A 57,671-nucleotide genomic window follows, 5' to 3' on the forward strand; every position below is an offset into this window, starting at 1 on the left:
ATTCGCTCAGATCGCCTCGGCTCATGACTGCCTCCAAAAAGCAGTCTTGAATCAAGCTTCGATCAATTCGTCAACCAATTCGTCCACGCCGCCTAATCAGCTCGAGTGTCATGATCAAATAAAATGAACTGTTGAAGCGGACAGATTGTGCTAATGCACCTCACCATCGATAGCAGTATGGAAATATTCAAAAAATGGAATGGATTCCGGTATTCTTGATAGCGTTCAAGGTTCTCGTGTTAGGCGCGGCCATGTTCTTCGCCATCAAGTTCCATTATGATGAAGATAAAAAGAAGAAGAACAGCGAAAAAGGCGGAACGTAAGCGCCCGTTTTAGCGCGCATTTATTACGCTTATAAATATCGCTCCGTCAGACACGGAGCGCGCCTATCCCTTGCCGATGCAATTGTCGCTGGCTAGAAGCGCAATATGATTTCATTTCCTTGGTGGGTTACCATTCTCGTTATCATGTCGATCTATTGGCCGGTTACCGTGATGGTAGCAGCGGCGATCGTCGTGACAGCATTTCTTGGAACAAAGAGCATCGGCTGGCGGCTGGCGTGGATCGCGTTGGCGGCACTGATCGTAGCGCCAGTCATATGGTTTTACACGATACTATAAAGGCAGGGCTCGGCTTACCGCCGTCAGATTGTACATCGCGTGGATTTCGACCCACGCATAGGTCTAGGTAAACCGTCCGCACATGCAGCGCCTCCTCGTTTGCAAAAAAGTAGGGCGCTTACTGTTGGCGTCTAGTTGTGTGGTCGGATTTTGGCTCGAGCATCGATTGGCGTTTGAAGTAGGCGTCGAAGCGGCGTTCGCTGCGGTGATGCTGCCAATAAATCGCAATGGGAAGCATAATGATTCCCGCGCAAGTTATACGAAACATCCAGATTGCTCCGGTCGTGCCAAACAGCTTGAGGACCAAAACACCCAAGGGCGCGTTGCTTTGAGTTGGATCGACGAAGATAATGCCAAGCAAGCCAGCCGGTATAAACCCCGCCGCTAGCAAACGAATTTTCCAAATGTCACTCATGTCGCCCCTCCCAACTGAGGAGGGAACTTATATTTTCGTGTAAAATCAGTCACGGCTTATTTTCTGCGTCCAGCCAAGGCGTCTTCGCCTTCCTGTTTATGATCGCGGCAGAACCAGAGCTGAGCCGTAGCGGTCTTGTAGCCGAACGATCTCCACGCTTTGCAGCCTTCGCATCGCAGTAGTGCTCAAAGAGCTTTCCGCTCGTTGAGGGGGGGATTCTATCGTTTTTGTAATCGCTGATTGAAGTACCAATAGCTATGTTCAAGACAGGTTCAACGAACCTAAAGAGCACTACTTTTGTGTAACGCTTCCGGTCTATAAGCCATTGATTTGTTTGGAGGATCGAATGGTGGGCGTAACAGGGATTGAACCTGTGACCCCTACAATGTCAATGTAGTGCTCTCCCGCTGAGCTATACGCCCATTCGATGTGCCGCATACACCATATCGCGTTGCGCCCGTCAATGGCCTTTTTTGAAGTTTTTTCGTCTTTTTGTTGAAGACTTTTCAAAAGCCCGGAAAACTGCGACTTGGTTGGTGATCGCCTTAGGCGGCGATCAACATTTTTTCGATTTCGTTCACCAGGTCGCGCAGGTGGAATGGCTTGGAAAGCACTTTTGCGTCACGCGGGGCGTCAGAATCAGGGTTCAAAGCAACGGCAGCGAATCCCGTGATGAACATTATTTTCAGGTCGGGATCGATTTCCGTGGCGCGGCGCGCGAGTTCGATGCCGTCCATTTCCGGCATTACGATGTCGGTCAGCAGCAGTGAGAACGGCTCTTCCTGCAGTCGTTCATAGGCGCTGGCGCCATTGTCGAAGTGTGTTACGTGATAGCCCGCCTTTTCCAGTGCCTTCACGAGGAAGCGGCGCATATCGTTGTCGTCTTCAGCAAGAAGAATTCTTTTCATTGGTCCGTCCGAATTTCCCATCGTTCGCTCCAGTGCTCGGGCAGCGTGAACGATTCAATTTTCCACTCTAGAAAACGCTTCTTTGGTAAATATGAAATGAATGCTCGCGCGAATGTTAATTGTTATGGCATGCATTTGGCAACAACCTGTCATTTGTGACGGGATTGCCGCAGTTTTCGGTTCATGATCGAATTCGGCGGCAATTGTTGGTATTTGCACCGGCGCGGCGGTTGACGTAATTTGTCGAGCCCGGCGGTGTGCTGTGTCCAGCCACCGCAAAGATGACATGCATAAACGGATCAAAATATGAGTTTGGAGCGTGATTTCAGCCTGATACCGCCTTTCGAGGTGAATGCTCCGGCAGAGCAGCGAATTCCGTTCGTATTCAACTCGCCGCACAGCGGTCGCTATTATCCGCAATCCTTTCTGGAATTATCCCGTCTCGACAGTCTCAGCATCCGCCATTCGGAAGATTGTTATGTCGACGAGTTGTTCGCTTCCGCCGTCCGACTCGGTGCGCCCTTGCTCAAGGCGCACTTCCCGCGCGCATTTCTCGATGTGAATCGTGAAGCCTATGAACTTGATCCGCGCATGTTCACCGAAACGCTGCCGCCTTTCACCAACAGCCAGTCGGCACGGGTCGCCGGTGGGCTGGGCACGGTGCCGCGTCTGGTGGGCGAAGGGCAGATGATCTATGCGGGGCGAATCCCGCTTGCCGAAGCCTTCTACCGCATTGAAGATCTCTACAAGCCCTATCACCGCACGCTTGAAGGTCTGCTGCAATCGACCCGCCAGCAGTTCGGTTATGCGGTTCTGATTGATTGCCACTCCATGCCGGGCGGCGTGCGTCCGGGAGAAGTCGCTTCGCGCCCTGATTTCATTATCGGCGACCGGTTCGGCCGCTCGTGCAGCGAGCGCCTCACGCAGGCGGCTATCGAGCTGTTGCGGGATCTCGGTTACACGGTTGCGCATAACAAGCCCTATGCTGGCGGTTTTATCACCGAGCATTATGGCCGGCCCGCCGTTGCGTGCCATGCCTTGCAGATCGAGATTAATCGCAGTCTCTATGTAAACGAGCAATCGCTGCACAAGCTTGCGGGCTTCGATACATTATGTGGCGATCTGCATCAGTTCCTGAGCGATCTCACATCCTTGCCGGACGATCTGTTTATCGCACCGCCGCTCGCTGCCGAATGAGATGCGGGCGCGGCGTCGCACAAATGCGACAAGCCTATGGTAAGTCTAGGCAATCCAAGTCGGCATGCAGATAAAAAGAACCGCGCTCGTACGATACGAACGCGGCCAAAGACTAGGGAGGAAATGCCCCGAAAGGCATCGACAGGAAGACCTGTCTAGTCTTTAAGCTACGCGCTAAAGCTGGTTGCGTCAAGAAAATGCGCATCTTTTTTGGGCGAATTTTTTCTTGCTCAATAATTGAGCAAAATTAGCATGGATGCACAAGTTGCAGCCATGTCTTGGAAACAGGAGAATAGGGTTGCTCATCGACAAGGCATTTTTTTCCGAAGTGGCAACGGCAGCAGCGGCTGAAACTTTGCCGCGCTTTCGTCAGTTGAACGAGGTGGACAACAAATACAGTGTCGGATTCGACCCTGTTACCGAAGCGGACCGGGCTGCGGAACGGGCGATTCGTGCCGTTATTGGCCATCGTTATCCGGAACACGGCATTCTGGGCGAAGAATACGGCCCGGAAAATACTGACCGCAGCCATGTCTGGGTTATCGATCCGATAGACGGCACGCGCGCCTTTATATCCGGTCTGCCGGTCTGGGGCACGCTGGTCGGCCTGACGGTCGATGGTGATGCACGCGCCGGGATGATGTCGCAGCCGTTTACAGGAGAGCTGTTCTATAGCGACGGCGAGGGCTCCTATTTGCTGCGCGAAGGCGATGGTGATGAGCCGCGCCGTCTTTCCGTGCGCAAGGGAGCCACCTTGGCGGATGCGACACTGTTTACGACGACGCCAGCGATGTTCAAAGGAGATAACCGCAAAGGGTTTGACCGGCTTGAAAGTGCCGTGCGCCTCTCGCGCTATGGTGTCGATTGCTACGCCTTTGCGATGCTCGCAGGCGGTTATGTCGATATTGTCGTTGAGGCTGGCTTGCAGCCTTACGATATCGTCGCGCTCATCCCGATCATTGAGCAGGCCGGTGGCGTGATCACCCGTCGCGATGGCGGCCCTGCCGAAGAGGCTGGCGATATTGTTGCAGCCGCAACGCCGGAACTGCACAAGGCTGCGCTCGATTTGCTGAACGGCTAAATCTCTACGGGGAATCGGTGTGTTCGGCTGATTCCCCATCGCTGCTTGTCAGACGCCGGAGAACTCCGGCTCGATGGTTTCCGGCATGGTTTCGACATCCGACGATCCGGGAATGAAGGCGTCGAATGCGGCCCAGAGCTGCTCGCGATAAAAATCGGCTTCCTGCAACAATTCGTGGCGTCCGCCGTCAATCGTAATCAGTGAGACATTTCGCGTGCGCGCAGCAAAGCGCTCTAGCACCGGCGTTGAGACAACGCGTTCGTCGCCTGCTGCAATGATCAGCACAGGCACGCTGGGGCTTTCCTCATAAAAGTCTGGCTGATTGATGCGGCGCGCCGTTTCAAGCGCACCCCACACCCAGCGCACTGTCGGTCCGCCTAGTGCCAGATCAGGGAAGAGGCGCGTGATTTCCGTATTGCGCATAAAACGTGCTGGATCGCTGGTCAGCGGGTTTCCGGCAAAGGGGCGTGCGGTCAGCCTTTTTCCGCCGGAAGCATAGAGTGTTCCAAGCCCGACGCGCCGCAGCGTGGCGGCCAAACGGCGCACGACGTCGTCGCTTAGTTTCTGCGTGGCAAGCCCCATGAAGGGCGCACACAGCACCATGCGCGTGATGCGGGACGAGAGACTGCCCATCGAGGCCAATGCCACCATGGCGCCGGAAGAATGGCCGAGAATATAGAAAGGCGGGGGACAGTCGGGCAGAACGATATCGGTTAGAAAATGATCTAGATCTTCCTGATAATCGTCGAAACTGCGGACATAGCCGCGTAACCTGTCACGCAGCAACCGGTGGGAGCCGCCCTGGCCGCGCCAGTCGAAGGTGGCGGCAACAAAGCCGCGTGCCGTCAGCTCGCTCATCGTCTCGAAATATTTTTCGATGAATTCGTTTCGGCCTTGCAGCACAATGACGGTGCCGCGCACCGGGCCTGTTTCGGGCTTCAGGATGCTGTAGCGCAGGGTTCGGTCGGGATGGTCGGAATGGCTTGTGAAAAAGCCCGACTTTATTCCATGCGGAATCGGATTCGCATCGGTTTCGAACAGTAGTTCCGACATCCGTTGCGCAGCCTTTCCCGAATGATAATGCCCTGATCGTCTCGAGTATTATGCGCGAAATGATGACAAAAAGTAACCGGAAGTTCGCTTCCGAACTTCCGGCCAAAGGATCGTCAGGTGCAAGGGACGTTGCGGCCAGACGTTCCGACTTCTCAAACTTTTAGTAACCGCCGGGGCGGCGTTCGCCGACGATACGACCGGAGAAGGCATCGACCATAACGATGACGCGACGACCATTCGGACGTGTGGCGCGGACCATATAGGTGTCGCGATCCCGGCGCATGTCGCCGACTGCATAGCCGCGGCGTTCCAGCATACGGGTGACTTCACGCGGGCGCAGCGTATCGCGATTCCCCCAGTCGGGGCGGCGATCCGGGCGACCATAGCCGGGCGGCGGAGGCGGAGCATCCGGGCGCGGCGGGCGTGGGCGATAACCATCATTGTTGTCGTAATACTGAACCTGGACGCGCAAACCCGAGCTGTCAGCGAGGGAAGGGGTCGCAAAGCCGGTAGCGACAGTGGCAAGTGCGGCAAAAGCGAGAACAGCTTTTTTCATAACCGTGATCCTTAATAAAACCTGTCGAGCGACAGGCATGACGGGACATTTATTAGCCCCAAGCAGATGAACGCTCGCGGAAGATGATGTTCATTTTGGGTTCACTGTGGGTTTGCTCCCAAAAATGTAGGCTCCTATGGATCAGGAGTTGTTACGCGAAGTGACATGCCGTGTAGGCGAAGTCAGAGAGATTGTTGTTTGAAAACGGTCTTGAAAAGCAAAACAGCCATTCCCAAATGAGTTTTGCGGTCGCCAAAAAGGGGCCGCCGGCACCAAGGAATTCGCCATTAAGGGAGTTTCGCCGCCATGCATGATCCTGAAGCCGCAGAGCGGTTTTCGAAAGGGGTTATGCCGAACCATGCATCATGTCGCTCTGAAGGAGGGCTAACACATGCGTCACGTAGATTTTTCCCCGCTTTATCGTTCCACGGTTGGTTTCGACCGGCTTTTCACCATGCTTGATTCGCTCGCTTCGCCGGAGGGCACCCAGTCCTATCCGCCCTATAATATTGAGCGCACGGGTGAGAACACCTATCGCATCACCATGGCCGTTGCGGGCTTTTCCGACAGCGAACTCGAAATCGAAGCCCATCGCAACCAGCTGACCGTGAAGGGTCAGAAGGCTGACGAAAATGCATCCGATATCGGTGAAGTGCTTTATCGCGGTATTGCTTCGCGTGCTTTCGAGCGCCGCTTCCAGCTTGCCGATTTTGTTGAAGTCGCCGGTGCGAGCCTCAAGAATGGCCTCCTGCACATTGACCTCAAGCGCGAGATTCCTGAACAGATGAAACCGCGCAAGATCGAAGTCGCCAAGGCTGGTTCTGATAGCGCTCAGCAGATCGAAGCCAAAACCGCGCACTAAGTGTTTGTTTGCATTATCCTACGCAAAACCGCTTCGCACTTTTGCTGGAAATTCACTAATCACTGATCAGCTTGTAGAAATAAGAAAGGCGGCGCTGCAAAGCGCCGCCTTTTTGTGTTTAAGCGATCATGTCGCCGAACCGGTCCACATCTTCTTCCGTGTTGGCGAAGCTGGTCACGAAGCGGGCGAAAATCTCGCCCTCACCAATGCGGTTTTCTTCCGAATGCGGCGGGTTCCAGTCGTAGAAGATCGCTCCGGCATTGCGCAGGCGGTCATAGACCGACTGTTTCATGATGGCGAAAACTTCATTGGCTTCCGGCTTCCAGGCAAGGCGCATCTGGCTGGACGCGTTGACGTGGCCTGCAAGGCGGGTTGCCAGTGCATTGGAATGACGTGCGAGTTCCAGCCACAGATCGTCTTGCAGATAGGCGTCGAACTGGGCTGCCACAAAGCGGGTCTTGGAAAAAAGCTGCGCTGCGCGCTTGCGAATGAACGGCAGATCCTTTGCGCGCGCCGGGTCCATGAAGACCAGCGCTTCCGCGCACCAGCAGCCATTCTTGGTGCCGCCGAACGAGACGATATCGACGCCTTGCTTCCATGTCATTTCGGCGGGTGTCAGGCCGAGCGTGACCAGAGCATTGGCAAAACGTGCGCCATCCATATGTAACGGCAGAGCGGCATCGCGGCAGATTTTGGAAATGGTGGCGATTTGTTGCGGTTGATAGAGCGTGCCGACTTCCGTAGCCTGCGTGATGCTGACAGCCATTGGCTGTCCGGCATGGACGAAAGCCGGGTTGAAGCGCTTCAATTCCCGCTTGAGCAGTTCAGGGTCGATACGACCGAGCGCGCCATCAATGGGGTGAAGACGTGCGCCGCCGGTGAAATATTCGGGCGCGCCGCATTCATCTTCTATGACATGTGCTTCACGGTGCACCAGCGAAACGCCACCCGGGCGGTTGACGCTGGCCAGCGCCAGCGAGTTGGCAGCCGTTCCTGTGCCGACGAAGAAGACGGCCACTTCACGCTCGAACACTTCGTTGAAACGCTGCTCGACGCGCTTGTCGAGTTCGCTTGCGCCATAGGCGGCGGCAAAACCGGCTGCATGCAGCGAAAGGCTTTCGGCGATTTTCGGATGGGCGCCCGCCCAGTTGTCTGAAGCAAAATGCACGGCTGTCTCCACTCGCAACGATTCCAGTATGTGCAGCGATAGCTGCTGTCGGTTGTCTATAACCGGAGTTGAGAAAGGCGATAATACCGAAAATGGTGAAAAAACCGACGCTGCCTGTCACTTTTCTATGCTTTGTGCGTTGTATTAGAGCCGCGCCAAACTGACGCAATTGGCGCTATACGCAATTAAAAGTCTCAATGGTATGCACATGCGACATTTTATTACGGAAGTGGCTGAGAAAAATTGCGTTTCCATCTTGTGAGGCAATTTGAATTCTGTCATACGTAATTAGGACAGCAATGCTGTCCAATTAAAAGCTGATGCAGGCGGAAAACACGCATAGAACCGTGCCGTCGGTTTCAGAAATAAAAGCGCTGTGCTGGCAGGCCAATGGCTTGACGGTCACTGGCGCTCCGACTGTGACAGGGGAGATTCGAGTGCGCCTTTATCTGGCGGGCTGTGTGTTGTCTGTCCGAGCCTGATGAGAATAAGGCGCTAAACATCGTTCCTCGCACCGGCTTTGCCCGCTTGGCTCTGCCATTTGCCTGGAACCTCGTCCAACGCCTTGTCGATAAGGCTTTCCATAGAATGAATGCACCAGCGAGATGGTTGTCACCATCTCGGTATATACTGATCGCGCGCCTCATGAAGAGGGCCAAACGGAGGGAATGACGATGACGCATTTGACGCCATCTGTATCGAATGTGGTTTCTCACAACGTACAGAACGGAACGGTCAAAGCTGCGACGACCGCTTCCACCCGAACGACGCGAAAAACTAAGGCGGCGGGTGTCCCGCCAGCTCAAGGTCTCTACGATCCGCGCAACGAGCATGATGCGTGCGGCGTTGGCTTCATTGCCCATATGAAGGGGAAGAAGTCGCATGAGGTCGTGGAAAACGGCCTCAAGATGCTGGAAAACCTCACCCATCGCGGCGCCGTTGGCGCTGATCCGCTGATGGGCGACGGCGCAGGCATCCTGGTGCAGATTCCAGATCGCTTTTTCCGTGAGGAAATGGCGCGTCAAGGCATCGACCTGCCGCAGCCGGGCCATTATGGCGTGGGCTATCTGTTCATGCCGCGCGACGCTCAGCTGCGCGCTCATGCCGAAGAAATCGTCAAGGAAGTGATCGCTGCCGAAGGCCAGCAGTTCATCGGCTTCCGTGAGGTGCCGGTCGACAACGCGTCCCTGTCGAAGGCTCCGGATATCGCCGCGACCGAACCTTTCCATGTTCAGGTCTTCATCGGCCGCAACCCGATGCTGGAAACCGACGATGAGTTCGAGCGCCGCCTGTTCGTGCTGCGCAAGGTCATTTCCAACCGCATCTATCAGGAAAACGATGGCGACGATAACGGCTTCTACGTCGTTTCCATGTCGGCGCGCACGGTCGTCTATAAGGGCATGTTCCTGGCTTATCAGGTTGGCGCTTATTATCAGGATCTGCGCGATCCGCGCTTTGAAAGCGCGGTGGCGCTGGTTCACCAGCGTTTTTCGACCAACACCTTCCCGTCCTGGCGTCTGGCTCACCCTTACCGCATGGTCGCGCATAACGGCGAAATCAACACGCTGCGCGGCAATGTGAACTGGATGGCGGCGCGTCAGGCTTCGGTCGACTCAGAACTGTTCGGCAACGACATTTCCAAGCTGTGGCCTATTTCCTACGAAGGCCAGTCGGATACGGCCTGCTTCGACAATGCGCTGGAATTCCTGCATCAGGGCGGCTACAGCCTCGCTCATGCGATGATGATGCTGATCCCCGAAGCATGGTCCGGCAACAAGCTGATGTCGGATGATCGCCGCGCATTCTACGAATATCACGCTGCCCTGATGGAGCCATGGGACGGTCCTGCCGCCGTGGCCTTCACCGACGGTCGTCAGATCGGCGCCACGCTGGACCGTAACGGCCTGCGTCCGGCCCGCTACATTGTGACTGACGATGATTTCGTCATCCTGGCTTCGGAAGCTGGCGTTCTGCCGGTGGAAGAAAAGAAGGTCGTCAAGAAGTGGCGTCTTCAGCCGGGCCGCATGCTGCTCATCGATATGGAAGAGGGCCGCATCGTTTCCGACGAGGAAATCAAGTCGCAGATCGCGCAGAAGCATCCCTACAAGCAGTGGCTTGGCAACACCCAGCTCATTCTGGAAGACCTTAGCCCGGTCGAACCGCGTGCGCTGCGCAAGGATGTGAGCCTGCTCGACCGCCAGCAGGCCTTCGGTTACAGTCAGGAAGACACCAAGCTTCTGATGTCCCCGATGGCGACCACCGGTCAGGAAGCTATCGGTTCGATGGGTACGGATACGCCGATTTCGGCCATGTCCGACAAGTCGAAGATGCTGTTCACCTATTTCAAGCAGAACTTCGCGCAGGTCACCAACCCGCCGATTGATCCGATCCGTGAAGAACTGGTGATGAGCCTTGTCTCGTTCATCGGTCCGCGCCCGAACATTTTCGACCTTATCGGCAATTCGCGCCGCAAGCGTCTGGAAGTGCGCCAGCCGATCCTGACCAATGGCGATCTGGAAAAGATCCGCTCCATCGGTCACACGGAAGATCGTTTCGACACCAAGACGCTCGATATCACCTATAATACGGGTGAGGGCGCAGCTGGCATGCATGGCGCCATTGAACGTCTGTGCGACCGTGCCGAAGCGGCCGTTCATGGCGGCTACAACATCGTTATTCTGTCCGACCGTCAGGTCGGTCCGGACCGCATTCCGATCCCGGCTCTGCTGGCGACGGCTGCCGTGCATCACCATCTGATCCGCAAGGGTCTGCGGACTTCGGTCGGCCTCGTGGTCGAATCGGGCGAACCGCGCGAAGTGCACCATTTCGCCTGCCTTGCAGGCTATGGTGCCGAAGCGATCAACCCGTATCTCGCCTTCGATACGCTGCTCGACATGCATCGCCGCCGCGAATTCCCGCCGGAAGTTGACGAGTATGAAGTGGTCAAGCGCTACATCAAGTCGATCGGCAAGGGCATTCTCAAGGTCATGTCCAAGATGGGCATCTCGACCTACCAGTCCTATTGCGGTGCGCAGATTTTCGATGCGGTCGGCTTGCAGTCGAGCTTCGTTGACAAGTTTTTCTTCGGCACGGCCACCAGCATCGAAGGTGTTGGACTGGACGAAATCGCGGAAGAAACCGTGCGCCGTCACACCGATGCCTTCGGTAATGACCCGGTTCTTCTGACCTCGCTGGAAGTTGGCGGCGAATATGCCTACCGCATGCGCGGTGAAGCACATCTGTGGTCGCCGGACGCGGTTGCCAAGCTGCAGCATGCAGTGCGCACCTCGAACCCGGATACGTTCACCGAATATACGAGCATGCTCGACTCCAAGTCGGCGCAGGCCAAGACCATTCGCGGCCTGTTCGATATTCGCTTTGCCGAAGATCGCGGTCTCAAGCCGGTTTCTATCGATGACGTTGAACCGGCGGTCGATATCGTCAAGCGCTTTTCGACCGGTGCGATGTCCTTCGGCTCGATCAGCCGTGAGGCGCATACCACGCTGGCGCGGGCGATGAACGCCATTGGCGGCAAGTCGAACACGGGTGAGGGTGGCGAAGAGCCGGATCGCTTCTATCCGCTGCCGGACGGTACGCCGAACCCGGAACGTTCTGCGATCAAGCAGGTTGCATCGGGCCGTTTCGGTGTCACGACGGAATATCTCGTCAACTCCGATCTGATCCAGATCAAGGTTGCGCAGGGTGCAAAGCCCGGCGAAGGCGGCCAGCTGCCGGGTCACAAGGTTGATGCGACCATCGCGAAAACCCGTCACTCGACCCCGGGCGTTGGCCTCATTTCGCCGCCGCCGCACCATGACATCTACTCGATCGAAGATCTGGCACAGCTGATCTACGACCTGAAGAACGTCAATCCGGCTGCCGATATTTCGGTCAAGCTGGTGTCGGAAGTGGGTGTCGGCACGGTTGCCGCCGGTGTTGCCAAGGCACGCGCCGACCACATCACCGTATCGGGTTATGATGGCGGCACGGGCGCTTCGCCGCTCACCTCGCTGAAGCATGCCGGTAGCCCGTGGGAAATCGGCCTTGCAGAAACCCACCAGACGCTGGTGCTGAACGGGCTTCGCTCCCGCGTGGCCTTGCAGGTCGATGGTGGTCTGCGGACCGGTCGCGACGTGGTCATTGGTGCGCTGCTGGGTGCCGACGAGTTCGGTTTCTCGACGGCTCCGCTGATTGCTGCCGGCTGCATCATGATGCGCAAGTGCCATCTCAACACCTGCCCGGTGGGCGTGGCGACGCAGGACCCGGTTCTGCGCAAGCGCTTCAAGGGCACGCCGGAACACGTCATCAACTTCTTCTTCTATCTGGCGGAAGAAGTGCGCGCGCTGCTGGCTTCAATGGGCTTCACCAAGCTGGAACAGATCATCGGCGAGACCGAGCTTCTGGAAAAGCAGACGATGATCGACCATTGGAAGGCCAAGGGTCTCGATTTCAGCCGCATCTTCTACAAGCCTGAGGCTGAGAAGCACGAGATCTACTGGACCGAGCGTCAGCATCATCCGATTGAGGACGTTCTGGACCGTAAGCTGATCGCGGAAGCCATGCCTGCGCTCGAAGAACGCAAGCCGGTCAAGATCGACATCGGCATCAAGAATGTCGACCGTTCTGCCGGTGCCATGCTGTCGGGTGAGGTTGCCAAGCGGTTCCGTCACAAGGGCCTGCCGGATGAAACCATCGCTGTTACGCTTCGCGGCACGGCTGGCCAGTCCTTCGGCGCATTCCTGGCGCGCGGCATTTCGTTCGAACTGATCGGCGATGGCAACGACTATGTCGGCAAGGGTCTTTCGGGTGGCCGCATCGTTATCCGCCCGCCGGAAGATACGCGTATCGTCGCCGAAGATTCGATCATCGTCGGCAATACGGTGCTCTACGGTGCGCTTGAAGGCGAGTGCTACTTCCGCGGCGTTGCAGGCGAGCGTTTCGCCGTCCGTAACTCCGGCGCAGTCACGGTTGTCGAAGGCGTGGGCGATCACGGTTGCGAATACATGACCGGCGGTGTCGTCGTGGTTATCGGTCAGACGGGTCGCAATTTCGCGGCGGGCATGTCGGGCGGTGTCGCCTATGTGCTTGACGAGGAAGGCGATTTCGCCCAGCGCTGCAACATGGCAATGGTCGAACTGGAACCGGTTCCGGAAGAAGACGACATTCTCGAAAAGCTGCATCACCATGGCGGTGACCTCATGCATAAGGGCCGTGTGGACGTTTCGGCCAATATGACCCATCATGATGAGGAACGTCTGGTGCAGTTGATCGCCAACCACCTGCATTACACAGGCTCGACACGGGCGAAGGATATTCTCGACAATTGGGAGAGCTATCGTCCCAAATTCGTGAAGGTCATGCCGGTCGAATACCGTCGCGCTCTGGAAGAGATGGAGCGCATGCAGATCGGTGTCGCGGCTGAGTGATCCTGACAAGTGGAGCCCGACCTTCGGGTCGGGCGCCCTTCGCCACATGAAGAGATAACAACGCTCTGACATGCCTGCGCGTTCAAGAATGACGCGGCAGACAGGGCAACTTCCGGCAAAGCAGACCATGCGCTGGTCTCAGGCCGAGGGGAGTAGAAGAATGGGTAAGGTAACTGGTTTTCTAGAGATCGACCGGCAGGTAGCAAAGTACCAGCCAGCCTCGGATCGTATCCGCCACTTCCGCGAGTTCACCATTCCGATGACGGATGGTGAAGTGCAGAAGCAGGCTGCGCGCTGCATGGATTGCGGTATTCCGTTCTGCCATGGGCCTACGGGCTGTCCGGTGCACAACCAGATCCCGGACTGGAACGATCTTGTCTATAACGACAATTGGGATCAGGCGATCCGCAACCTGCATCTGACGAATAATTTCCCGGAATTCACCGGCCGCGTCTGCCCGGCGCCTTGCGAGGAAGCCTGCACGCTGAACCTCGAAGATACGCCGGTTGCGATCAAGACGGTCGAACAGGCTCTGGGTGACAAGGCTTTTGAGCTGGGTTACATCGTGCCGCAGCCAGCCGCCAACAAGACTGGCAAGTCGGTTGCGATCATCGGCTCCGGCCCGGCTGGCCTTGCTGCTGCACAGCAGCTGGCGCGCGCCGGTCACATGGTCGATGTCTATGAGCGCGAAAGCCGCCCGGGCGGTCTGCTGCGTTACGGCATTCCTGACTTCAAGATGGAAAAGCACCACATCGACCGCCGCGTGGCGCAGATGGAAGGTGAGGGCGTCCGCTTCCTGTGCGGCGTGAATATCGGCGTCGACAAGCCGCTGCGCGGTCTTCTCGATACCTATGATGCCGTGCTTTACAGCGGCGGCTCCGAAAGCCCGCGCCCGGCAGGCATTCCCGGCGCCGATCTGGAAGGCGTTTTCGACGCCATGCCTTATCTGGTGCAGCAGAACCGCCGCGTCGGCCGCGAGAACATCGAATCCGTCGCCTGGGCTTCGGCTCCGATTCTTGCTGGCGGCAAGCATGTCGTCGTGGTTGGCGGCGGCGATACCGCATCGGACTGCGTGGGCACAGCCTTCCGTCAGGGTGCAGTGAACGTTACGCAGCTCGATATTCGTCCGCAGCCGCCGGAAAAGGAAGACAAGCTGAGCGTCTGGCCTTACTGGGCCACCAAGATGCGCACCTCTTCCAGCCAGGCGGAGGGCGCCGCGCGCGAGTTTCAGGTCGCAACGCTGGAATTCATCGGCGAAGAAGGCCGCCTGACCCATGTGAAGTGCTGTCAGGTCGATGAAAAGCGCAAGCCGATTGCCGGTTCGGAATTCTTCATCAAGGCTGATCTTGCATTCATCGCCATCGGCTTTGCCGGTCCGGGTGAAGACAGTGTGGTCAAGGAACTGGGCGACAAGCTCGACGTCGCAACTGATCGTCGCGGCTCCAAGTCGGTCAAGGCCAATGAGCAGGACTATCGTACCAATGTCGACAAGCTCTATGCCGCAGGCGATGTGCGCCGTGGTCAGTCGCTGGTCGTCTGGGCAATCCGCGAAGGCCGTCAGGCCGCGCATGCCATCGATGCTGATCTGATGGGTAGTTCCGTCCTCCCTCGTTAAGAGATAAGAGATTAAAACTGAAAAAGCCCGGAGTTTTCTCCGGGATTTTTTGTGTCTGTTGGGGATCAGTTTTCGCTGCGCCGTGACTTCATCACCAGATAAGCGATGGCGAGGAACACGAACCAGAATGGCGTGACCTTCAGGGCCGCTGCGGTGTCCGGCTCCTGTGCCAGCGCCCACAGAATGAAGGCGAAGAAGGCGAAGACCATGACAACGGCGGCACGTCCACCCGGCATTTTGAACGTGGACTGTTCATGCAGATCGGGGCGCTTGCGGCGATATTGCAGATAAGACGCCAGAATGATCGACCAGATGAAGATGAAAAGCAGGGCTGAGATCGTCGTGACAATTGTGAAGGCTTCAATGATGCTCTGGCCCGCATAAAGCAGAACCACACCTGCCAGCAGGAAGATGCATGAGAAGAACAGCGCGTTGACCGGCACCTTGCGGTTGTTGAGCTTGCCAAGCGCCTTCGGTGCCAGCTTCGAAGTGGCAAGGCCATAGATCATGCGCGAGGTCGAGTAGATGCCGGAATTCGCGCTCGACGTTGCCGAGGTGAGCACGACGAAATTGACCACATGCGCGGCAATGCCAAGACCGGCCAGCGAGAACATGGCGACGAACGGGCTGGAGCTTGGATCGACCTGATCCCACGGGATCACGGTGATGATCACAAACAGCGCGCCGAGATAGAACAGCACCACGCGGATCGGGATGGAGTTGATTGCCTTTGGCAGATTGCGTACCGGGTCCTTGGTTTCGGCGGCGGCGGTGCCGACCAGTTCGATGCCCACAAAGGCGAAAACAGCGATCTGGAAACCAGCCACAAAGCCGAGGAAACCGTTGGGGAAGAAACCGCCATGGTTCCACAAATGCGCAACCGATGCCTGGCTGCCGTTGGGCAGGGTAAAGCCGGTTGAGAGCATATACACACCGGCAATGATCAGCCCGACGATGGCAACGATCTTGATCAGGGCGAACCAGAATTCGATTTCACCGAAATTACGCACGGTGGGCAGATTGAGTGCCAGAAGCGTGAAGATTAGCCCGAGTGCGGGGATCCAGAGCGCCAGTTCCGGAAACCAGAACGACACATAGCCCGACACGGCCACCACGTCAGCCACGCCCGTCACAATCCAGCAGAGCCAGTACGTCCAGCCGGTGAAGAACTGCGCCCAAGGGCCCAGATAATCGCCCGCGAAATCCGCGAAGGAACGATATTCGAGGTTGGAGAGCAGAATTTCGCCGAGCGCGCGCATCACGAAGAACAGCATGAAGCCGATCACCGCATAGACGAGCAGGATCGACGGGCCAGCCAGCGAAATGGTCTTGCCCGAGCCCATGAAAAGGCCGGTGCCGATGGCACCGCCAATGGCGATCAGCTGCAGGTGTCTGTTGGATAGATTGCGCGCAAGGTGGGTATCCTCCTCCCGATCGGAATCGACAGAAGGTTTGGATGCGATGTTCATTCAAACGCCTCTTTTTATCAGGCAGATGCCGGTAAATCGCATCCGCGATTGTCCGCCGGGTCAGGCGAACGGTGTTTTCTGATAAACGATGAGAACGGTGATGGGAACAGCGCGGAATATAATAATTAGGCTAAGATTTGACGGGGAAACCGCTAATCATAACGCTAATATATGATCGATATATCTAGTAGCGGGCTATCAGTTAGGGGGTTGCGCTTGGTCGAGGCCACGAAAAGTCGTCGGCCCGACCGGGAGCGGGCTTCTTCTCGACCGGTGCCGGACGTGGCGTTTGTGGCCGGACGCCAAGATTGCCGCCGAGCAGAACACCGCTATCATCCTTGTTGATGTCACGCAGGCTGACAGGCGCGATCCGGTCAACTGGCTTGGAAGGGTCTTGCGCCCCGGCGGCTGGCAGGGGTTGGCCTTCTTCCTTGCCGCCGCCCAGATAGGCGCGCAGCGGCTTTTCGGCATAGAAGGCGAGCTTACGCTTGCCCGCCGAAGTGATGTTGATGCCGTCGTTTCCGCGCAGGCGCGCTGTCTGACCGTTAATGTCGAAGCCGGTCTGGGTGAAATTGCCGTCCTCGTCGATGAAGCCATCCCAGACATCGGCAAACTTGCCGCCAGCCTTTTCCGTGGTGTTGCGGTAGATTTCATTCAACGCCAGCATATCCTGTGACATGCCTTTCGGACGGAACGACGGCTGGCCCACCCAGACGAGCGGATAGTGGCGGTCGCTGATCACCTTGACGAACTGCGTCACGCGCTTCTGATATTCGGCGGTCCATTCCGGCGAGCGGGCTGCGAGGCTTGCACCGTTGGTCGTGATCGCCTGACGGTCGTTGGAGCCGATCATCACAACAACTGCGGCAGGTTTTTCTTCGTCCAGTATCTTGCCGATATTGTCCGGCCAGTTGAAATGGTCGTCGCGCACGAAACCGGATGACCCATTGATACGGCTCGCAACCGTCAGGTCCGGGTCGGATGCAAAGGCCACATCGAGGCCTTCTGCCAGTCCGCTGCCGATGAAGTCACCAACAACCAGAACCTTCTTCGCATCCGGGCTTTTCTCCACCACAGGCACTGCGGGCGCGGCAGGTTCCGGAGCGGCTTTGCGTGAGACGGGCGATGTTGTCTTGGGCGCGCGTTTCGGCTTTGGCCGGCTTTGCTGGGGCTGCTCATATTGGCGCTGGGGTTGCCGCGAACCGAACAGCAAATCGAAAAGCGTGCGCGGGCGATCCTGTGCCGAAGCACTGGCCAGACCGGAAAGCAGCAGCGCAAATGCCGCCAGCATGACACTGGCAGCTTTCAACATATTGCCTGCAATCCGAGGTTTGCGCATCCATTCCGCTTTCGTTGCAAAGCCACAGTAACCCGGTCGGCCGCAAAAATAAAATGGAGCGCGCTTCATGGGAAACGCGCTCCGATAAATCAGCCTGTTGTCTTAACGGCGACGCAGAACAGACAGAACTTCCTTGCTTGGGTGTCCATCCGGCTGCAAGCCGTTGCGCTGCTGGAATGCCTCGATGGCCTTGCGGGACGTTGAACCGATCTTGCCGTCGATATTGCCGTCATAATAGCCGAGCGCCTTGAGATGCGTCTGCAATTCCTGACGCTCGTTCATGGTGATCGGCGTAAAGGGACGGTTCCAGTCCTGACGAAGCCCCTGATAACCGCTGATGCGGTCTGCGAGGAGGCCAACAGCCAGCGCGTATTTGTCGGCGTTGTTATAGCGCTTGATGACGAAGAAGTTCTTGGTCATCAGGAAGGCCGGACCCTGACGTCCATCCGGCACCTTCAGCGTTACCTTTTCGCTCGGGTCGGGGAACGCGCGTCCATTGGCGCGCACGACGCCGCGCTTCTGCCATTCCGCAACGCTCAGCGAACCGGACGGGAATTTGCCGCCAGCGGGAAGCACCACTTCATAACCCCATGTCCGGCCCGGCTGCCAGCCATTGCGATGCAGGAGATTGGCCGCAGTGCCCAGCGCATCGGGAATGGAATTCCAGATGTCGCGCTTGCCATTGCCGTCCATATCGACAGCATAAGCCTGATAGCTGGTCGGGATGAACTGCGTGTGGCCAAGGGCGCCTGCCCACGAGCCGGAAAGATGCCCGCGATCAATATCGCCGGTCTGGAGAATTTTCATCGCGGCGATCAGCTGCGTGCGCCCATATTTGGCGCGCTTCGGATCGGCATAAGCCAGCGTTGCGAGGGAACGAACCGCATCGCGCATCACGTCGTCACGCTTGAGAATCTCGCCGTAATTGCTTTCCATCGACCAGATGGCCAGCAGAATATTCCGATCAACCGAGAAACGCTGTTCAATGCGTTGCAGCCACGGGCCCCATTTGCGCGCCATGTTCTGGCCGACGCCGGTCGAATCCTCGTTCACGCGGTTGTCGATGTAGTTCCAGACAGGCTCGGTGAATTCCGGCTGATAACGGGCCTTTTCCAGCACGACGGGATCGGGCGCGTCGACACCGCGAAACGCGCGGTCGAAGGTCGACGGTGAAACACCGGCGTTGATGGCAACCGGACGGAAGCTCGCCACCCACTGGCGGAATTTCGCGTCGGCAAAAGCCGAACCGGTCGAGAGGGCGGATGCCAGCACCGCAACAGCAACCGTCGCGGTTGCCTTGAGCTTCAGCGTCTGTCCCAGTGTGAATGGAAATCGCAGCATTCTGTGTTTCCCTTCTGCAATCGTCTTCATGCCGGAATATTTTTTATTTCCGGCGCGTGTCTTAAGAATGTCGATGCCGCTCGGTTCAGATTGCATACGCTAACTAATACCATCCACCGTTGAAATTTGGCAGTGTAAAATTGGACATCGACCAGTTGAACGTTCAAATTAAACCCTGTCGGTTAGCATTTGGTTTACCATGGAGAGTGGGAGGTAAAAATTGCCGGAAAATTGGAAAAATTTTTGAATCAAGCAACATTAAGAATGGGTCATTTAATGTGATGGTATGACTTGTGTAATTTCGTCGTTCTTTAATGAAATAGCCTTATTTGAAATTCAGTTGCTTCAATGCTTTGATAGCAAAGTAGCGTTAGTGAAAATCGAGGAGACGAATGAGTTCGATCCGCAAAATCCGCAAAGCCGTTTTCCCTGTTGCCGGTCTCGGCACCCGGTTCCTTCCCGCCACCAAATCCATTCCAAAGGAAATGCTGACGGTCGTAGACAAGCCCGTCATCCAGTATGTGGTCGATGAGGCGCGTGAGGCTGGCATCGAACATCTGATTTTCGTCACCGGACGCAACAAGGCGGTCATCGAAGATTATTTCGATGCGCAGGTTGAGTTGTATGCCACGCTTGCCGAGCGCGGCAAGAAGGCCGAGCTTGATCATCTTCAGGATTTGCAGCCACAGCCGGGCACGACGAGCTTTACCCGCCAGCAGGTTCCGCTGGGCCTCGGTCACGCCGTCTGGTGTGCCCGCGAGCTGGTCGGTGATGAGCCATTCGCGCTTCTGCTGCCGGACATGGTGATGCAGTCGAAGAAGGGCTGTCTGGCCGAAATGGTCGAGCTTTACGAAAAGACCGGCGGCAATGTCATCGCGGTGCAGGAATGCGACCCGGAAGAGGCGCATAAATACGGCATCGTCGGCAAGGGCAATGCAATCGGCTCCGGCTTCGAGATCACCCAGATGGTCGAAAAGCCCGCCAAGGGCACCGCTCCGTCCAATCTCTACATCAACGGTCGCTATATTCTGCAGCCGGAAATCTTCGAGCTTCTCAGCAAGCAGGAAAAGGGCGCTGGCAACGAAATCCAGCTCACCGACGCCATGCTGAAGCTGGCCGATGCGCAGAAATTCTACGGCTTCGACTATCAGGGTCGCACTTTCGATTGCGGTTCCAAGGCTGGCTTTATCGAGGCCAACGTCGCTTTCGCCCTGTGGCGCAAGGATATCCGCCCGTCGGTGGAAGTCTCGATCAGCGAATTGCTGGAAACGATCAAGCCTGCCTGAGATCGCCAGCTGAAAATCAAAAACCGCCTTCAGTGATGAGGGCGGTTTTTTGCATCCAGAGCATTTCCAGCAAAAGTGCGAAGCGGTTTTGCGTTGGATAATGCGGTGCGAAACAAGCCTGCATTTCCAGCAAAAGTGCGTAGGACAATGCGTAAAAGCAAATAGCGTTTAGCGCTGCACTTTCACGCCGAGATAAATGCTGTTGGATTTATACTCGCGCTCTGAAATCTGACTCGTCAGGAATTCATGACGCAGGCGCGCATCAATCCCCACGAAACGGTTGATCCAGTATGTCGCGCCGATCTGTGCGCCCAGCGTATAATCCGTGCCGGTGCCATCCTTGTTGGCGCGAACCAGTGCGTCGAGCCTGCCATTGAGGCTCAGGTCTGACCGGATGCGATGCGTGACGTCAAGGCTCGCAAATTGCAGCAGCGATCCCGCAATGCCCGGTGTGGTGGACATATCCACAGTGGTTTGCGAATAAAGCCGCACATCGGTGCCGCGCAATGGCGACCAGTTGAGCGCGGCGTTGATCGACGGCCCACTGACCGCGCCAAGCCGGTCATCGTCACTGGTGGCGCGCATATAACCGGCGGCGAATTCGCCGTTCAGTTTTTCACCCATATCCACCATCAGGCCGCCGCGCAGCGCAAATTGCGAACCGCTGCGTTCATAACCATTGCTATCCATACGCTCGTCGAAAATGCGCTTGCCAAGTTCGACTTCGGCAAAGGGCTTGAGAGCTTGCGACATGGAGAAACCGCCGCGCAGCGTGATGCTGGCATAGGTATTGTCACGATCCTTCTGGCTGACAGTGCCACCGGACGACAGTTCTGCATCGCCATACATATCGTGTTCGACGCGGGCGGTCGCACGTCCGAAAACAAGCCCCGTATCGTGCTCGACGCCAAGGCTGCCGTTGAATGTGTGAACCAGCGGACGCTTCAGGGCGCCGACAACGCCGTTTGGATTGGAGGCGCTTTCACGCCGCAGCCTGTAACCCGCGCCGGTATTGACCGTGGTCTGATCCGTCAGATCGAGGCGCAGATTGCCCTGAATGTCGATCTGCGGTTCGCTCACATCCTGACCGGAAATAGATTTGCTCAACGTGCCCGATGCATCGAGCGTCGCCTGATGCCGTGCCCAATCGGACTGCGCATTCAGGCGCAACGTGGTTTCCGAGAGGACCGAACTGGAGCCGCTTGGGCTATTGTCCCCATTCGATGTCGCGCGGATGCCTTGTTCAAGCGACGGGCGCAACACGAACGATCCGGCGCGCATGCCGACCGGCGCAAATGGATCTGCCTCTTGTGCGGGGCCGCGACCCTGTTCCGGTGCCTGACGCGTGTTTTCACGCTGTACGCGCCCGCTATCACTATCCGCTTCGCTGGTTATCGCGCCGACGCGCATGGTGTCGGGTTGGAGAGCTTGCTGATCCTGTGTCTGCGCAACCGGGGCCGCTTGCTGCTGATTATCGGCCGCAGCAGCATTGTCTTGTGTTGGTGCATAAAATGCGTCGGAACCGTCATCGCTGCTGGTGGCGGCAGTACTATCGGAACGGCCCGGTGCGGCGAGCCCCCGCGTGGCGAGCGTATCCGGTGAAGAGGCCGAAAGCACGTCTTCCGGAACACTGCCGCGAAGATAGGTGTCCTGAGCATGCGAGAGGGAAGGGATGATAGCCATCGCCGCACCCGCCAGAAACAGGCTTCTCAGCCTGCGGGCAATGGGCGTCGAACCGCCGGATAGGGGCATGGCAAATGGCATATGTGATTTCAAACCGTTGCAACGTGGTAGATGAACGGTAAAGGCACATGGTTAATTCTTGGTTGCCATTGCCCGCGTTGCCGAACGAAAGCAATTATTTATCGGCAATAAAAGCTTGGACAACGGACAGCGAAGAGGCTAACGCTTTCGGCCATGGAAAAGCTCGATCAGACCCAGATTTCAACGGGTGCGGAAGCGGCCATCGCTTCGGCGCTCCGGACCATTAGAACCGAAAACGAAGGCCTCGCCGCGCTCGAAGAAGCGCTTGGCAACGGCTTGTCCGGCCCTTTCACGGAGGCTGTGAATCAGATCATTGCCGCCAAGGGGCGTCTTGTCGTCACCGGCGTCGGCAAGAGCGGCCATATCGGCGCGAAGCTTGCTGCCACTTTTGCCTCGACGGGAACCGCGGCGTTTTTCGTGCATTCGGCGGAAGCCAATCACGGCGATCTTGGCATGATCGACCGCGACGACGTGATTCTGGCGATTTCCTGGTCTGGTGAAACGGCAGAACTGAAAGGCGTCGTCAATTATTCGCAGCGCTTCGGCATTCCGCTGATTGCGATAACCTCACGCGAAGATTCGGCGCTCGGTCGCGCAGCCAATATCGCGCTTATACTGCCCAAGACGGCGGAAGCCTGCCCGCATGGTCTGGCACCCACGACATCGACCATGCTGCAACTCGCCATCGGCGACGCGCTGGCGATAGCGCTTCTGGAAGCCCGCGGCTTTACGCCGAGCGATTTCAAGACTTTCCATCCTGGTGGTTCGCTGGGCGCAAGCCTTATCCATATCCGCGATATCATGCATCGCGGCGACCGCATTCCGCTGGTGCCGGTTGGCACAGCGATGGTGGACGCAATGAAAGTGCTGGCGCAAAAGAGTTTCGGCTGCGTGGTCGTGGTTGATGACGGCGGCGCATTGGCCGGTATCGTCACAGACGGCGATATTTCGCGTAATCTGCATCGCAGTCTTGCGGAGCTGGCGGTCGACGACATCATGACCCGCAAGCCCAAGACGGTGGACCAGAATATGCTGGCGACTGCCGCGCTCAACGCCATCAACGAAAACCATATCGGCGCATTGATCGTGGTCGAGGACAACCGCCCTGTCGGCCTCGTGCATTTCCACGATCTGCTGCGGATTGGGGCTGCCTGATTAAGGGAGTAGGGGAAATTAAGGGAGTAGGGGAATAAGGCAGTAAGGGAGTATGTTTCAGTTTACTTGAAACGGATGCCGTGCACCCTATTCCCCTAAACCGCCACTTCTATCTCCAGCGAAACCGGATCGAAGGCCACGACACGAACTTCTGTTCCTGCGGGCAGGTCCGGTCCTTTCACACGCCATGTCGTATCGTTGATGCGAATGCGCCCGCGCCCATTGATAATAGGCTCGGTCAATGTCGTGCGCTGGCCAACCAGCTGTTCACCGCGCCGGTTGAGCAGAGGCTCGTCCTGATTGTCACTCTTCGAGCCGAAGAAACGGCGGCCCGCCAGTGCAAAAACGACGGCCAGAACCAGAAAGATAACCAGTTGGAACTGCCAGCCGAAGCCGGTGGTCGATGACAGGAGGAAAGCAATGCCTCCGGTCACCAGTGCTGCAAGGCCGAACCAGATGAAGAAAATGCCGGGCGCCAGAATTTCCAGAATGAGCAGGACCAGTCCAAGAACCAGCCAGCTATAGATGCCAAGTCCGGAAAGAAGTTCGATAATCATGGCGCTCCGTCCTTGCTTTAGCTTCGGTTGGTTGGGGGAACGCTACGCGGACGCGACAGGCCCGGCGATGGCGGTGTCGGATCGACAGGCTTGTTGCCGTCGCCGAACACTTCCCGCGCGATGGCGCCAATACCGCCGAGCGAACCGATAAGCGAGCTTGCCTCCAGGGGCATCAGCACGACCTTCTGGTTCTTGGCGCTGGCAATATTGCTAAGCGCTTCGGTGTATTTCTGCGCCACGAAGTAATTGAGCGCCTGCACATTGCCGTTGGAAACGGCATCCGACACCAGTGTCGTTGCCTTTGCTTCGGCCTCGGCCAGACGCTCGCGGGCTTCTGCTTCACGCTTTGCTGCTTCCAGCTTGCCCTCGGCTTCGAGAATCTGCGACTGCTTCTGGCCCTCTGCGCGCAGAATTTGCGCATTGCGGTCGCCTTCGGCTTCCAGAACCTGTGCGCGCTTGTCGCGTTCCGCCTTCATCTGGCGGGCCATCGAGGTGACGATATCTGCCGGCGGATTGATGTCCTTGATCTCTACGCGGGTCATTTTGATGCCCCACGGGTGGGCTGCTTCGTCAACCACACGCAGCAGGCGATCATTGATCGCATCGCGGTTGGAGAGCAATTCATCAAGATCCATCGAACCCATGACCGTGCGGATATTGGTCATGGTGAGGTTGAGGATCGCATATTGCAGGTTGGCAACCTGATAGGCAGCCTGCGCGGCGTTCAGCACCTGATAGAAGGCAACACCGTCGACACCGACAATGGCGTTGTCGCGGGTGATGACTTCCTGCGTCGGGACATCCAGCACCTGCTCCATCATATTGAGCCGCGCGCCGATGCGGTCGAAGAACGGGACGATCAGATTCAAGCCCGGATTGAGCGTACGCGTATAGCGGCCGAAACGTTCCACCGTATAGTTGAAACCCTGCGGCACCGTCTTGATGCCCGCAAAGAGTGTCGCCAGAACCAGCGCAGCCAGTATAAGCAGCGTGATGTCGAAACCTGTCATTGTCTAACCCTCATCCGTTAGGGGAATAGGTGAGTAGGGGAATAAGGGAGTATGAAAACCTGTTCCCTTACTGCCTTATTCCCCTATTCCCATATATTACACCCATCCCAGCAATTCGCGCCGTACCATCGTTTCGATGACCTTCATGCCTTCTTCACTGTCGTTGAGGCAAGGGATGTGGCTGAAATTCTCGCCGCCGTTTTCGTGGAAAAGATGGGCGGCTTCATTGCCGATCTCGTCAACCGTTTCCAGGCAGTCGACGACAAACCCCGGATTGAGCACCGCGACGGATTTGACGCCCTGTTTCGCCAGATTTTCCACAGTCTCGTCCGTGTAGGGCTGGAGCCATTCCTCTGGTCCGAAGCGCGACTGGAAGGTGGAGCGGAATTGGTTTTCGTCCATGCCGAGCCGGATGCGCAAAAGGCGCGAGGTTTCCAGGCACTGTTCACGATAGGGATCACCCTTGTCGGAATAGCTCTTCGGAATGCCGTGATAGGAGGCCAGAATCACTTCCGGCTTGAAGGAAAGCGTTGCGAGATGGCTTTCAATGGAGCGTGCCAGCGCTTCGATATAGACCGGCTCCGTCTCGTAAGACGGAATGGTGCGGCTTGCAGGCATGAAACGCTTTTTCATCAGCCCTTCGAAAAACTTGTCATTCACCGTCGCGGTCGTGGTGGCCGAATATTGCGGGTAGAGCGGGAACACGACTATGCGCTCGCAGCCCTGTTGCAGCAGGCGGTCAGTCACGCTTTCGATGGACGGTTGGCCATAGCGCATAGCCCAGTCCACGACCACGTTGGGAATGTCTGCGAGTGCGGTTGCCAACTTTTCACCCTGTGCGCGCGTATAGGTGCGCAGGGGCGATTCATTCTTTTCATGGTTCCAGATACGGTCGTAAAGCTTGCCCGAACGCTTGGGGCGCGTGTTGAGCACGATGCCGTAGAGAATCGGATACCAGAACAGGCGCGACCACTCGATCACGCGGCGGTCAGACAGAAACTCGGCAAGATAGCGCCGCATCGGGGCGTAACTCGTGCCGTCCGGCGTTCCCAGATTGACCAGCAGAACCCCGACTTTGGGCAGTTTCGCTTGCGCGGACTGATTTGGGTTCTGGTGCACTGTGTCAATCTTGCTCATGAGCCGACTCCTATCCCGCTGGAAAATAGAGCATTTCCAGCAAAAGTGTGAAACGGTTTTACGCGGGAAATGCGTAGGAAGCAAAGGCCAGAAAAAACGACAAATTGCAATCCTGACAATTACAGACAACAAAAAATTCAAGCGGCGCGAGCATAGCCCGCGCCGCTTGAACTTGAATGGATGTTAGAGCATTTCCAGCAAAAGTGCGTAGCGCCTACGCGGGGAAATCAGTCCACTGGACTGATTTCTGATCCCGCTTCGATGCGTAGGATAATGCGTCAAAACAAATAGATAGAGCGGTTCCACGATTCTGTTTTAACCGGAACCGCTCTAATGTCGCTTTTTAGCTGGTTGCGCGGCGGTTCAGCGAGAATCGCGAGCCTGCCGAAGAGGTGCAGTTCAGCTGGTTTTGCGAAACCAGAGCGCAATTGACCTTGGAAGAAGTGCCGCGCACGATTGAGCGCATATCGATTTCAACGAGCTGCGGCGACTGATAGCGGTAGTTGCCTTCTGCCAGCCGTTCGTTGGTGTCGGTGGTGCGGGTTTCGAAAATGCCGCCGTTGAACGACGATACGATGCCGTTCGGATCGACCCAGCTGCCTTCGATACCGCTTGGTGCGCGGGAGACAGTTGGGACATTGCCGCCGACCGGTCCGGTCGTTTCGCAAGCCGCCAGCACAAGCGACATGACGGCAAGTGGGGCAACGATGCGGAAGCTTTTCATGTCCATTCTCTCTCCAATGGGGATAATGACTTGTGATGAATCGAAATTTACACGAAAACAAGTCCCCAATGTGAGGATTGGCCGCCGGATCTGTTAATTTATTGGTAATGATGCAAAATCGTCGCGCAGATCACCGTGATTGGCGGCGTTACACCATGAATATTAGCCCAAAAGATATAAGCATCATCAAGATAAGCAGGCTTGCCGACCATTTGGTCGCGCGGCTGATTAAGGCGCTGCGTGTTGGATTGTTCTTGATGGCTCCATAAGAGGCGAGGGACTTCGCCGCCTGATAGATGGCCAGATAGACGACCATAGAAACAAGGCCAATCGTCCATCCAATCTGCACAGGCTGGCTTGGGTGGCCGGGCACACCCAGAATCCACGGCAGGATCAGCAGCCCGCTGAGCAAAGCCACGAGATCGGGAAAGCGGTCTGCCGCTATGCGCTTTAACTGACCGGACATTCTGGGAAAATCACATCGATTTCATTCGGACGGCTTAGATGCGAAGGCCCGGTCGATGCCGGGCCTTGCTCTGTTTCATCAACGCACCAGAACGTTGCGGAACTGCCATGGGTCTTTGGTGTCGAGGTCTTCCTCGAACAGATGTCCGCGACCTTCAAGCGGCGTCCAGTCGGTGTAATAGCCTTTGACGGGCCCGAGATATTGCATCTGGACTTCGAGGCAGCGGCGATAGTCGATCTCGTCGGTTTCCACGATGCCGCTGTTCGGGTTTTCCAGCGCCCAGACCATGCCGGCGAGAACGGCGGAGGAAACCTGCAGACCCGTTGCATTCTGATAGGGCGCGAGCTTGCGTGCTTCCGCGACAGTCAGCTGCGAGCCGTACCAGTAGGCATTCTTGTCGTGACCATAGAGCAGAACGCCCAGCTCGTCCGAACCATCAAGGATTTCGGCTTCTTCAAGCACATGCTGGACAGGTTGAGCTTTGCCGCTCGCGCCGAACATTTCGTCCAGCGAGAGAATGGCGTCATTGCTTGGATGATAGGCATAATGGCAGGTGGGACGGTAATCGAGCTTGCCCTTCTTGTCCCGCACCGTGAAGTAATCGGAGATCGAAATCGCTTCATTGTGGGTGACCAGCAGGCCGTATTGCGCGCCAAGCGTCGGGCACCAGGTGCGGATGCGCGTATTGCCACCGGGCTGCTCAAGGAAAATCGCAGCCTTCGAGCCCTTCTTCTGCTTGCGTGCATTTTTCGGCTTCCACTTTTCGTGGCTGCCCCAGCCGAGTTCGGCAGGCTGCAAGCCTTCGGAAATGAAGCCTTCCACGGACCATGTATTCCAGAACGTGTTGAACGGCTTTGGTTCCTTGGCGCGTTGCGTGTCGCGCTCGGCGACGTGCACACCCTTCACGCCAGCCTTTTTCATCAGCTTGGCCCAACCGTTGCGGTCGTCAGCCGCCGGTTCGGTGAAGTCGAGCTTGAGTTCCGTCGCCAGATCGACAAGCGCTTTCTTGACGAACCACGACACCATGCCCGGATTGGCTCCGCAGCATGCGACGGCGGTCGGGCCGCCGGGGTGCTTGCGCTTTTCTGCCAGCAGGGTTTCGCGCAGCGCATAATTGGTGCGCGCGGCATTATCCACCTTGGCGTCGAAATAGAAGCCAAGCCATGGCTCAACAACAGTGTCGATATAAAGCGCGCCGTTCTTGCGGCTATAATGCATCAGATCGACTGATCCGGTATCGACCGACAGATTGACGACAAATGCCTGTCCTTCCGCACCTTTCAGGAACGGGTCCAGCACTTCCGCGTAATTATCCTTGGTGATCGCCTGCTTGACGAAGCGAATGCCCTTGTCATCGAGGATCTTGCGGTTCTTCTCGCTCGGGTCGATCACGACCATCCGCGATTTGTCGAATTTGAAATGACGTTCTATCAGCGGCAGGGTACCGCGCCCGATCGACCCAAAGCCGATCATGATTACGGGGCCGGTGATCTCGCTATAGACTTGCCATTTCGCTTTCGCCATTTTCTTCCTCTGTGTGAGCCGCTTAAATTTGCGGCGTTTCGGTCCGTTACCGTTCGTCGGCATGTTTGAAACCGCAACGATAACACAACTTCATACAAAGAAAGAAACGTCACACCCCTATGACATGCAGACGTGTTTAACGCATTTTAGGAATTTAGCCTTCAATCAGCTTGGCGCGGATCATGCCGCGCAGCGAATTTCCGACAAGAATGTTGCGCGCATTTTTGAGATCGCCGACAGAAACCGTCCCTTCCGAGACCACGCCATTCTTCAGAAGCTCGCGGCGCAGAACGCCGTCCAGAAGCCCGCAGGAAAGAGCAGGCGTCACACAGGTCGTGCCGCCAATATCGAGGAAAATCGACGTGATGGTGCCTTCGCAGACCTCGTCGCGGTCATTCAGCAGGATAACTTCGTCCACTTCCGCAGAAGAATATTCCTCGCGGGCGGCGATATAGGCCTGACGGCGCGTCGTCTTGTAACGAAGCAGCGGATCATTGTGATCGAGGCGGGTGCGCGCAATCGCTATGCGCCACGTCGTTTGCTGCGGCAGCGGCTCATAATTGTAGGCCACAACATTGGCAACGCCGTCAGGCGCCAGCGTGAGGCGCAGTTTCAGGGCGCGGTCGCCGGAGCCTGCCTCTTCAATCTGCTGGCGGATGGCGTCCATATTGCAGGAGAAACCAAGCGCGCGTGCGGACTGTTCCAGTCGTGCCAGATGCAATTGCAGACGCAGAACCCCAGACAGAGGCTCCCATCGCATGGTTTCGATCAGTTGATACTCTGGCTCCGCACTGACGGTTTTTGCCCCGTCGCGAACCGTGCTTTCAGAAGGCATTCCTCATACTCCGCTTGCGCCGTGGAATCGAAAACCACGCCGCCCCCGACATTGAAGATTGCACGATTTTCGTCGAGAAGCGAGATCGTGCGGATGGCGACATTGAAGCGCATTCGTCCGCTTGGCTCAATCCAGCCGAGCGAACCGCAGTAAATGTCACGTGGGTTGGGTTCCAGCTTGCGCAGGATTTCCATGGCGCGGATTTTCGGTGCGCCGGTAATCGAACCGCAGGGGAAAAGGGCTGCAAATAGCGACCGCAGGGGAATATCGCTTTTCAGCCTTGCTCGTACCCGACTAATCATTTGGTGTACCGTCGGGTAAGATTCAACCCGGAAAAGCTCAGGCACGTCGAGCGAGCCGACTTCGCTGATGAGCGAAATGTCGTTGCGCAGCAGATCGACGATCATGCGGTTTTCCGCCTGGTTTTTGGGATCGTTCATCAGAAAGGTGCGGTTCGCTTCGTCTTCTTCGGGCGTTGCCCCGCGCGGCATGGTGCCTTTCATAGGGTGGGTTTCGATCCACCCGTCCGCATCCACCTCGAAGAATAGCTCCGGTGAACGCGACAGGACCGTCGGGCCGGCGAGATCGCAATAGGTCGCGTAGCGGACCGGCTGGCGTGCGGCGAGCGCGTTGAACAGCACCAGCGGATCGCCGCCCCATTCCGCATGAACCGGAAAGGTCAGATTGCCCTGATAGCAATCGCCCTCACGCAAGTGCTGATGCAGGCGCTGGAAGCGCGTTTCATAATCGTCAGGCGTCCATTCGGCGACAGGATCGCGCAGATAGGTCGCATTATCATTGCCGCGATGATGCAAGTCATCGTCAGACGGCCCGTCGAAAACGCCGAAGCACAGGAGGGGCACTTTGCGTCCATCCGGCAGAAGGGGCTTCAGCTTCGGCTCAAGAAGATAGCCTGCCTCGTAGGAAAGATAGCCCGCCAGCCATTTCCCGTCCGCATGGGCGCGCTGCATCGCTTCCCATGCATCATCGAATTCACCCGGCTCATCGGCGCGGATGATGGTCGAGGGAGCCGCGAAAAGCACGTCGCGGCCCGCCTTGTCGTCCCGAAACAGGATCAGCGGTTTGTTACCCGTTCGGGTCACTTTTGCCTCAGTCTTCCATGGCTTCGAGTTCGTCAATGATGCCTTCGATCACCGACAAGCCCTTGCTCCAGAAGTTCGGGTCCGTTGCATCGAGGCCGAACGGTGCCAGCAGTTCCGTGTGGTGCTTGGTGCCGCCCGCTTTCAGCATGTCGAAATATTTCTGCTGAAAGCCCTTTTCGGAATTCTGATAGACGGCATAGAGCGAGTTCACCAGGCAATCGCCGAAAGCATAGGCATAGACATAGAATGGCGAATGGATGAAGTGCGGAATATAGGTCCAGAAGGTCTCATAGCCCGGATTGAGGTGCACCGCGTCGCCGAGGCTTTCGCGCTGCACGTCCATCCAGATTTCGCCGATGCGCTCTGACGTCAATTCGCCTTCGCGGCGCTCGGTGTGGACACGACGCTCGAACTGATAGAAGGCGATCTGACGCACGACCGTATTGATCATGTCTTCGGCCTTCTGGGCCAGCATGGCCTTACGTTCGCGCTTGTCCTTCGTCCGCTCCAGCAGCGAGCGGAAGGTCAGCATTTCGCCGAAGACCGAGGCGGTTTCGGCCAGCGTCAGCGGGGTCGACGCCATCAGCGCGCCCTGACCGCCAGCGAGAACCTGATGCACGCCATGGCCAAGCTCATGGGCAAGCGTCATCACATCGCGCGGCTTGCCCATATAGTTGAGCAACACGTAAGGATGCGCGGAAGGGACGGTCGGATGCGCGAAGGCGCCCGGAGCCTTGCCGGGCCGCACCGGCGCATCGATCCAGTTCTTGTCGAAGAAATCCTTGGCAATCGCGGCCATTTCCGGCGCAAAATTGCCATAGGCTGAAAGCACGGTATCGCGCGCTTCATCCCATGAAATCAGGGCCTGCGGGGTTTCCGGCAGCGGTGCGTTGCGATCCCAGTTTTCCAGTTTGTCGAGGCCGAGCCACTTGGCCTTCAGCGCATAATAGCGATGCGAAAGGCGCGGATAGGCGTCTTCGACCGCCTTGGCCAGCGCATCCACAACTTCGCGTTCAACGCGGTTTGCGAGGTGGCGGCTGTCGGCAATATCCTGAAAGCCGCGCCAGCGGTCGGAGATTTCCTTGTCCTTGGCCAGCGTGTTGGTGATCAGCGTGAAAATGCGCAGATTGGCACCAAATGTCTTGGCCAGCGCTTCCGAGGCCTTTTTGCGGACCGCGCCGTCAGCGTCCTGCAGCATGTTCAGCGTCGGCTCGATGGCCAGTTCCTGACCGTCGACCTCGAAACGCAGGCCCGACATGGTCTCGTCGAACAGGCGGTTCCATGCGCCGAAGCCGGTGATCGACTTTTCGTGGAAAAGCTGTTCCAGCTTGTCGTCCAGCTGATAGGGCTTGTCCTTGCGCAGATCGGTCAGCCACGGACGGTAATGTCCGATTGACGCATTGGCATCCATGGCCTTGTCGAGAATTGCATCCTCGATGCGGTTCAGTTCGAGGCTGAAAAAGATGAGATGCGTGCTGGCGTCGGTCAGCTTCTGCTGCACATCGCCAAAAAGCTTCATGCGCTTCGGATCGGTCGTATCGCCGTAATAATAGAGCCCGGCATAGGAGGCGATGCGCCCCAGCAACTCGTCCAGCGCCTCAAACTGCTTGATCGCATCGGCAAAATTGCCGCCGTCAGCTTTCGCTGCTTCCGCGCCGAGCTTGCCCTTCCAGCGCTCTTCAAACGAGCCTGAATCCTTCATGGCCTTTTCGATATCGGCCTTGAGTTGTGGGCTGTCGGGCGCGGGATAAAGATCGGCAAGGTTCCATTCCGGCAGCTTGCCGAGGGCTGTCTTTTCGGCAGCGGCGCTATCGCCAGACGGGGCCAAAACAGGCGCGTGAAGAACTGCGTTGAACGAAGCAGAGTCTGAAAAGCGGGTCATAAGCATTCTCCTGTTGGCCTTCTTCTCGCATGTCTTGCCGGGATCGCCAAGAGGCACAATCAAGTGGTGCAACCGGTGTTATGTAAGCAACCAATAAATTGCCAGTAACTTCCGCGATTACTTTTTGGGCGCTTCAAGCATTGAGTGTTTTTTAGCCGAAAATTTTGTGAATGTAGCGTCAGATACTGTTTTAAGGTCTTGCAATTGTTAGTGCTCTGGCTCCAAATAGCGCGCCTGGAGCATAAAACTTTGTTCTATTTTTAAACTGTTTAATGTGTTCGGGCGCGGGAACTCCACAGGTTGATTAAAGCTTTTAATGGGCACGCGCATTCTCATAGCGGATGACGATCCGATTCACCGACGCAACATTGAGGCGATGGTCCAGCGCATGGGTTATCGCACCATCCTGACCGACGGGGGCAGCGGCGCGCTCAGCTTCGCGACGCAGCGCAAGGATATTGCGCTCATCCTGCTCGACATGGCCATGCCGGATATGGATGGGCTGAGTGTTCTCGCCAAGATGCGCGATGCAGGCGTGACCATTCCGGTGATCGTGCTTGTTCAAAATGATGGGCTTAACAGGGCCTTGCAGGCCATCAAACTCGGCGCAGTCGATTTCGTGACCACGCCTGTCGTGCCTGAGCGCGTTCAGCTTTCCATTTCCAATGTGCTCAAGCTCGATGCGCTCGCCCATGAGGTGCGCCGCAACCGCTCGCTGCGGACGCATTTCCCACTCTCCGATATCATTGCCAGAAGTCCGGATATGGACCGGGCGATGGTCGCTGCGAGGCGCGCTGCCGCGCTGGATGCGCCACTTCTTCTTGATGGAGAACCGGGCAGTGGCAAGGAAACTCTGGCCCGCGCCATTTGCAGCGGCGGTGCGAGATGGCGTGAAACATTCACTACGGTTGATTGCCGAACACTGACATCGGACAATGTGGATCAAATCCTGTTCGGTGCGTCGGAAACTGCGCGTGTGCCGGGGCCTGCGCTTGCGGGGCCGGAGGGCGTTTTCGGCAAACTGGTGAGCGCCGATGGCGGCACGCTCTATCTGGATGAAGTCGGCTTCCTGCCGCGTCATGCCCAGATGCGGCTCTATTCGGCGATGCAGACGGGACAATTCGAAGCAGCGGGTATTCAATACCCATTCAATGCGCGCGTCATGGCTTCCACGACGCAGCCCCTCAACGATCTTGTCCATATGGGGCGGTTTCACCCCGGGCTAGGTCAATTGCTGGGTTCGTTCACGCTGCCGGTTCCGGCCTTGCGCAACCGGCAGGAAGACATTGCGGTCCTGCTGCATCACTTCACGATGCGTTTTGCCAGCGAGGAGCGGCGCGGCCATATCACCGGCGTTGCGCCGCATGTGTTGGAGCGGCTGAAGACCTATGACTGGCCGGGCAATGTGCGCGAGCTGAAGAATGCGGTTTTCCGTGCTGTCCTGCTCTGCGAAACACGCGAGCTGACCATGGCGGATTTCGGCGAGCTGGTGAGCAATACAGACAGCTGGACGGGCGCATCCTACACCGGCCCGAGGACGGCGATGCCGGTCGGCGTTGCATCCGGCAAGGTGACGCCCGGCGTCATCAGTGGCGTGAATGCGGAGGGCGAAGTGCGCACGCTTGCTGCTGCCGAAGAAGAGATGATCCGCTTCGCTCTGGCGCATTACGATGGGCAAATCAGCGAAGTCGCACGTCGTTTGGGCATCGGAAGGACCACGCTTTACCGGAAGCTGAAGGAATATGGCATTGATGTGACCTCCATCTCCGGCAGGGGATTCGATGACGGTCATGATGGGGATAACACCCCTTTCAGGCGCACCGCAGGATAATAAAACCAGCTTAACTTATTGAATTTTATAAAGCTCTAATCCTCTTTCTTTAGAGGTTAGGTCGACTGTTGCCAATTAAAGACTGTTAATAGTTTTTTTACCATAGCGAAAATAGATGCGCTCCTGTGTCTTTTTTGCCATGGTGTTTCCGCATTTGTTGTTCACTAAGCGTCCATTAACCATTAAATCCGACAATTGGATCTATGGCGGAACGAAGCGGATTTCGTGCGGCGCTCAGAAAAGGTCACTTGGAAAGAGAGCTGTGGACGAGACGATTTGCAACTGTTGTGACTGACAGTTGCCGCGAGTTTCGGACTTGTAGCCTCTGGGGGCGGACAAAACTTTAAGGCGATACGATTCGATGAACAGCATATCGACCATGAAAGCGCATTTCGCGAATGTCTGGCAAAAAGCCCGGATTGGTGCGAAGGCGCGTCTGTCTCTCTCGTTTTCCCTTGTTGCGGCGGCAATTGCCCTCGTGGGTACCCCAACGCAGGCTTCGGCTGAAACCCGCTCCCTCAAGCTTTATTACGTCCATACCGGCGAAAAGGCGGAAATCGTCTTCAAGAAGAATGGTCGCTATGTGCCCGAAGGGCTGAAGCGTCTCAATGTCTTCCTGCGCGACTGGCGTCGCAATGAGCCGACCAAGATGGACCCGCGCCTGTTCGATCTGGTCTGGCAGGTCTATCAGTCCACCGGCTCGCGCGAATATATCAATGTTGTATCGGCCTATCGCTCTCCGGCGACCAACGCCATGCTGCGTTCCAGCACGCGCGGCGTCGCCAAGAAGAGCCAGCATATGCTGGGCCGCGCGATGGACTATTACATTCCTGGCGTCAATCTGGCCAAGCTGCGCGGCATCGGCATGCGCTACCAGATCGGCGGCGTCGGCTATTATCCGCGCTCCGGCTCGCCTTTCGTGCACATGGATGTCGGCAATGTCCGCTCCTGGCCGCGCATGAGCCGTCGCGAATTGCTGGCATTGTTCCCGGATGGCAAGACCGCTCACCTTCCGGCAGACGGTAAGCCGTTGCCGGGTTATGAACAGGCTCTGGCCATGATCGAAAAGCGCAAGGCTGGCGGTGGTGGCGACATCATGGTGGCCAGCAATTCCACGTCGACGCGCAAGAGCAAGACGCTGTTTGGCGCGCTCTTTGGCGGTGGTGCCGACGAAGAAGAAGATAATGGTGATGTCGCTACTCCGGCGACAGCGCGCCCGGCGCGTGCGACCGCTCCGGCCAAGCAGGCTCCAGCCGCTGCACCGGAAGAGGAAGCTCCGACGCAGCCACGTGAGACGATGGTCGCTGCATTGCCGCCGCGTGAAGCGCCGGTTCCGATGCAGGCTCCGCGTCCTGAAACTGGTTTGAACCCGCAATCGCTCGAATCCCAGGCGCAGACCGGCAATGTTGCCGATCAGGGCGCTGCTGTTGTGGCGATGAATGTGCCGATCCCGGCGCGCAAGCCTGAAATGGCGCCGCAGGATGCCGTGGCCCTTGCCGCTGCCGATCCCGACGCCGCGCAGGTGGCCGATGCTTCGCCGCTTATGAACGGTTTCGTGCCGATCCCGTCAGCACGTCCACAGCTTGAAGGTGATGATGCACAGGCGCAGCTTGTTGCCTCGGTCATCCCGTCGCAGCGTCCGGAACGCCCGGGTGAACAGCCTGCCGCTTCCGGTCAGGATGCGATAGCTGCGCTGGTCAACACGCATGAGAACGACGCTGTGGCCGTCGCTGGTGCAGGTTCGTCGCCGACCAATCCTGGTGAAGCGGGCGCTTTGCCGCTGCCGAAGCAGGCACCGCGCGCCGCCGAGCCGAATACCCAGCTCGCCATGCTGTCCAGGAAGGATGAGATTGGCGAACTGATTGCACCGCCGAGCGACGACTATGATTCCGAGCCTGTTGCCAAAGTACAGATGAAACCGGCTCCGGTTCAGACCGCCTCTCTGGCACCAGTCGCAGCGCCGGTTGAACCTGCTGTAGCCCGTGCCAAGCAGCCGGTCGCAGTTGGCAAGGCTGTCGATACCGGCGTTCGCACCACTGCCAAGGGTGCCCGTCGTGTTGCCAAGGCCTCGGCTGCAAAGCCGCATGTCGTGGTGCAACCGGCAGCCGTGCATAATGCGGAAATGGCGATGTCGTCGGAATCCATGGCGCAGAAGGCCCCGGTCACCAATCCGGTGCTGCGCAACGATGCGATGCGCACTGCACCAGCAATGGTCTATACGGCTGGCTTCCAGCAGGGCGATCTGCCAAGCGATCGCGCCAACAAGTTCAGCGGCAATGCTGTGACCTTCCTGACGGTCGCAAAATTTACCGCAACCAATTGATTGCTGCAACGATAGCAAAGAAAAAGGGGCCGCGAGGCCCCTTTTTTATTGGTAAGCTTGGGGGTCTCAGCCTTTCAGGCTGGCGGCATCGCTTGCAAGCTTGGTGATGGCATCCCATTCGCCCGCTTCCACCAGTTCCTTCGGAGCAACCCACGAACCACCGACACAAACAACGTTTGGCAGCGAGAGATAGGTTTTCGCATTGGCAAGGCTGATGCCGCCGGTGGGGCAGAAGAAGGTTCCGGCCAGTGGAGAGGAGAGCGCCTTCAGGAAAGGCGCACCGCCTGCCTGTTCAGCCGGGAAGAACTTCAGATGCGTATAGCCTTCCTCGCGAAGCGCCAGCATTTCGCTCGGTGTGATGGCGGCCGGCAAAAGCGGGACGGGGCTGTCATCGGCAGCGTCGACAATCTGCTTGGTCGCGCCGGGGCTGACGATAAAGCGCGAACCGGCCTTTGCTGCCTGTTCATACTGCTTGGCATTGAGGATGGTGCCCGCACCGACGATGGCTTCCGGCACTTCATCCGCCACAGCGCGAATGGCGTCGAGGGCCGCAGCCGTGCGTAAGGTGATCTCAATGGCGGGCAGGCCGCCCTTGGCCAATGCGCGCGCCAGCGGCACGGCATGTTCAACCTTGTCGATCAGCAGAACCGGGATCACCGGCTGGCCTGTCATGACGGGGACGAGAAGATCGGTTTTCTGAGGCATCGGCTCGCTCGGCTGTTTGAGTATCTCGGCGTATTTTGCGGAATGTGCAACGATTCCGAAAAAATGGACATGCACGGAATGTGATAAATCGATTTAAATGGATGAGGCGAACTTGTCCACAGCCGGGACAAGCTTGTTTTCAGGCCGCAGTCTTGAGTGTGCCGATCTGTTTGCTCCAGCGGGCATAAGCGGCGGCCATGCGCGTATCGTAATTGTTGCGGGCGAAGGAGGGGCCATTATAGCGCTTTGCAAAGCCGCGCCAGTCGCAGGTGCGCATGGCATCTGCTAGGCCCGCCTTTTCGATGAAGCGCAACATTAGCCGTACCTGACCGGCAACCGACACGCGTGCCTCTGCCACCAGCGCATCGACTGAAGCAAAGCCGAGCCATTCCCAATGCGCTCCCATGACCTGGCCCAATCCCCATGAGGTGGATTCCAGTGCGGCCTTCTTGTCGAGTCCCATGGCGCGCTCCAGCAGCAGCCAGCGGTCGCCTTGCGATTTCGGATTGGCGATCTTGCCTGCTTCTGGTGCCGACAGGCCGTCTTTGCGGGCATAATCGCGAATGCGCCCGGAAAGCCTGCGGTCGAAATAGTGCCCTTCAAAGCGGATTGCCGGTTCCTTGTGTCCATCCACATCGTAGAGCGCGCGACCGCCGCTTTCCACTTCCGCAACTGCCAGCAGGGCAGCTGGCTCGATTTGGCCCTGTTTTGCCATGGCGGTCATCGCATCGATGGTTTGTCTGTCGAACATGCATTTCTCCTCTTGGATGGTGGTCTTCGAGGTGATTTTCGCTGCATCCGAGGCCCAGAGGATAAAGTAGTCTTGAATTCGCCGTGTCAGGGGATTAGTTGCGGGGTAGATTTTCAAAGAAGACACAACCGATGAGCAATTTGCCTTTCACTGTCGCCGCCCTCTATTGCTTTGCGCCTCTGCCGCAATATGAAAGCCTGCGTGAGCCGCTGGCCCAGCTTTGCTGTGGCAATGGCATCAAGGGAACGCTGCTTTTGGCTGCCGAAGGCATCAACGGTACGGTTGCCGGTTCGCCAGCAGCGATTGAAAAGCTTGTCCAGCATATCACTGCCATTCCGGGCCTCAGCCAGCCGGAGCTGAAATATTCCCATGCAAGCGAAATGCCATTCAATCGCATGAAGGTGCGGCTGAAGCGAGAAATCGTTACCATGGGTGTCGATGGTATCGACCCGCTGAAAAGTGTTGGCACCTATGTCGCCGCGCAGGACTGGAACGCCCTGATTGCCGACGAAAACACGGTCGTTGTCGATACGCGCAACGATTATGAATATGCCATCGGTACTTTTGAGGGTGCTCTCGATCCGCAAACCAAGACCTTCCGCGAATTTCCGGATTGGGTCGAGCAGAACCGCGACAAGCTGGAAGGCAAGAAGATCGCCATGTTCTGCACCGGCGGTATCCGCTGCGAAAAGGCGACGGCCTTTGTGAAAGGCCTCGGCTTTGACGATGTCTTCCATCTCAAGGGTGGAATTCTCAAATATCTCGAAGAAGTCCCACAGGAAAAAAGCATGTGGAATGGCGAGTGCTTCGTCTTTGACGAGCGCGTTGCCGTTGGTCATGGCCTCACCGAAAGCGATGTGGAGCTTTGCCGCGCCTGCCGTCGCCCGATTACGCCGGAAGACAAGCTCTCGAAGTTCTTCGAGGAAGGTATTTCCTGCGCTGGCTGCTATGATGAGCGCACGCCGGAAGACCGTGCCCGTTTTGCCGAGCGCCAGAAGCAGATCGGGCTTGCCAAAGCCCGTGGTCAGCACAAGCATATCGGCAGTTGATAGGCTTCCGGGACTAGCAAAATAAGTTGCACCGCATTATGGTGGCTTCGATTCTGGAACGATCTGAATTCGTTACGGAATTTTGGGCGGCTTTTGCATGGACGCCCGTGCATCAAGGGTCTGACGGCATCCGGGTCGCGTTTGCCTCCATCATACCCATCATCGCAAAAAAGCGCGCCGGTTCGTTCCGGCGGATGATGGTGTTTGTCCGTTCAAACGGGCAATATGGAGGGTAGTCATGAAAAAACTTATAGCCGCATTTCTTATCACAGTTGCCGCTGGTGCCGCTTCGGTCGCGCATGCCGCCGAAAAGGTCACGGTATTTGCCGCTGCGAGCATGAAGGATGTGATTGAAGAAGCTGCCAAGCAGATCAAGGCCAAGGATGGCACGGAAGTTGTCGCTTCCTTTGCGTCCTCGTCGGTACTGGCCAAGCAGATCGAACAGGGTGCACCGGCCCAGATTTTCATTTCCGCCGATCTGGACTGGATGGATTATGTCGAGAAGGCCAATGCCATCGACAAGGCATCGCGCAAGGTGATCGCGGGTAATGCGCTGGTTATCGCCACGCAGAAGGATACGCCGAAGGCCGATGCCAAGGAACTGTTGAGCGCTGACCGTTTCTCCATGGGCGATCCGTCCAACGTACCTGCCGGTAAATACGGCAAGGCGGCGCTGGAGAAGCTCGATATCTGGAAAGACGTCGAGAAGAACGGCGTATTCGCTGAAAATGTGCGCGTTGCCCTGCAATATGTCAGCCGCGGCGAAGTGAAGGCCGCCATCGTCTATGCATCTGACCGCGCTGCCGCGCCGGATCTGGTCGAAGCCTATCGCTTCCCGGCAACCAGCCACGCGCCGATCCTATATCCGGCGGCTCTAATTGAGAAGAATGAAAGCGATGCCGCCAAGGCCTTCCTTGCTTTCCTTGAAAGCGATGCCGGTCAGGCGATCATCAAGGATAAGGGCTTTGTCGGCGCTGCGGAGGCAGGTAAGTGATGATGGAAGCCGGCGTCTGGCCGATTGTCCTGCTGTCACTCCGGGTTGCCGGAATTGCCATCATCGTCGCTCTGCCAGTAGCCTTCCTTGTCGCATGGATTCTTGCCCGGTTTGATTTTCCGGGCAAGTCTCTGGCGCAGGCGCTTGTGACCATGCCGCTGGTTTTGCCGCCGGTGGTCACAGGCTATCTGCTGTTGATCCTGTTCGGTGCAAGAGGCGCATTCGGCGCACCCTTGCAGGAATGGTTCGGCCTGTCCTTTTCCTTTCGGTGGACCGGTGCTGCCCTTGCCGCCGGTGTCATGGCGTTTCCGCTGCTCGTCCGTCCGATCCGCTTGTCGATTGAAGGGCTGGATCGCGGGCTTGAAGAAGCGGCGCGCACATTGGGAGCCAGCAGGCTGGTAGCCTTTTTCACGGTGATCTTGCCGCCACTCTTGCCCGGTGTTCTGGCGGGGGCTGTGCTTGGCTTTGCCAAGGCGCTCGGTGAATTCGGCGCAACCATCACCTTTGTTTCCAATATTCCCGGCGAGACGCAAACCCTCTCGCTTGCGATTTATGCTTTGATGCAAACGCCATCAGGCGATGCCGAAGCATTCCGACTGATTGCCATTTCGGCCGCGATTTCCATCATAGCCGTCGTGCTGTCCGAATGGTTGCAGCGCAGGCTTGCCGGAGACGTCAAATGAGCGGATTGGTTGTTTCCATCAAGGGCCGCAATGGCAAATTCGCCGTCGAAGCCGATTTTGCAGCGGGCGGTGGTGTAACTGCTCTGTTCGGTCATTCGGGCGCGGGCAAGACTACGCTTTTGAAGATGATTGCCGGAACGCTACGCCCCGAAAACGGACGTATTGCCGTCGGTGATTTTGCGCTGTTCGACGCGGATAAGGGCATCAACCTGCCGCCCGAGAAACGACGCATCGGCTATGTGTTTCAGGAAGCCCGTTTGTTTCCGCATATGAGCGTCAAGCGCAACCTGACCTATGCGCGCTGGGCAGGTCACCGGCAGGCCACGCGTAATTTCGATGAGGTGGTGAAGCTTCTCGGCATCGAACCGCTTCTCGACCGGCGTCCACCGACGCTTTCGGGCGGCGAGCGCCAGCGTGTCGCCATTGGTCGGGCGCTTTTATCCGATCCGGCGCTGCTGCTGCTCGATGAGCCGCTTTCCTCGCTCGATCATGCGCGCCGACAGGAAATATTGCCCTTTATCGAACGGCTGCGTGACGAAAGCCATGTGCCGATTGTTTATGTCAGCCACGAGATAGACGAAGTGGCACGGCTTGCTGATGAAATCGTGCTGCTTTCGGGCGGCAAGGTGACGGCAAGTGGTGAGGCAGCAGAAATATTTCCGCGCATCGGGGCAGATCCTGCCATGGGTGGCGAGGGTAGCGGCGTGCTTCTGGAAGGCACGGTCGCGTCTTATGACGAAAACTATAAGCTGGCCGAGATCGACCTTGGCGGTGCGTCGTTCCAGTTGACGGATACGGGTCTGAAGCAGGGCATGCATGTGCGGCTGCGGGTGCGGGCGCGGGATGTTTCTCTGGCCCGTGCAGCGCCGGATGCCATCAGCATTCGCAATGTGCTGCCGGTCACGATTACGGACATCGAGGCGGGTGAGGGCCCCAATGCGCATGTCTCTCTTGATTTTCAGGGGCGACATCTGGGTGCGCGCCTGACACGCCGCTCGGTGGATGATTTTGGCTTGCAAACAGGCGACCGGGTGATTGCGCTGGTCAAGGCCGTCTCGGTTGATCGAGCCGCCATTCGAGAAAAATGAAACGGCTACAATAATCTGGTTTGCGCGGCCCGGCTTTTATGCTCCTGTCGTTCCCGAAATGGGAGGCCCTTCGGGGATAATGACATGAGTGATTTGCAGAACTGGACCCCACGTCCAAGGCCGGAACGAAAAGTGCTGGAAGGCCGCTATGTGCGCCTGGAGCCGCTTGATCCGCAAAAGCATGGCGACGAGCTTTTTGCGGCGTCATCGGTGACTGATGCCGACCAGCGTTTCACGTGGTTGTTCGAGTTTCCGCCCGCGACCCGCGCCGAGTTCGAGCCTTGGCTGGAGAAGGTTTCGAAAAGCGAAGATCCGCTGTTTTATGCTGTCATTGACAAGGCCAGCGGCAAGGTGGCTGGCCGCCAGACCCTGATGCGCATCGACCCGGTCCATGGTGTGATCGAGATTGGCAATATCTATTGGGGGCCGCTGATTTCGCGCAAGCCGGCGGCGACGGAAGCACAGTTTCTGTTCATGCAATATATCTTCGACGAGCTTGGCTATCGTCGCTATGAATGGAAGTGCAACAACGACAATGCGCCTTCCAAGCGCGCAGCGGAGCGTTTCGGTTTCACCTTCGAGGGAATTTTCCGCCAGCAGATGGTGGCCAAGGGCAAGAACCGCGACACGGCATGGTATTCGATCATCGACAGCGAATGGCCTGCGCTCAAGAAAGCCTATCAGGCATGGCTTGCACCGGAAAACTTTGATAGTGACGGCCAGCAGATAAAAAGGTTTGAGGAGTTCCGCAATCTTGGCTGAACCGCAGAAAAGCCATCCGGCCATCGCCGCCGCCGTCATCCTGATCGGTTTCGGTGTGCTCGCTTATTTCGTGCCAAGCATCATGCTGGCGCTGGGCGCGCGCTCGCATGTGGCAGCAGCGATCTTCGCAGTTGTTTTCGTGCTGGGTTTCTTCGTCATTTTCTGGCTGCGCGCGCGCAGTCAGAAAAAGGAGCGATGATCCGCGCTAACAAGGTTAGTGCAGATCTTTCGTATAGACGAATTTGGGCATGCTCCAATTGAAGCGCAGCGCCAGAAGTCGCAGAACGAGCCCTGCCGCCATCGCCACGAAGGCGGCAGGGCCTTGCGGGACATTCAGATAAAGACCGCCGAGATAGATGCCGCCGGTAACGACCGATACGGTTGCGTAGAGTTCCGAACGGAACAGCAGTGGCACATCATTGCACAGCACATCGCGCAGAACACCGCCGACGCAACCGGTGATCATGCCCGCTGCAATCACGATGATGATCGGCATGTTCATGCTCAGGGCTACGCCGCAGCCAATCACCGTGAACACCACCAGACCGATGGCATCAAGAAAAAGAAACATCTGCCGCAGGCGATGCATATAGCGCGCGACGAGGATGGTGGCCAAAGCCGCAAAACCTGTGATCACCAGATAGCTTGGATGCTGCACCCATGACAGTGGATGGTGATTGAGCAGAACATCGCGCACCGATCCGCCGCCAAGCGCGGTAACGCAGCCAAGCAGGAAAACACCAATCCAGTCCATCTCCCGACGTCCCGCAGCCAGCGCTGCGGTCATCGCTTCGGCAACGATGGCCGTGATATAGAGCACGTGAATGAGTTCTTCGCTTTCCGCGCCGCTCATGCGTTGTTCCTCGTCTGATTGCGCAGGCATTTGCCTAAAGAGTGCTTTGTAATGCTGCAGTAATGGCAGCCATCCGGATAAGATTTGATAAACAGAACCGATATTGGTGGGAATGGGGTGGCAAGGCGGACGGGCGAGGCTACTCAGCGGTTGGACTTGTGAATGCTCGCGAAGATATTGGCCGCCAGATAGCTTTCATCGAAGCTGCAAATCTGCATGAGCGCCGTCCGGTTCAGGAACTTCACCTCGTTGTTACGGAATGTCAGCAGATTGTCCTCGCGCAGTTCCCTCAGCATTCGATTGGTGTGGATAGGCGTCAGTCCGAGCGCGTCGGCCAGTTCGCTTTGGGTGATGGGGCAATAGAAGCCGTTCTCGTCGCCAGTGCCATTGGCCCGGGCACGATAGCCGAGTTCAAGAAGAAGATGCGCAACACGCGAGACCGAGGCGCGCCTTCCCAGACTGATCAGGTGTTCCAGCAGGATGGTGCGCTGGCGCGCTGTCATCTCCATGAAGGCCATAGCCAGTCGCGCCGATTTCAGCATGTTTTCAACCAGCGTATCGAGGTTGATTTCCAGTACCGAAATATCGGTGATGGAAAACAGCGTGTAATAGTTGAAGCCCAATCCCGTGCGGAAACCCAGAAGGTCGCCCTTCATCGGAAAATCGAGAATCTGCCTGTCGCCGTTGGGCAGATCACGATAGATGCAGCACCACCCGCTATTGATGATGAGCACCGAATTCGTCCAGTCACCTTGTCTGGATATGATTGTATGCGGTGAATAGTGTCTGGTCGAAACCGGCATCGATCGCAGAACATTAAGGTCATTTGCCTCGAAGGTCGCATCGATGGGTGGATTCTTGAGAAGATTGAGCAGCGTGTTGTCTTCGTTATTCAGCCCCATCGGCGTTACCCGGTGCATGGTTTGGATATCAGGATGATTGCCCGGCTCATCCTGCACGAAATCGCGTCATATTGGATGACAAGCTTCCGTGAGGGGCAATGATTTGGCAAGGGGGCATTTTCTACCACTAATTGGGTAGAATAGCGGATACACTCTAAACCATATTTCTATTCGCCCGTTAATCTAGGTTAATGACAGCCCGGGGGAGTTCGGCAATAATTTAGGAAAATAAGATATATAAAAGAACTTAGGGCGACTGAATACAATCATAAAATAGAACACGATGTAATCCACATGTTTAATGAAGGTTAGACATGGAGAAGGATTGCGTTCTTGAAAAATTCAGAGGGCGTTAAAATGAATATTTCTGCACAGTTCAAGGATAAGGAAGAGAGCCTCAACTCTCGCAACATGTATGCGAGCCGCGTTACTGATCAGCGCGACTATTCCAAGGAGCGGGAACAGTCGCTGGTTGTCATTATAGACAGCCGCGCATTGGATCGCGAGTGTCTGGCGCATGGACTGACCAATAATTGCGCCGATATGGCCATTGCAACTTTCAGTTCATTCGAACAATGGCAACATCAGCGTCGCAGCCGGACCGCATCGGCAGTGCTTTTCAATGTGGGCGGACAGAAAGTATCCGACCCGGCGGTCGGCAATTATCTCAAGTCTCTTGTCACCGAATGCGCGCCTGCGCCGGTGATCATTCTCGCCGACAAGGAAGAAATATCGCAGGTCGTCCGCGCGCTTGAGCATGGCGTGAAGGGCTATATCCCGACGTCGGTCAATCTCAATGTCTGCATCGAAGCGCTGCGTCTCGCCATGGCGGGCGGAACCTTCGTGCCAGCGAGCAGTGTTCTGGCGCTTCGCCATGCGACCGAAACAGGTGCGCAGCGCATTCAGCCATTGGGCGGCATGTTCACGCAGCGCCAGGCCGAGGTCGTCAATGCATTGCGCCGCGGCAAGGCCAACAAGATCATCGCATATGAGCTGAAGCTCCGCGAAAGCACTGTGAAAGTGCATATTCGGAATATCATGAAGAAGCTCAAGGTCACGAACCGCACGGAAGTCGCCTGCATCATTAACGAGCTGTTCCCTTCGGAAACCTCATTTTCCGAACTGTAAGCAACGTTAAGTCCTAGCTGATCTTCCCGTGAAGGAGCACTGTTGTGATTATCTCCGACGTTTCGTCAGGAAGCGCGCGGCAGCCGGTTGCCGACCTTCTGGATACTGTTAAACGCAGAAAACTGATGCTGACCGTGCCCGTTCTGGTGGGTATAGGGGTTGGTTGCCTCGGCTACATGAATGCCCCCGTCTCCTATGTTTCGGAGGCGGTGGTTGTTCTGGATATGCGGCGCTTGCAGGCACTTCCAAGCGAAAGCGCCATTACGCCGCTGCCGCAGGATAGCCCGGTTCTGCGTTCAGAGCTGGATATCATCAATTCGCGAATGATGGCGCGCAAGGTGATCGATATTCTGCAGGCGGATGGCGTCACGGTGCCGCCTGCGGCCACGCCGAACAGCGACGCCGCTGCGCGTGAGCGCGATCAGATCGATCTTCTGCTTTCGCGGTTGCAGGTTACCAACGACGGTCGCTCTTATACGATTTTCATTTCGTATAGGGCATCGGATCCGGTCTATGCGGCGAAGGTCGCCAATGCGTTTGCGAACGCTTATCTGGACCATCAGGTGGATGTTCAGCAATCGGCGGCCAAGCGCGTCAGCGAATGGTTGGGTGAAAAGCTCGTCACATTGCGCAACGATCTCGAAACAGCCGAACGGGCTGCGGAAGATTTCCGGCAGAAATCCGGTCTGGCGGGCGATCAGGGGCAGATGACGTTTCAGGCGCAGCGCGTTGCGGCTTTGAATACGGAGATTGTCGCGGCAACCGGGGCTGTGTCTTCAGCAGAGGCTCGATTGCAGACCGCACAGGCGCTGAAAGGAAGCAGCGATGCACCGGCCTTGGCCGAAGTTCTGGCATCTCCGGCGATCCAGCAATTGCGCAATGAAGAGGCGCGTGTTGAGCGCCAGCTTGGTGAATTGCAGACGAACGGCGCCGTGAAAAGCGCCGAGATACCCGTTTTGACGGCAGAGCGCGACGCACTGCGGCAGCAGATTGTCGGACAGGTTGACCAGATCGTGCAAAGCCTCGGCAATGAAATCCAGATCGCCCGGCAAAGGCGGATCAGTCTTGAACAGGCGCTGAAGGCCGCAGAAGCTGACCTTGCCAGCGCCAATCAGGCGCAGGTGACAGCGGCGCAGCTCGACCGCGAAGCCAATGCCAGCCGCGTTGTCTATGAAAGTTATCTGACGCGATACAAGCAGCTGATTGAGCAGGATGGTATCGCCTCGGCGGAAGCGCAGCTTATTTCCAGCGCTGAACCGGCCATGGCCAAGGCAAGCCCGAAACTGATGAACTGGCTGTTGCTGGGCATCGGTCTGGGTGGGCTTTTCGCCGTTGCCGGTACGATGCTGAAGGAAACTTTCGACCGGATCAGACCGGCCCAGACCTCATCGCTGGCCTTGCCGGGCATTCCGGCAGCCACCTTGCTGCCCAACACGCCACGCCTGACCGTACCGCTGTTGATCAATGGCGGACTGGACCCGGCGAGCGCTTTTGGTCGTGCAATCAAGTCTGTGCATGATCGTTTGCGGGTTCTGACGCGGGGGCGCGATTCACTTGCTTTGTCGGTGATTTCGCTATCCGATGCCGATAGCAAAAGCCTTGTGATCACCGCGCTCGCCCAACAGTTTGCTGCGAGCGGTGTATCGATTGCGGTGATCGATGCGACCAACGGCCAGTCAGGCCTTTGTGCGGCTTTCGGTCTGCCCATCGACGATTTGCAGCCACCCGCTACAGCCAAAAAGCTGAGCGGCGCCGCACTGATCCACGACCATGGCTCCGGTATCGATATTATCAGACCGCATCGGCCAGCGCTGGAAGGCGATTGGCTGAGCGGGCTCATTGCGCAGCTGCGCGCCGATCACAAGATCATCCTGGTGGATTTACCGCCCTTCAAGGAAGACAAGCGGTCGGTTCTGATGTCGCGCGCTACGGATACAGCGCTTCTTGTGGTCAGCGATGACCGGCGCGATTCCAGCGCAACCAATGCGCTGGTGCAGACGCTGGCATCTTTTGGTCGCAAGCCCGCGCTCGCTGTCGTCAGTCAGGCCCCGGCCATCTATGCCGGGCGGGTGACCAGCACGCTGGCAACGGTCCGCGCCCTGTTTTCCGGGCTGTTCAAGCGCCGCAGCCGAACGCCGGATCTGGCGCCGGATCAAAACCAGGGACAGGTTTAGTTTAGGAGGGGGCCATGCCGAAAATTCCATACAAGCGTCGTTTCGCCCGCCATTTACATGCATCGGTGTTTTCCGCGATGCTGTTCCTCGGCGCGGGCAGCATGGCGCTGGCCGAGGGCCAGATTTATCGCATCGGTTCCAATGATGTCTTGCTGGTCACGGTCTACGGCCAGCCTTCCCTGACCGGGCTTTACCCGGTCGATGTGGATGGCAATATAGGCTATCCCGTTGTCGGCAGCATTCCCGTTCGCGGTCTCACGACAACTGAAATCAGCGAGAAGATCGCAGCATCCCTGTCGCAACATATTCCGGGTCTGACGGTGACGGCGACGATCAACCAATATGCGCCGGTCTTTGTCGTGGGTGATATCAAGGCACCCGGCAAATATGAGTACCGGCCCGGCATGGTTGCGCTGGAACTGATGGCGCTGGGCGGCGGTGCAGGCAAGGGCGAAGCGCCCGCCGTAACTGCCGGTATGCAGTTGATCGCCGCGCAACAGGAATATTCCGATCTGCAATTGCAGATTTCCGCCCAGACAATCCGCCGGGCGCGCTTGGCTGCGGAATTGCAGGGAACCGATTTCGACTACACGCCATCGCAGCAGTCTAACGTATCAAAAGACGATCAGGTGATGGTTCAGCATATGCTGGAGGGTGAGCGCACACTGTTCGATGTGCGTCGCAACAATATGAAAGCCGAACGGCAGGCGCTTGAAGCGCAGGTCGCAAGCTACGGCGACGAAATCAACACCCTGCAGGAAAGCATCAAGCTGCACGATACGGAAATCCAGCTGTTGCAGGAAAATGTCGATTCCAGCCGGTCGCTGGTCGATCGTGGCCTCGCGGCCAAGTCGAACCTGCGTGATCAGGAGCGCGATCTGTCGGCGACACGCCGCGATGCGCTGGAGCTGGCGTCGTTTCTGGCGCGGGCACGGCAAAACCAGCTCGCCATGCAGCAGCGGATTGCCAATCTGGAAGAAGTCCGGCGCAGCGATGCGGCAACCAGCTTGCAGGAAGTTGATCTCAATCTGGCGCGGATGGAACGGCGCAGCGGTGCGCAGATACAGACCATGGCGGAAATCGCCAAGTCGTCCGGCAATATCTCGTCAGCCGATATGCGCAAGAAACTGATCTTCACGATCAGCCGCAATGTAAACGGCGCGTTTCAGGATATTACGGGTAACGAGCGGACGGAAATCAAACCGGGCGATATTCTGCGTATCGAACTCGATATGAGCAAAATCAACACGTCGCCGTCGTAAGTCAGTTCACATCTGGAACCCTCGTGCTTCGAGACGGCGCTGCGCGCCTCCTCAGCATGAGGGGTGTTGATGCTCCCAAATGCTTGGTGCTCCCAACATCAGTGAAAGGGGATCGGTCGCGGTCGCTATGCCGCGACGGCTTCAGCGTTTTCTTCCACCCAGGCGGAATAGACAGCGCGCAAGCCGTCTTCGAGGCTGATGCGCGGCTTCCAGCCGAGCGCAGCCATGCGGGATGTGTCGAGAAACTTGCGCGGCGTGCCGTCCGGCTTGCTCAGATCGTGCTCGAACCGGCCCTCATAACCCACAACACGGGCTATCAGCAGCGCCAGATCCCGGATCGAGATTTCCTCGCCGGAGCCGATATTGACGGGCTCGAACCCATCGTGAAACTGCAAGAGATGCAGACAGGCATCGGCCAGATCATCGACGTGCAGGAACTCGCGCAGCGGCGTACCGCTGCCCCACAATGTTACCTGTTCAGCGCCCATGATCTTGGCTTCATGGATCCTGCGCAGCAGCGCTGGCAGCACATGCGAAGTCTTCGGATCGAAATTGTCATTCGGGCCGTAGAGATTGGTCGGCATCGCCGTCATGAAGCGGTCGCCGAACTGGCGCGCGCAAGCTTCGGCATATTTCAGCCCGGCAATCTTGGCGATGGCATAGGCCTCATTGGTCGCTTCAAGCGGCCCGGTCATCAGGGCGTCTTCGGTCAGCGGCTGCGCCGCGTCGCGTGGATAGATGCAACTGGAGCCGAGCCAGAGCAGGCGCTCCACGCCGGTCTGGTGCGCCGCGTGGATGACATTCATGCCGATGGCGAGGTTGTCATAGAGAAAATCGGCGGGTGACTGCGCATTGGCGAGAATACCGCCGACATGGGCCGCCGCGATGATGATAACCTCTGGCCTGCGACCCGTGATGAAGTTCTCGGTCGGTCCCTGACGGGTCAGGTCCAGCGCGCTATGCGCTGCGGTGATGATGTCGCAATCCGTGCCGTGCAGACGGCGCAGGATGGCTGAACCGACCATGCCGGTGTGCCCCGCAACAAAGACCTTTTTGCCGGCCAGTGAATAGACTGGCTCTGTGGTTATATCATTGTCCGTAGAAGTCATTGCGCCCAGCCTCCCGCATGATATTGCGCAAATCCCAATCCACCATTTCCGCGACGAGGCTGTCGAAGCCGGTCGTGTGCTGCCAGCCAAGGCGGTTATGGGCTTTCGAGGCGTCGCCCAACAGGAAGTCCACCTCATTCGGACGGAAATAACGCGGATCAATCTCGATCAGGCAATTGCCGGTCTTCCGGTCAACGCCGATTTCTTCTACGCCATCGCCCTTCCATTCGATCTGCTTGTCGACAGCCTTGAAGGCATGTTCGACGAATTCGCGCACCGTATGCGTTTCGCCGGTGGCGAGCACATAATCGTCGGGCGTTTCTTCCTGCAAGATACGCCACATGCCCTCCACATAATCGCGGGCGTGGCCCCAGTCGCGGCGGGCGTTGAGATTGCCAAGACGCAGCTTGTCCTGCAAACCCCGTTCGATGGCTGCGACGGCACGGGTGATCTTGCGGGTGACGAAAGTCTCGCCGCGCAGCGGGCTTTCATGGTTGAACAGGATGCCGTTCGACGCGTGGAAACCATAGGCTTCGCGATAATTCACCGTGGTCCAATAGGCATAGAGCTTCGCTGTAGCATAAGGGCTCTGCGGCATGAACGGTGTGTGCTCATTCTGCGCGTTCGGCGAGGAATTGCCGAAAAGCTCCGAAGTTGAAGCCTGATAAAAGCGGCTGGTTTTGCCGAGGCCCAGAATACGAATGGATTCCAGCAGCCGGAGCGTGCCGAGCGCATCGGTATTGGCGGTGTATTCGGGCGTTTCGAAACTCACCTGCACATGGCTTTGCGCTCCGAGATTATAGATCTCGTCCGGGCGCACTTCCTGAATGACGCGGCACAGATTGGTGGCATCGGTCAGGTCGCCGAAATGCAGCCGAAAGCGCACGTCTTCATCGTGGGGGTCCTGATAGAGATGGTCGATACGCCCGGTGTTGAACGAGGACGAACGCCGCTTCAGACCGTGAACGCGATAGCCCTTCTTGAGCAGGAGTTCACTCAGATAGGCGCCATCCTGACCGGTGACGCCGATGATGAGTGCGACTTTCTCACGCTGATTGTCATGCAAGCTATCGTGCAATCTATCGTTCAAGGGACTGCCCTCCGTCCAGAATATCCATGAGAGCATGTTTACCGATTTCGTGTCGCGGCAGAACGGCTCCAAAACGGCAAGGACAGGCACGCCGAACCCTCTTCGGGTGAAGCGGTGATGGCGTCCGATATGCCCTGATGCACCCAAAGAGGTAGGCACTTCGCCCGCTTGGCGTGCCGCCCATGCCTTTGGGTTTCTTGCGATAAACGACCCGCTGTTGCGATGCTGGTTTCACGAAGGTCGAAAAGACGGGAGACGGGGCTCATGCGCGTTGTGCTTGCCAATCGCTATTTCTATCCGGACCAGTCCGCGACAAGCCGCATGGTCACCAGTCTGGCGCAGACGCTTGTGGGCGAGGGCATTGAAACGACGGTTCTGGCCAGCCGCAGTTTTCATGACAAACGGAAAGAAACCTTGCCCGCGCGCGAGACGGTTGACGGTGTCGATGTGCATCGCATCTGGACCTCCGGCTTCGGCCGCGGAAAACTGACGGGACGGGCGGTCGACTATGCCACGTTCCATCTTTCTGCTGCGGCCTGGTTCGCAACCCATGCCCGCAAGGACGATATCTGCGTGATTTGTACCGACCCGCCTTTGCTGTCGGTTTCGGCTGCACTGCCAATCCGGCTTCGGCGGGCGAAGCTCGTCAACTGGGTGATGGATCTTTTCCCGGAAACCGCCATGGAGCTTGGTCTGGTCAAACCGGGCAGCGCATCAGCAAGGCTGGCGCTGGCTTTGCGCAACTGGTCCATGCGCCAGTCAGCGCTGACGATCTGCCCGATTGAGCGCATGTCGCGTTATCTGTCTTCAACGGGCATAGCACGCGAGAATTTGAGCGTTGTGCATCATTGGGCGGATCGCAACGAGATCATGCCTGTCGCCCCGTCAGAAAATCCGCTGCGTAGCGCCTGGGGATTGGGGCGCAAATTCGTCATCGGCTATTCCGGCAATTTCGGGCGGGCGCATGAATTCCAGACCGTCCTTGATGCAGCCGAACGGCTCAAACATATGAAAAGCATCGTCTTCCTGATGATCGGGGAAGGGCAGCAGCGGGGCTTTGTCGAAAGTGAAGTCAAACGGCGCGGCTTAACCAATGTGATGATGAAACCGTTTCAGCCTGTCGAAAAGCTCTCCGAAAGCCTTGGCGCCGCCAATGTTCATCTGGTGTCGCTCAAGCCGGAACTGGAACACTGCATTGTGCCGAGCAAGTTCTACGGTGTTCTGGCGGCGGGCCGTCCGACAATCTTCATTGGCGATCCGGATGGCGAGATAGGCTCCATCGTTCGCGATTTCGAATGTGGCGCAGCACTGCGTCCAGGCGAGGTGGATCGTCTGGTCGAGGCGGTTCTGCATCTGCGCCATTCGGCGGTTGGGCGCATGACCATGGGTAACAATGCGCGCTATCTGATGGAGACGGCCTATTCCCGTGAATATGGTGCAGCCATGTGGCAAACGGCAGTCGCTCGGCTGGAAGAGAAAAGCGTGCCCGCAGCGATGCCGGTTCTGGATCGCAAATTCCAGTCGGGAGAGCTTCGATGATGGATGGCTCGGTTGTCGTCAGCCAGCTTGGGGCGCGTATGCATTATGCCGTACCGCGCATTTTTGCCGACCGGCAGCGGCTCGCGCATTTCTATACCGATATATGCGCCCTGCAAGGCTGGCCGCGTCTGCTGAACGGGTTGCCGCCGACGATGCTTCCAACCGCCGTGCGGCGGCTGATCGGTCGCGCACCACAAGGCATCCCGCAGGAGCAGATGACGACTTTTCCGGGCTTCGGCCTGCATTCGGCAGTGCGCAGGCTGGCCAACCAGACCGGACCGAAATCGACAGCCAATGCCATATGGGCAGGGCAAAAATTCGGACAACTCGTGGCGGGCAGCGGTTTCCACGGGGCGAGTGGAGTTTATGCCTTCAGCGGCGAAGCGCTGGAACAGCTGACCGCAGCGCGACAGGCAGGATTATGGACCGCCGTGGAACAGATGATCGCGCCGCGTACCGTGGTTGATCAATTGGCCTACGAGGAGGAAGTGCTCAATCCCGGCTGGCATTTGTCCGTTGCAGACGATGTGCATGCCGATGACTTTGCAGCACGCGAAAGGGCCGAATGGGCCATTGCCGACGCTGTGGTCTGTCCGTCGGAATTTGTGGCGCGCCATGTGATCGAGGCCGGATGTCCGCCGGATAAGGTGGTGGTCGTGCCGTATGGAGTGGATAAACGCTTTCCGCTCGATCGGTCGCCACGCTTGCCGGGGCCGCTGCGAGTGCTGACGGTTGGCGCGGTGGGGCTGCGGAAAGGCTCGCCCTATGTCGGCGCGGTTGCGAAGGCGGTGGGGGATATCGCACAATTTCGCATGGTCGGGCCGATTGACGTGCAGCCGGAAGCTGTTGCGACCCTGTCGGCCAGTGTGGAACTGACCGGCCCGATACCGCGCAGCGAAATGCGAGCGCAATTTGAGTGGGCGGATGTGTTTCTGTTGCCGTCGCTTTGCGAAGGGTCGGCCACCGCCGTCTACGAAGCGCTGGCTGCGGGCTTGCCGGTTATTTGTACGGACAATACCGGCAGCGTTGTGCGGCATGGCGTCGATGGCTACATCGTGCCGATACGCGATGTGGCTGAAACGGCGGATATTCTCAAACAACTGGCCGGTAATCCGGCCATGCTGGCCCGGATGAGCGACAGCGCACGCGAGCGCGCTGCCGATTATACGGTTGCGCGCTATGGCGAGCGGCTTGTTGCAGCACTTTCGCAGCACACACGGAGATTGGCGGCATGAAGATCGTTCACGTCATCGGTTCCTATGATCCCGCCAAAGGCGGTCCGCAGGCCGTCATTGTCAGGCTTGCGGCGGCGCAGGCAGCGCTTGGGCACACAGTGACAATCGTCAGCTATAGCGACGAAGACGTGAACCGCCGCGCTGCCAAGGCGGCTGAAACAATACCGGATTTTGAAAAGGTGCAGACATTGCTGCTGCCCATGCCCGATTTGCGGGAAATGCTGCTGGGGAGCCGCGCGGCAAAGGCTATGGCGCGACTGATCCGCTTGGCGGATTTTGTGCATCTGCACGGCGTTTGGGAAACAAATCTGCTGCGAGCTTCCATGCTGTGTCGGCGGTTCGGTGTGCCTTACTGCATCTGTTGTTGCGGCATGCTCGATGTGTGGAGCATGCAGCAACGGTCGTGGAAGAAAAAGTTGGCGCTCGCTCTGGCATTTCGCCGGATGCTGGATGGCGCGGCCTTCATTCAGGCGCTCAACCGCGATGAAATCGAGCTGATGCGACCACTAGGTCTCACGCCGCCAAGCCTGATCATTCCGAATGGCATTTTCCTCAATGAAGTCGAGGGCGACGTCAGCGGCGCGAACAGTGCAACACTGGCAAAATTGCCGAACCGGCGCTTCGTTCTGTTTCTGTCGCGGCTGCACTACAAGAAGGGCCTCGACATTCTGGCCGATGCCTATCGACGGGTTGCACCGATCCTGCCGGATGTCGATCTCGTGGTTGCCGGGCCGGATGGCGGTGCCGAACATGATTTTCGCGAACAGATCCGGCAATATGGGCTGGAACAGCGTGTTCATCTGGTTGGCGGCCTTTATGGTCCAGACAAGATCGCCGCGCTGAAACGGGCGGCCTGCTTTTGCCTGCCCAGCCGGCAGGAAGGGTTCAGCGTGGCCATAACCGAGGCGCTAGCCTGCGGTGTGCCGGTGGTGATCACCGATGCCTGCCATTTTCCGGAAGTCGCCGAGGCGGAAGCGGGCGTGGTCTGCGCAGTGGATGCCGAAGCCGTCGCGGCAGGGCTGATGCAGATTCTGGACGATCCCACGCGGGCGGTCTGGATGGGTGAGGCGGGCCACAAGCTGGTGCGTGACAACTACACCTGGCCGCGTATTGCGGCGCAAACCATCGACGCCTATCAGTCCTATCAAAAGCGTAAGACTGGCTCGATCATGGGCGGCAACAGCTATGGCCTCATCCGCGAGCGCCGGATGGGTCCGGTTTAACCAGCAATCATCACACTGCTTTCCGTCTTTGCCGCACAGCCTTTGCCGGGTTTCCGGCATAGACCGTCCATGGTTCCATATCGCGGAAACTGACGCCACGCGCGCCGAGCACTGCGCCTTCACCCACACTCACGCCGGGGCCGACGAACGCTTCCGCGGCGATCCAGCCATGCGGGCCGATGTGGATCGGCGACGCCGTGAGCGGAAAATCCACGCGGTCGATGTCGTGACCCGCCGTGCAGAGATGCGCGCCTTGCGAGACGATGGCAAAGGGCGCCAGCGTGACATTGGCGACATTATAGCATTGCGCGTCGGGACCAAGCGAGGAATGCGCGCCCATGATGAGATTGCCCGGCCACCAGATGCGGGCGCTGCCGCGTACAATGGCTGTCTTGTGGATCTTGGCGCCGAACAGCCGTAACACCCTGCCGCGCCAGCGCCAGAGAAACGACGGTGTCCAGGCTGCGAGCGCCAGCCAAGTCATTTGCCAGCCGAGACGTTGCAGCCGATGCTGCAAGGTGAATGTCGCCCCGCCTTCCATGGGGCGCGAGGCGCTTTTGCGTCCGGCAATGGGTGCTGCCGATCGGGGGCGGGATGGATTGGGCATGGCGGTCATGATGGTCATCCCCTCAATGGGTGGGGTATCGCGCCGGACGCCGGAGCATGGCGTGGCGGCGATACCGGCAAATGGACGGAGCGGTTGCGAATGACGCAGAGCGACAGGATCGGAATGAGAAACAGGGCCATATGTATCCAGACCGTGATCACCCAATCCGTCTGATGCGAAATGGCGTGCATGGCAGGTACGATGGAGAACATGTAGATCAACTGGCCGAGCATTTCGCCCGCCATGGCCGTTTCCCAGAGACGCCGTATGATCCATGCGAGCAGCAGGAATTTCAGCGCGCCGAAATACCAGAATGAAGAAAAGGCATCGATCAGGCCGGTCTCAGTGGTGCCGGTGAGCGGGTTGTAATTGCGGTCGGGCTTCGGCGTGGACAGGTATAGGCTGTCCTTGATCTGGCTACCGACGAACTGCGCGGGCACATAGGTGAAGACAACCCGGTTCCAGTGGAACTTGCCGTAATCGAACTCCAGTCGCCGGTCGATCTCATCCATGCGCAACACGGCATTGCGCATTTCCGGGCCGCCGCGTTCCAGTGTTTCCTCGAAATTGGCGGCATAGTCGATATCGAGAATCTGGTCGAGAACGAAGCCGGATGCAGCGCGCGTCACCTGCCGGTAATCGCCCATGCTGGTCATGAGAAATGTGCCCGCAAGAATACCGATGAACATCAATGTGCGCGGCACCACCCAGCGCCGATAGAACCAGAAAGCGAGGAGGAACATCAACAGAAGCTGGATAGCCTCGGCGCGCTTCCCCGTGACCACAATGCGGTCGAGATAGAACACCAGATCGAACAGGATGATGCCCAATGCAAGCCAGGAACTGCGCCGCGCAAAGCAGAGAAGCGCTATGGCGAGGCCATAGGGCATCAGCTGCGCGAAGAAGAGCCATATCACCGGCATGCCCGTCATCTGCACGCCGATGGACACTTCGCCGGGCAGGCGGCTCAAAAGAAAGTAAAAGGACGCGCCGAAAACCGACAGTCCGGCTGCGGCCCATAAGAGCCGTCTTTCGCTGAAGCTCATGGTGAGGAATTTGAGGGGCCGGTTCCCCATCTGCCAGCCCATCGCCAATGCGAGGAAGGCCAATATGCCCATCACCATCGTTTTCGCATAGGCCCCCGCTGGCAGAAACGGGTCATTCACGAGCGCGGGCACCTGCGGCAAGATAAAGCCGAATGTCATCACGCCGGCCAGAAACGGAAACTGGTACATGCGTTCCGGACGTCCGAGAAAGCCGACCGCCAGAAATGCCGCGACGAGAAGAACGAATATCCAGGTGAGAGAAAGATTCACGGCTCGCCCTCCGTCGATTGGCAGATTGCGGACATGGCGAGCGCCGGGCTGTTTCCGGTCAGGTCCTGCGGGAAGATGCGGCCCGAAAGCAGATACCAACCAAGCTTGACATATTCCTTGGCGATTACCTCCGCATCGGTTCGGGTGGTGGGAAAGCCGATATGGACGTCGCTGTCATTGACAGGGGCTGACATGAAACGCATCTGCGGGCAAACGGCGCGAAAGCTCGCGACGGCGCGGCGCGAGTGGTACCAGTTGGTGACGATGAGCGCGCTCTTCGCGTTGATTTCACGCATCATGGGGGCCGAATAGAGCGCATTCTGCCAGGTGCTGCCCGAATAGCATTCCGCCAAAATGGCCGATGGCGGCACACCCTCCCGTACGATGATCTGCTTGTTGAACAGGCAGTCAACATCGCCCGTGACGAGGATATAGGGCGAGCGCCCTTCCTTCCAAAGACGGGCTGCCTGTTCTGCCCGTGGCGGGCCGTCGCCGCCCGGCACGACGATCACATCGGCCCGGCTTCCGTCATCCGGCAGTGCCAGCAACGGTTC

49 protein-coding genes and 1 tRNA gene (1 of these 50 running past the window's edge) are annotated in these 57,671 nt (G+C 57.6%); 22 read left to right on the forward strand and 28 right to left on the reverse strand.

Annotated features, from left to right (window positions below):
• The first annotated feature begins 428 nt into the window (after positions 1 to 428).
• Positions 429 to 620 (forward strand): hypothetical protein, encoded by a 192-nt coding sequence (locus FHW00_RS13765; protein WP_078339246.1) that lies wholly within the window; start codon positions 429 to 431, stop codon positions 618 to 620.
• A gap of 118 nt (positions 621 to 738) precedes the next feature.
• Here FHW00_RS13765 and FHW00_RS13770 read toward each other — a convergent pair whose 3' ends face one another.
• The 3 genes from FHW00_RS13770 to cpdR all read right to left on the reverse strand — a co-directional run bounded on the left by FHW00_RS13770 (position 739) and on the right by cpdR (position 1,943).
• On the reverse strand, positions 739 to 1,035 hold the full coding sequence (locus FHW00_RS13770; RefSeq protein ID WP_078339245.1) for a hypothetical protein: 297 nt from the start codon (positions 1,033 to 1,035) through the stop codon (positions 739 to 741).
• A gap of 347 nt (positions 1,036 to 1,382) precedes the next feature.
• A tRNA-Val gene (locus FHW00_RS13775) sits at positions 1,383 to 1,457 on the reverse strand.
• A gap of 123 nt (positions 1,458 to 1,580) precedes the next feature.
• Entirely contained in the window at positions 1,581 to 1,943 is a 363-nt protein-coding gene (cpdR, locus tag FHW00_RS13780; protein ID WP_002966536.1) for a cell cycle two-component system response regulator CpdR, read from the reverse strand.
• Between the two features lie 306 nt (positions 1,944 to 2,249).
• Here cpdR and FHW00_RS13785 point away from each other — a divergent pair, with 306 nt between their 5' ends.
• On the forward strand, positions 2,250 to 3,140 hold the full coding sequence (locus tag FHW00_RS13785) for an N-formylglutamate amidohydrolase (RefSeq protein ID WP_078339244.1): 891 nt from the start codon (positions 2,250 to 2,252) through the stop codon (positions 3,138 to 3,140).
• Between the two features lie 298 nt (positions 3,141 to 3,438).
• Entirely contained in the window at positions 3,439 to 4,221 is a 783-nt protein-coding gene (hisN, locus tag FHW00_RS13790) for a histidinol-phosphatase (RefSeq protein WP_078339243.1), read from the forward strand.
• A gap of 48 nt (positions 4,222 to 4,269) precedes the next feature.
• On the opposite strand, the gene FHW00_RS13795 is transcribed toward hisN, so the two are convergent.
• Together FHW00_RS13795 and FHW00_RS13800 are read right to left on the reverse strand one after the other, a co-directional pair.
• Positions 4,270 to 5,274 (reverse strand): alpha/beta fold hydrolase, encoded by a 1,005-nt coding sequence (locus FHW00_RS13795; RefSeq protein ID WP_078339242.1) that lies wholly within the window; start codon positions 5,272 to 5,274, stop codon positions 4,270 to 4,272.
• A gap of 160 nt (positions 5,275 to 5,434) precedes the next feature.
• Positions 5,435 to 5,830 (reverse strand): PepSY domain-containing protein, encoded by a 396-nt coding sequence (locus tag FHW00_RS13800; protein ID WP_078339241.1) that lies wholly within the window; start codon positions 5,828 to 5,830, stop codon positions 5,435 to 5,437.
• A 391-nt stretch (positions 5,831 to 6,221) separates the two neighbouring features.
• Between FHW00_RS13800 and FHW00_RS13805 the strand changes: the two genes are divergently transcribed.
• Entirely contained in the window at positions 6,222 to 6,692 is a 471-nt protein-coding gene (locus tag FHW00_RS13805; RefSeq protein WP_078339240.1) for an Hsp20 family protein, read from the forward strand.
• A gap of 118 nt (positions 6,693 to 6,810) precedes the next feature.
• On the opposite strand, the gene FHW00_RS13810 is transcribed toward FHW00_RS13805, so the two are convergent.
• Positions 6,811 to 7,860, reverse strand: a complete 1,050-nt coding sequence (locus tag FHW00_RS13810) for a threonine aldolase family protein (RefSeq protein WP_113533875.1) — start codon at positions 7,858 to 7,860, stop codon at positions 6,811 to 6,813.
• A gap of 674 nt (positions 7,861 to 8,534) precedes the next feature.
• On the opposite strand from FHW00_RS13810, the gene gltB reads away from it, so the two are divergent.
• Together gltB and FHW00_RS13820 are read left to right on the forward strand one after the other, a co-directional pair.
• Positions 8,535 to 13,286: a glutamate synthase large subunit gene (gene gltB, locus FHW00_RS13815; RefSeq protein WP_182514662.1), complete on the forward strand. Its 4,752-nt coding sequence runs from the start codon at positions 8,535 to 8,537 to the stop codon at positions 13,284 to 13,286.
• 160 nt (positions 13,287 to 13,446) lie between these two features.
• Positions 13,447 to 14,901 carry a glutamate synthase subunit beta gene (locus FHW00_RS13820; protein WP_078339239.1) on the forward strand — a complete coding sequence of 485 codons (1,455 nt, stop codon included), beginning with the start codon at positions 13,447 to 13,449 and terminating at the stop codon, positions 14,899 to 14,901.
• Positions 14,902 to 14,966: 65 nt separating this feature from the next.
• Here the strand turns inward: FHW00_RS13820 and FHW00_RS13825 are convergent, their stop codons facing one another.
• From FHW00_RS13825 to FHW00_RS13835, 3 genes are all read right to left on the reverse strand, one after another.
• Positions 14,967 to 16,370, reverse strand: coding sequence for an amino acid permease (locus tag FHW00_RS13825; protein ID WP_078339238.1), 1,404 nt, complete (start codon positions 16,368 to 16,370; stop codon positions 14,967 to 14,969).
• 202 nt (positions 16,371 to 16,572) lie between these two features.
• On the reverse strand, positions 16,573 to 17,709 hold the full coding sequence (locus tag FHW00_RS13830) for an SGNH/GDSL hydrolase family protein (RefSeq protein ID WP_078339261.1): 1,137 nt from the start codon (positions 17,707 to 17,709) through the stop codon (positions 16,573 to 16,575).
• Positions 17,710 to 17,811: 102 nt separating this feature from the next.
• Positions 17,812 to 19,050: a lytic murein transglycosylase gene (locus FHW00_RS13835; RefSeq protein ID WP_078339260.1), complete on the reverse strand. Its 1,239-nt coding sequence runs from the start codon at positions 19,048 to 19,050 to the stop codon at positions 17,812 to 17,814.
• Between the two features lie 392 nt (positions 19,051 to 19,442).
• On the opposite strand from FHW00_RS13835, the gene galU reads away from it, so the two are divergent.
• Positions 19,443 to 20,336 (forward strand): UTP--glucose-1-phosphate uridylyltransferase GalU, encoded by an 894-nt coding sequence (galU, locus tag FHW00_RS13840; RefSeq protein WP_078339237.1) that lies wholly within the window; start codon positions 19,443 to 19,445, stop codon positions 20,334 to 20,336.
• A gap of 168 nt (positions 20,337 to 20,504) precedes the next feature.
• Here the strand turns inward: galU and FHW00_RS13845 are convergent, their stop codons facing one another.
• Positions 20,505 to 22,100: an outer membrane beta-barrel protein gene (locus FHW00_RS13845; protein ID WP_078339236.1), complete on the reverse strand. Its 1,596-nt coding sequence runs from the start codon at positions 22,098 to 22,100 to the stop codon at positions 20,505 to 20,507.
• A 153-nt stretch (positions 22,101 to 22,253) separates the two neighbouring features.
• On the opposite strand from FHW00_RS13845, the gene FHW00_RS13850 reads away from it, so the two are divergent.
• Complete coding sequence (locus FHW00_RS13850) at positions 22,254 to 23,255, forward strand: KpsF/GutQ family sugar-phosphate isomerase (RefSeq protein WP_113533874.1); 1,002 nt, start codon at positions 22,254 to 22,256, stop codon at positions 23,253 to 23,255.
• Positions 23,256 to 23,350: 95 nt separating this feature from the next.
• Here the strand turns inward: FHW00_RS13850 and FHW00_RS13855 are convergent, their stop codons facing one another.
• From FHW00_RS13855 to FHW00_RS13895, 9 genes are all read right to left on the reverse strand, one after another.
• Positions 23,351 to 23,812, reverse strand: a complete 462-nt coding sequence (locus FHW00_RS13855; RefSeq protein WP_078339235.1) for an NfeD family protein — start codon at positions 23,810 to 23,812, stop codon at positions 23,351 to 23,353.
• A gap of 17 nt (positions 23,813 to 23,829) precedes the next feature.
• Complete coding sequence (locus FHW00_RS13860) at positions 23,830 to 24,822, reverse strand: SPFH domain-containing protein (protein WP_078339234.1); 993 nt, start codon at positions 24,820 to 24,822, stop codon at positions 23,830 to 23,832.
• A 96-nt stretch (positions 24,823 to 24,918) separates the two neighbouring features.
• Positions 24,919 to 25,959, reverse strand: a complete 1,041-nt coding sequence (gene hemH, locus FHW00_RS13865) for a ferrochelatase (RefSeq protein ID WP_078339233.1) — start codon at positions 25,957 to 25,959, stop codon at positions 24,919 to 24,921.
• Between the two features lie 343 nt (positions 25,960 to 26,302).
• A complete protein-coding gene (gene omp10 / locus FHW00_RS13870; RefSeq protein WP_078339259.1) occupies positions 26,303 to 26,683 on the reverse strand; it encodes an outer membrane lipoprotein Omp10 in 381 nt (126 codons plus the stop codon).
• 148 nt (positions 26,684 to 26,831) lie between these two features.
• Positions 26,832 to 27,149, reverse strand: a complete 318-nt coding sequence (locus FHW00_RS13875; RefSeq protein WP_078339232.1) for a hypothetical protein — start codon at positions 27,147 to 27,149, stop codon at positions 26,832 to 26,834.
• A 78-nt stretch (positions 27,150 to 27,227) separates the two neighbouring features.
• On the reverse strand, positions 27,228 to 28,673 hold the full coding sequence (locus tag FHW00_RS13880) for a homospermidine synthase (protein ID WP_078339231.1): 1,446 nt from the start codon (positions 28,671 to 28,673) through the stop codon (positions 27,228 to 27,230).
• A 154-nt stretch (positions 28,674 to 28,827) separates the two neighbouring features.
• The gene (locus tag FHW00_RS13885; RefSeq protein ID WP_078339258.1) at positions 28,828 to 29,508 is read right to left on the reverse strand and encodes an aminotransferase class IV family protein; all 681 of its coding nucleotides are present in this window, start codon (positions 29,506 to 29,508) and stop codon (positions 28,828 to 28,830) included.
• Positions 29,442 to 30,611, reverse strand: coding sequence for an aminodeoxychorismate synthase component I (locus FHW00_RS13890; RefSeq protein WP_078339230.1), 1,170 nt, complete (start codon positions 30,609 to 30,611; stop codon positions 29,442 to 29,444). Before FHW00_RS13890 ends, FHW00_RS13885 begins: the two co-directional genes overlap by 67 nt.
• Before the next feature lie 7 nt (positions 30,612 to 30,618).
• Positions 30,619 to 32,493, reverse strand: a complete 1,875-nt coding sequence (locus FHW00_RS13895; RefSeq protein WP_078339229.1) for a M3 family oligoendopeptidase — start codon at positions 32,491 to 32,493, stop codon at positions 30,619 to 30,621.
• Between the two features lie 316 nt (positions 32,494 to 32,809).
• Between FHW00_RS13895 and FHW00_RS13900 the strand changes: the two genes are divergently transcribed.
• Positions 32,810 to 34,324, forward strand: coding sequence for a sigma-54-dependent transcriptional regulator (locus tag FHW00_RS13900; protein WP_078339228.1), 1,515 nt, complete (start codon positions 32,810 to 32,812; stop codon positions 34,322 to 34,324).
• Between the two features lie 379 nt (positions 34,325 to 34,703).
• Entirely contained in the window at positions 34,704 to 36,647 is a 1,944-nt protein-coding gene (locus FHW00_RS13905) for a DUF882 domain-containing protein (RefSeq protein WP_078339257.1), read from the forward strand.
• A gap of 66 nt (positions 36,648 to 36,713) precedes the next feature.
• Here FHW00_RS13905 and FHW00_RS13910 read toward each other — a convergent pair whose 3' ends face one another.
• Both FHW00_RS13910 and FHW00_RS13915 read right to left on the reverse strand, forming a co-directional pair.
• A complete protein-coding gene (locus tag FHW00_RS13910; RefSeq protein ID WP_078339227.1) occupies positions 36,714 to 37,352 on the reverse strand; it encodes a 2-dehydro-3-deoxy-phosphogluconate aldolase in 639 nt (212 codons plus the stop codon).
• Between the two features lie 139 nt (positions 37,353 to 37,491).
• Positions 37,492 to 38,103, reverse strand: coding sequence for an N-acetylmuramidase family protein (locus tag FHW00_RS13915; RefSeq protein ID WP_078339226.1), 612 nt, complete (start codon positions 38,101 to 38,103; stop codon positions 37,492 to 37,494).
• 131 nt (positions 38,104 to 38,234) lie between these two features.
• Here FHW00_RS13915 and trhO point away from each other — a divergent pair, with 131 nt between their 5' ends.
• The 6 genes from trhO to FHW00_RS13945 all read left to right on the forward strand — a co-directional run bounded on the left by trhO (position 38,235) and on the right by FHW00_RS13945 (position 42,878).
• Positions 38,235 to 39,152, forward strand: a complete 918-nt coding sequence (gene trhO / locus FHW00_RS13920) for an oxygen-dependent tRNA uridine(34) hydroxylase TrhO (RefSeq protein ID WP_078339225.1) — start codon at positions 38,235 to 38,237, stop codon at positions 39,150 to 39,152.
• Positions 39,153 to 39,390: 238 nt separating this feature from the next.
• Complete coding sequence (modA, locus tag FHW00_RS13925) at positions 39,391 to 40,146, forward strand: molybdate ABC transporter substrate-binding protein (RefSeq protein ID WP_078339224.1); 756 nt, start codon at positions 39,391 to 39,393, stop codon at positions 40,144 to 40,146.
• Positions 40,146 to 40,829, forward strand: coding sequence for a molybdate ABC transporter permease subunit (gene modB / locus FHW00_RS13930; protein WP_078339223.1), 684 nt, complete (start codon positions 40,146 to 40,148; stop codon positions 40,827 to 40,829). Before modA ends, modB begins: the two co-directional genes overlap by 1 nt.
• A complete protein-coding gene (gene modC / locus FHW00_RS13935) occupies positions 40,826 to 41,917 on the forward strand; it encodes a molybdenum ABC transporter ATP-binding protein (protein ID WP_078339222.1) in 1,092 nt (363 codons plus the stop codon). The genes modB and modC overlap by 4 nt, the downstream gene beginning before the upstream one ends.
• A gap of 84 nt (positions 41,918 to 42,001) precedes the next feature.
• Positions 42,002 to 42,679, forward strand: a complete 678-nt coding sequence (locus FHW00_RS13940) for a GNAT family N-acetyltransferase (RefSeq protein WP_078339221.1) — start codon at positions 42,002 to 42,004, stop codon at positions 42,677 to 42,679.
• A complete protein-coding gene (locus FHW00_RS13945) occupies positions 42,672 to 42,878 on the forward strand; it encodes a hypothetical protein (protein ID WP_078339220.1) in 207 nt (68 codons plus the stop codon). Before FHW00_RS13940 ends, FHW00_RS13945 begins: the two co-directional genes overlap by 8 nt.
• Positions 42,879 to 42,893: 15 nt before the next feature.
• Here FHW00_RS13945 and FHW00_RS13950 read toward each other — a convergent pair whose 3' ends face one another.
• Together FHW00_RS13950 and FHW00_RS13955 are read right to left on the reverse strand one after the other, a co-directional pair.
• Positions 42,894 to 43,532, reverse strand: coding sequence for a trimeric intracellular cation channel family protein (locus FHW00_RS13950; protein WP_078339219.1), 639 nt, complete (start codon positions 43,530 to 43,532; stop codon positions 42,894 to 42,896).
• A gap of 143 nt (positions 43,533 to 43,675) precedes the next feature.
• Entirely contained in the window at positions 43,676 to 44,434 is a 759-nt protein-coding gene (locus FHW00_RS13955; protein ID WP_078339256.1) for a Crp/Fnr family transcriptional regulator, read from the reverse strand.
• A 357-nt stretch (positions 44,435 to 44,791) separates the two neighbouring features.
• Here FHW00_RS13955 and FHW00_RS13960 point away from each other — a divergent pair, with 357 nt between their 5' ends.
• Genes FHW00_RS13960 through FHW00_RS13970 form a run of 3 tightly spaced genes read left to right on the forward strand, consistent with a single transcriptional unit; the run spans position 44,792 to position 48,998 of the window.
• Positions 44,792 to 45,562 carry a response regulator transcription factor gene (locus FHW00_RS13960; protein ID WP_078339218.1) on the forward strand — a complete coding sequence of 257 codons (771 nt, stop codon included), beginning with the start codon at positions 44,792 to 44,794 and terminating at the stop codon, positions 45,560 to 45,562.
• Between the two features lie 44 nt (positions 45,563 to 45,606).
• Positions 45,607 to 47,736 (forward strand): exopolysaccharide transport family protein, encoded by a 2,130-nt coding sequence (locus tag FHW00_RS13965; RefSeq protein WP_078339217.1) that lies wholly within the window; start codon positions 45,607 to 45,609, stop codon positions 47,734 to 47,736.
• A 14-nt stretch (positions 47,737 to 47,750) separates the two neighbouring features.
• Entirely contained in the window at positions 47,751 to 48,998 is a 1,248-nt protein-coding gene (locus FHW00_RS13970) for a polysaccharide biosynthesis/export family protein (protein ID WP_078339216.1), read from the forward strand.
• A 125-nt stretch (positions 48,999 to 49,123) separates the two neighbouring features.
• Here the strand turns inward: FHW00_RS13970 and FHW00_RS13975 are convergent, their stop codons facing one another.
• Together FHW00_RS13975 and gmd are read right to left on the reverse strand one after the other, a co-directional pair.
• A complete protein-coding gene (locus FHW00_RS13975; protein ID WP_078339215.1) occupies positions 49,124 to 50,107 on the reverse strand; it encodes a GDP-L-fucose synthase family protein in 984 nt (327 codons plus the stop codon).
• The gene (gmd, locus tag FHW00_RS13980; RefSeq protein WP_078339214.1) at positions 50,088 to 51,173 is read right to left on the reverse strand and encodes a GDP-mannose 4,6-dehydratase; all 1,086 of its coding nucleotides are present in this window, start codon (positions 51,171 to 51,173) and stop codon (positions 50,088 to 50,090) included. Before gmd ends, FHW00_RS13975 begins: the two co-directional genes overlap by 20 nt.
• Before the next feature lie 288 nt (positions 51,174 to 51,461).
• Between gmd and FHW00_RS13985 the strand changes: the two genes are divergently transcribed.
• The 3 genes from FHW00_RS13985 to FHW00_RS13995 are packed head-to-tail and all read left to right on the forward strand — an operon-like array spanning position 51,462 to position 55,194.
• Positions 51,462 to 52,736, forward strand: coding sequence for a glycosyltransferase family 4 protein (locus FHW00_RS13985; protein WP_078339212.1), 1,275 nt, complete (start codon positions 51,462 to 51,464; stop codon positions 52,734 to 52,736).
• Entirely contained in the window at positions 52,736 to 53,971 is a 1,236-nt protein-coding gene (locus FHW00_RS13990) for a glycosyltransferase family 4 protein (protein ID WP_078339255.1), read from the forward strand. The genes FHW00_RS13985 and FHW00_RS13990 overlap by 1 nt, the downstream gene beginning before the upstream one ends.
• Positions 53,968 to 55,194: a glycosyltransferase gene (locus FHW00_RS13995; RefSeq protein ID WP_078339211.1), complete on the forward strand. Its 1,227-nt coding sequence runs from the start codon at positions 53,968 to 53,970 to the stop codon at positions 55,192 to 55,194. Before FHW00_RS13990 ends, FHW00_RS13995 begins: the two co-directional genes overlap by 4 nt.
• Before the next feature lie 10 nt (positions 55,195 to 55,204).
• Here the strand turns inward: FHW00_RS13995 and FHW00_RS14000 are convergent, their stop codons facing one another.
• The 3 genes in view from FHW00_RS14000 to FHW00_RS14010 are tightly spaced (at most 14 nt apart) and all read right to left on the reverse strand, a layout consistent with a single transcriptional unit that may run on beyond the window.
• Positions 55,205 to 55,801, reverse strand: a complete 597-nt coding sequence (locus tag FHW00_RS14000) for a putative colanic acid biosynthesis acetyltransferase (protein ID WP_113533915.1) — start codon at positions 55,799 to 55,801, stop codon at positions 55,205 to 55,207.
• A gap of 14 nt (positions 55,802 to 55,815) precedes the next feature.
• Positions 55,816 to 57,117 carry a hypothetical protein gene (locus FHW00_RS14005; RefSeq protein ID WP_078339210.1) on the reverse strand — a complete coding sequence of 434 codons (1,302 nt, stop codon included), beginning with the start codon at positions 57,115 to 57,117 and terminating at the stop codon, positions 55,816 to 55,818.
• Positions 57,114 to 57,671: the 3' portion of a YdcF family protein gene (locus FHW00_RS14010; protein ID WP_445557943.1), read on the reverse strand. The gene runs 60 nt beyond the window's last position; only the last 558 of its 618 coding nucleotides appear in the window; its start codon lies beyond the right edge, outside the window; the stop codon is at positions 57,114 to 57,116. The genes FHW00_RS14005 and FHW00_RS14010 overlap by 4 nt, the downstream gene beginning before the upstream one ends.

Source organism: Ochrobactrum sp. P6BSIII (assembly GCF_014138065.1).
Classification (GTDB): domain Bacteria; phylum Pseudomonadota; class Alphaproteobacteria; order Rhizobiales; family Rhizobiaceae; genus Brucella.

Excerpts from the sequence above, each read along its gene's own strand:
- modC (WP_078339222.1), top strand. The coding sequence starts at position 40,826 with ATGAGCGGATTGGTTGTTTCCATCAAGGGCCGCAATGGCAAATTCGCC.
- FHW00_RS13805 (WP_078339240.1), top strand. The coding sequence starts at position 6,222 with ATGCGTCACGTAGATTTTTCCCCGCTTTATCGTTCCACGGTTGGTTTC.
- FHW00_RS13970 (WP_078339216.1), top strand. The coding sequence starts at position 47,751 with ATGCCGAAAATTCCATACAAGCGTCGTTTCGCCCGCCATTTACATGCA.
- omp10 (WP_078339259.1), bottom strand. The coding sequence starts at position 26,683 with ATGAAAAGCTTCCGCATCGTTGCCCCACTTGCCGTCATGTCGCTTGTG.
- FHW00_RS13850 (WP_113533874.1), top strand. The coding sequence starts at position 22,254 with ATGGAAAAGCTCGATCAGACCCAGATTTCAACGGGTGCGGAAGCGGCC.
- trhO (WP_078339225.1), top strand. The coding sequence starts at position 38,235 with ATGAGCAATTTGCCTTTCACTGTCGCCGCCCTCTATTGCTTTGCGCCT.
- FHW00_RS13990 (WP_078339255.1), top strand. The coding sequence starts at position 52,736 with ATGGATGGCTCGGTTGTCGTCAGCCAGCTTGGGGCGCGTATGCATTAT.
- FHW00_RS13895 (WP_078339229.1), bottom strand. The coding sequence starts at position 32,493 with ATGACCCGCTTTTCAGACTCTGCTTCGTTCAACGCAGTTCTTCACGCG.
- FHW00_RS13915 (WP_078339226.1), bottom strand. The coding sequence starts at position 38,103 with ATGTTCGACAGACAAACCATCGATGCGATGACCGCCATGGCAAAACAG.
- FHW00_RS13825 (WP_078339238.1), bottom strand. The coding sequence starts at position 16,370 with ATGAACATCGCATCCAAACCTTCTGTCGATTCCGATCGGGAGGAGGAT.
- FHW00_RS13765 (WP_078339246.1), top strand. The coding sequence starts at position 429 with ATGATTTCATTTCCTTGGTGGGTTACCATTCTCGTTATCATGTCGATC.
- FHW00_RS13910 (WP_078339227.1), bottom strand. The coding sequence starts at position 37,352 with ATGCCTCAGAAAACCGATCTTCTCGTCCCCGTCATGACAGGCCAGCCG.
- FHW00_RS13905 (WP_078339257.1), top strand. The coding sequence starts at position 34,704 with ATGAAAGCGCATTTCGCGAATGTCTGGCAAAAAGCCCGGATTGGTGCG.
- FHW00_RS13940 (WP_078339221.1), top strand. The coding sequence starts at position 42,002 with ATGAGTGATTTGCAGAACTGGACCCCACGTCCAAGGCCGGAACGAAAA.
- FHW00_RS13995 (WP_078339211.1), top strand. The coding sequence starts at position 53,968 with ATGAAGATCGTTCACGTCATCGGTTCCTATGATCCCGCCAAAGGCGGT.
- modA (WP_078339224.1), top strand. The coding sequence starts at position 39,391 with ATGAAAAAACTTATAGCCGCATTTCTTATCACAGTTGCCGCTGGTGCC.
- FHW00_RS14000 (WP_113533915.1), bottom strand. The coding sequence starts at position 55,801 with ATGCCCAATCCATCCCGCCCCCGATCGGCAGCACCCATTGCCGGACGC.
- gltB (WP_182514662.1), top strand. The coding sequence starts at position 8,535 with ATGACGCATTTGACGCCATCTGTATCGAATGTGGTTTCTCACAACGTA.
- FHW00_RS13975 (WP_078339215.1), bottom strand. The coding sequence starts at position 50,107 with ATGACTTCTACGGACAATGATATAACCACAGAGCCAGTCTATTCACTG.
- FHW00_RS13885 (WP_078339258.1), bottom strand. The coding sequence starts at position 29,508 with ATGCCTTCTGAAAGCACGGTTCGCGACGGGGCAAAAACCGTCAGTGCG.
- FHW00_RS13955 (WP_078339256.1), bottom strand. The coding sequence starts at position 44,434 with ATGGGGCTGAATAACGAAGACAACACGCTGCTCAATCTTCTCAAGAAT.
- FHW00_RS13900 (WP_078339228.1), top strand. The coding sequence starts at position 32,810 with ATGGGCACGCGCATTCTCATAGCGGATGACGATCCGATTCACCGACGC.
- FHW00_RS13800 (WP_078339241.1), bottom strand. The coding sequence starts at position 5,830 with ATGAAAAAAGCTGTTCTCGCTTTTGCCGCACTTGCCACTGTCGCTACC.
- FHW00_RS13860 (WP_078339234.1), bottom strand. The coding sequence starts at position 24,822 with ATGACAGGTTTCGACATCACGCTGCTTATACTGGCTGCGCTGGTTCTG.
- FHW00_RS13985 (WP_078339212.1), top strand. The coding sequence starts at position 51,462 with ATGCGCGTTGTGCTTGCCAATCGCTATTTCTATCCGGACCAGTCCGCG.
- FHW00_RS13820 (WP_078339239.1), top strand. The coding sequence starts at position 13,447 with ATGGGTAAGGTAACTGGTTTTCTAGAGATCGACCGGCAGGTAGCAAAG.
- FHW00_RS13950 (WP_078339219.1), bottom strand. The coding sequence starts at position 43,532 with ATGAGCGGCGCGGAAAGCGAAGAACTCATTCACGTGCTCTATATCACG.
- FHW00_RS13855 (WP_078339235.1), bottom strand. The coding sequence starts at position 23,812 with ATGATTATCGAACTTCTTTCCGGACTTGGCATCTATAGCTGGCTGGTT.
- FHW00_RS13795 (WP_078339242.1), bottom strand. The coding sequence starts at position 5,274 with ATGTCGGAACTACTGTTCGAAACCGATGCGAATCCGATTCCGCATGGA.
- FHW00_RS13880 (WP_078339231.1), bottom strand. The coding sequence starts at position 28,673 with ATGGCGAAAGCGAAATGGCAAGTCTATAGCGAGATCACCGGCCCCGTA.
- galU (WP_078339237.1), top strand. The coding sequence starts at position 19,443 with ATGAGTTCGATCCGCAAAATCCGCAAAGCCGTTTTCCCTGTTGCCGGT.
- FHW00_RS13830 (WP_078339261.1), bottom strand. The coding sequence starts at position 17,709 with ATGCGCAAACCTCGGATTGCAGGCAATATGTTGAAAGCTGCCAGTGTC.
- hemH (WP_078339233.1), bottom strand. The coding sequence starts at position 25,959 with ATGAGCAAGATTGACACAGTGCACCAGAACCCAAATCAGTCCGCGCAA.
- FHW00_RS13875 (WP_078339232.1), bottom strand. The coding sequence starts at position 27,149 with ATGTCCGGTCAGTTAAAGCGCATAGCGGCAGACCGCTTTCCCGATCTC.
- FHW00_RS13845 (WP_078339236.1), bottom strand. The coding sequence starts at position 22,100 with ATGCCATTTGCCATGCCCCTATCCGGCGGTTCGACGCCCATTGCCCGC.
- FHW00_RS13835 (WP_078339260.1), bottom strand. The coding sequence starts at position 19,050 with ATGCTGCGATTTCCATTCACACTGGGACAGACGCTGAAGCTCAAGGCA.
- cpdR (WP_002966536.1), bottom strand. The coding sequence starts at position 1,943 with ATGAAAAGAATTCTTCTTGCTGAAGACGACAACGATATGCGCCGCTTC.
- FHW00_RS13785 (WP_078339244.1), top strand. The coding sequence starts at position 2,250 with ATGAGTTTGGAGCGTGATTTCAGCCTGATACCGCCTTTCGAGGTGAAT.
- modB (WP_078339223.1), top strand. The coding sequence starts at position 40,146 with ATGATGGAAGCCGGCGTCTGGCCGATTGTCCTGCTGTCACTCCGGGTT.
- FHW00_RS13770 (WP_078339245.1), bottom strand. The coding sequence starts at position 1,035 with ATGAGTGACATTTGGAAAATTCGTTTGCTAGCGGCGGGGTTTATACCG.
- FHW00_RS13960 (WP_078339218.1), top strand. The coding sequence starts at position 44,792 with ATGAATATTTCTGCACAGTTCAAGGATAAGGAAGAGAGCCTCAACTCT.